This is a genomic window from Paenibacillus sp. 10L310 (genome assembly GCF_056395745.1).
Window position 1 is genome coordinate 230,687 of sequence record NZ_JBFTKC010000002.1, and the last position, 57,671, is coordinate 288,357.

55 protein-coding genes and 1 riboswitch (2 of these 56 running past the window's edge) are annotated in these 57,671 nt (G+C 44.4%); of the genes, 8 read left to right on the forward strand and 47 right to left on the reverse strand.

The window, feature by feature from the left end; genetic code table 11:
- The 3 genes from AC1DE7_RS06615 to AC1DE7_RS06625 all read right to left on the reverse strand — a co-directional run.
- Positions 1 to 53, reverse strand: the 5' portion of a protein-coding gene (locus AC1DE7_RS06615; RefSeq protein WP_282321488.1) for a right-handed parallel beta-helix repeat-containing protein. Its footprint begins 1,336 nt before the window's first position; 53 of the gene's 1,389 nt are visible here — the first part of the coding sequence; the start codon lies at positions 51 to 53; its stop codon lies beyond the left edge, outside the window.
- Between the two features lie 317 nt (positions 54 to 370).
- Positions 371 to 1,045: a bacillithiol biosynthesis deacetylase BshB2 gene (bshB2, locus tag AC1DE7_RS06620; protein WP_253508297.1), complete on the reverse strand. Its 675-nt coding sequence runs from the start codon at positions 1,043 to 1,045 to the stop codon at positions 371 to 373.
- A gap of 23 nt (positions 1,046 to 1,068) precedes the next feature.
- Positions 1,069 to 1,413 (reverse strand): YojF family protein, encoded by a 345-nt coding sequence (locus AC1DE7_RS06625; protein WP_017688572.1) that lies wholly within the window; start codon positions 1,411 to 1,413, stop codon positions 1,069 to 1,071.
- Between the two features lie 267 nt (positions 1,414 to 1,680).
- On the opposite strand from AC1DE7_RS06625, the gene AC1DE7_RS06630 reads away from it, so the two are divergent.
- Positions 1,681 to 2,466: a DUF817 domain-containing protein gene (locus AC1DE7_RS06630; protein WP_253508295.1), complete on the forward strand. Its 786-nt coding sequence runs from the start codon at positions 1,681 to 1,683 to the stop codon at positions 2,464 to 2,466.
- Positions 2,467 to 2,559: 93 nt separating this feature from the next.
- On the opposite strand, the gene AC1DE7_RS06635 is transcribed toward AC1DE7_RS06630, so the two are convergent.
- The 9 genes from AC1DE7_RS06635 to AC1DE7_RS06675 form a co-directional block, all read right to left on the reverse strand.
- Positions 2,560 to 3,258, reverse strand: coding sequence for a hypothetical protein (locus AC1DE7_RS06635; protein ID WP_477533978.1), 699 nt, complete (start codon positions 3,256 to 3,258; stop codon positions 2,560 to 2,562).
- A gap of 141 nt (positions 3,259 to 3,399) precedes the next feature.
- Positions 3,400 to 4,308, reverse strand: coding sequence for a UDP-N-acetylmuramate dehydrogenase (gene murB / locus AC1DE7_RS06640; RefSeq protein WP_435303347.1), 909 nt, complete (start codon positions 4,306 to 4,308; stop codon positions 3,400 to 3,402).
- A gap of 185 nt (positions 4,309 to 4,493) precedes the next feature.
- Positions 4,494 to 5,474 carry an SDR family NAD(P)-dependent oxidoreductase gene (locus AC1DE7_RS06645; RefSeq protein WP_282321489.1) on the reverse strand — a complete coding sequence of 327 codons (981 nt, stop codon included), beginning with the start codon at positions 5,472 to 5,474 and terminating at the stop codon, positions 4,494 to 4,496.
- 169 nt (positions 5,475 to 5,643) lie between these two features.
- Positions 5,644 to 6,282, reverse strand: coding sequence for a hypothetical protein (locus AC1DE7_RS06650; protein ID WP_477533979.1), 639 nt, complete (start codon positions 6,280 to 6,282; stop codon positions 5,644 to 5,646).
- Positions 6,283 to 6,656: 374 nt separating this feature from the next.
- Positions 6,657 to 8,036, reverse strand: a complete 1,380-nt coding sequence (locus tag AC1DE7_RS06655; protein WP_477533980.1) for an outer membrane protein assembly factor BamB family protein — start codon at positions 8,034 to 8,036, stop codon at positions 6,657 to 6,659.
- Between the two features lie 219 nt (positions 8,037 to 8,255).
- Positions 8,256 to 10,307: a serine hydrolase domain-containing protein gene (locus AC1DE7_RS06660; protein ID WP_477533981.1), complete on the reverse strand. Its 2,052-nt coding sequence runs from the start codon at positions 10,305 to 10,307 to the stop codon at positions 8,256 to 8,258.
- A 110-nt stretch (positions 10,308 to 10,417) separates the two neighbouring features.
- A complete protein-coding gene (locus AC1DE7_RS06665; protein WP_477533982.1) occupies positions 10,418 to 11,716 on the reverse strand; it encodes a GHKL domain-containing protein in 1,299 nt (432 codons plus the stop codon).
- 1 nt (position 11,717) lies between these two features.
- On the reverse strand, positions 11,718 to 12,458 hold the full coding sequence (locus AC1DE7_RS06670) for a LytR/AlgR family response regulator transcription factor (RefSeq protein WP_477533983.1): 741 nt from the start codon (positions 12,456 to 12,458) through the stop codon (positions 11,718 to 11,720).
- Between the two features lie 197 nt (positions 12,459 to 12,655).
- Positions 12,656 to 13,420 carry a YheC/YheD family protein gene (locus AC1DE7_RS06675; protein WP_076249384.1) on the reverse strand — a complete coding sequence of 255 codons (765 nt, stop codon included), beginning with the start codon at positions 13,418 to 13,420 and terminating at the stop codon, positions 12,656 to 12,658.
- A gap of 202 nt (positions 13,421 to 13,622) precedes the next feature.
- Between AC1DE7_RS06675 and AC1DE7_RS06680 the strand changes: the two genes are divergently transcribed.
- On the forward strand, positions 13,623 to 14,432 hold the full coding sequence (locus AC1DE7_RS06680; protein ID WP_477533984.1) for a DUF6492 family protein: 810 nt from the start codon (positions 13,623 to 13,625) through the stop codon (positions 14,430 to 14,432).
- Positions 14,433 to 14,449: 17 nt separating this feature from the next.
- On the forward strand, positions 14,450 to 15,823 hold the full coding sequence (locus tag AC1DE7_RS06685; RefSeq protein ID WP_477533985.1) for a sugar phosphate nucleotidyltransferase: 1,374 nt from the start codon (positions 14,450 to 14,452) through the stop codon (positions 15,821 to 15,823).
- Positions 15,824 to 15,929: 106 nt separating this feature from the next.
- Here AC1DE7_RS06685 and AC1DE7_RS06690 read toward each other — a convergent pair whose 3' ends face one another.
- From AC1DE7_RS06690 to AC1DE7_RS06710, 5 genes are all read right to left on the reverse strand, one after another.
- Complete coding sequence (locus AC1DE7_RS06690; protein ID WP_477533986.1) at positions 15,930 to 18,749, reverse strand: glycoside hydrolase family 2 TIM barrel-domain containing protein; 2,820 nt, start codon at positions 18,747 to 18,749, stop codon at positions 15,930 to 15,932.
- Between the two features lie 186 nt (positions 18,750 to 18,935).
- Positions 18,936 to 19,730, reverse strand: a complete 795-nt coding sequence (locus AC1DE7_RS06695) for an SDR family NAD(P)-dependent oxidoreductase (RefSeq protein WP_477533987.1) — start codon at positions 19,728 to 19,730, stop codon at positions 18,936 to 18,938.
- Positions 19,731 to 19,861: 131 nt separating this feature from the next.
- The gene (locus tag AC1DE7_RS06700) at positions 19,862 to 20,860 is read right to left on the reverse strand and encodes an AraC family transcriptional regulator (RefSeq protein WP_477533988.1); all 999 of its coding nucleotides are present in this window, start codon (positions 20,858 to 20,860) and stop codon (positions 19,862 to 19,864) included.
- 193 nt (positions 20,861 to 21,053) lie between these two features.
- Positions 21,054 to 21,659 (reverse strand): esterase/lipase family protein, encoded by a 606-nt coding sequence (locus tag AC1DE7_RS06705; RefSeq protein ID WP_143781002.1) that lies wholly within the window; start codon positions 21,657 to 21,659, stop codon positions 21,054 to 21,056.
- 152 nt (positions 21,660 to 21,811) lie between these two features.
- A complete protein-coding gene (locus tag AC1DE7_RS06710; protein WP_036608134.1) occupies positions 21,812 to 22,120 on the reverse strand; it encodes a hypothetical protein in 309 nt (102 codons plus the stop codon).
- Positions 22,121 to 22,283: 163 nt separating this feature from the next.
- On the opposite strand from AC1DE7_RS06710, the gene AC1DE7_RS06715 reads away from it, so the two are divergent.
- Positions 22,284 to 23,516 (forward strand): GAF domain-containing sensor histidine kinase, encoded by a 1,233-nt coding sequence (locus AC1DE7_RS06715; RefSeq protein ID WP_127548375.1) that lies wholly within the window; start codon positions 22,284 to 22,286, stop codon positions 23,514 to 23,516.
- A gap of 45 nt (positions 23,517 to 23,561) precedes the next feature.
- Positions 23,562 to 23,987 carry a hypothetical protein gene (locus AC1DE7_RS06720; protein ID WP_127548373.1) on the forward strand — a complete coding sequence of 142 codons (426 nt, stop codon included), beginning with the start codon at positions 23,562 to 23,564 and terminating at the stop codon, positions 23,985 to 23,987.
- A 79-nt stretch (positions 23,988 to 24,066) separates the two neighbouring features.
- Here the strand turns inward: AC1DE7_RS06720 and AC1DE7_RS06725 are convergent, their stop codons facing one another.
- Both AC1DE7_RS06725 and AC1DE7_RS06730 read right to left on the reverse strand, forming a co-directional pair.
- Positions 24,067 to 25,299, reverse strand: a complete 1,233-nt coding sequence (locus AC1DE7_RS06725; protein ID WP_174806460.1) for a sialidase family protein — start codon at positions 25,297 to 25,299, stop codon at positions 24,067 to 24,069.
- A gap of 18 nt (positions 25,300 to 25,317) precedes the next feature.
- Positions 25,318 to 25,686 (reverse strand): hypothetical protein, encoded by a 369-nt coding sequence (locus AC1DE7_RS06730; RefSeq protein ID WP_127548371.1) that lies wholly within the window; start codon positions 25,684 to 25,686, stop codon positions 25,318 to 25,320.
- Positions 25,687 to 25,867: 181 nt separating this feature from the next.
- Here AC1DE7_RS06730 and AC1DE7_RS06735 point away from each other — a divergent pair, with 181 nt between their 5' ends.
- A complete protein-coding gene (locus AC1DE7_RS06735) occupies positions 25,868 to 27,142 on the forward strand; it encodes a stalk domain-containing protein (protein WP_315371859.1) in 1,275 nt (424 codons plus the stop codon).
- 94 nt (positions 27,143 to 27,236) lie between these two features.
- Here AC1DE7_RS06735 and AC1DE7_RS06740 read toward each other — a convergent pair whose 3' ends face one another.
- From AC1DE7_RS06740 to AC1DE7_RS06780, 9 genes are all read right to left on the reverse strand, one after another.
- Positions 27,237 to 27,455 carry a hypothetical protein gene (locus AC1DE7_RS06740; RefSeq protein ID WP_127548367.1) on the reverse strand — a complete coding sequence of 73 codons (219 nt, stop codon included), beginning with the start codon at positions 27,453 to 27,455 and terminating at the stop codon, positions 27,237 to 27,239.
- Between the two features lie 42 nt (positions 27,456 to 27,497).
- Positions 27,498 to 28,649 (reverse strand): Ger(x)C family spore germination protein, encoded by a 1,152-nt coding sequence (locus tag AC1DE7_RS06745; protein ID WP_315371863.1) that lies wholly within the window; start codon positions 28,647 to 28,649, stop codon positions 27,498 to 27,500.
- A 42-nt stretch (positions 28,650 to 28,691) separates the two neighbouring features.
- The gene (locus tag AC1DE7_RS06750) at positions 28,692 to 29,807 is read right to left on the reverse strand and encodes a GerAB/ArcD/ProY family transporter (protein ID WP_339286793.1); all 1,116 of its coding nucleotides are present in this window, start codon (positions 29,805 to 29,807) and stop codon (positions 28,692 to 28,694) included.
- A gap of 40 nt (positions 29,808 to 29,847) precedes the next feature.
- Complete coding sequence (locus tag AC1DE7_RS06755) at positions 29,848 to 31,257, reverse strand: spore germination protein (protein WP_127548361.1); 1,410 nt, start codon at positions 31,255 to 31,257, stop codon at positions 29,848 to 29,850.
- 200 nt (positions 31,258 to 31,457) lie between these two features.
- Entirely contained in the window at positions 31,458 to 32,339 is an 882-nt protein-coding gene (locus AC1DE7_RS06760) for a carbohydrate ABC transporter permease (RefSeq protein WP_081745887.1), read from the reverse strand.
- 14 nt (positions 32,340 to 32,353) lie between these two features.
- Entirely contained in the window at positions 32,354 to 33,244 is an 891-nt protein-coding gene (locus tag AC1DE7_RS06765; protein WP_036608160.1) for a carbohydrate ABC transporter permease, read from the reverse strand.
- 46 nt (positions 33,245 to 33,290) lie between these two features.
- The gene (locus AC1DE7_RS06770; RefSeq protein ID WP_036608163.1) at positions 33,291 to 34,556 is read right to left on the reverse strand and encodes an ABC transporter substrate-binding protein; all 1,266 of its coding nucleotides are present in this window, start codon (positions 34,554 to 34,556) and stop codon (positions 33,291 to 33,293) included.
- An 85-nt stretch (positions 34,557 to 34,641) separates the two neighbouring features.
- Entirely contained in the window at positions 34,642 to 35,526 is an 885-nt protein-coding gene (locus AC1DE7_RS06775; protein ID WP_282321508.1) for an AraC family transcriptional regulator, read from the reverse strand.
- A gap of 117 nt (positions 35,527 to 35,643) precedes the next feature.
- Positions 35,644 to 36,639, reverse strand: coding sequence for a LacI family DNA-binding transcriptional regulator (locus AC1DE7_RS06780; protein ID WP_477533989.1), 996 nt, complete (start codon positions 36,637 to 36,639; stop codon positions 35,644 to 35,646).
- Between the two features lie 164 nt (positions 36,640 to 36,803).
- Between AC1DE7_RS06780 and AC1DE7_RS06785 the strand changes: the two genes are divergently transcribed.
- Positions 36,804 to 37,229: a MaoC family dehydratase gene (locus tag AC1DE7_RS06785; protein ID WP_315371619.1), complete on the forward strand. Its 426-nt coding sequence runs from the start codon at positions 36,804 to 36,806 to the stop codon at positions 37,227 to 37,229.
- A 68-nt stretch (positions 37,230 to 37,297) separates the two neighbouring features.
- On the opposite strand, the gene AC1DE7_RS06790 is transcribed toward AC1DE7_RS06785, so the two are convergent.
- The 12 genes from AC1DE7_RS06790 to AC1DE7_RS06845 all read right to left on the reverse strand — a co-directional run bounded on the left by AC1DE7_RS06790 (position 37,298) and on the right by AC1DE7_RS06845 (position 48,114).
- Positions 37,298 to 38,488, reverse strand: a complete 1,191-nt coding sequence (locus AC1DE7_RS06790) for an aminotransferase-like domain-containing protein (RefSeq protein ID WP_076317962.1) — start codon at positions 38,486 to 38,488, stop codon at positions 37,298 to 37,300.
- 178 nt (positions 38,489 to 38,666) lie between these two features.
- Positions 38,667 to 39,815, reverse strand: a complete 1,149-nt coding sequence (locus tag AC1DE7_RS06795) for an NAD(P)/FAD-dependent oxidoreductase (RefSeq protein WP_315371617.1) — start codon at positions 39,813 to 39,815, stop codon at positions 38,667 to 38,669.
- Positions 39,816 to 39,821: 6 nt separating this feature from the next.
- A complete protein-coding gene (locus AC1DE7_RS06800; RefSeq protein WP_076211919.1) occupies positions 39,822 to 40,541 on the reverse strand; it encodes a methyltransferase domain-containing protein in 720 nt (239 codons plus the stop codon).
- Complete coding sequence (locus AC1DE7_RS06805) at positions 40,528 to 41,685, reverse strand: type III polyketide synthase (RefSeq protein ID WP_477533990.1); 1,158 nt, start codon at positions 41,683 to 41,685, stop codon at positions 40,528 to 40,530. Before AC1DE7_RS06805 ends, AC1DE7_RS06800 begins: the two co-directional genes overlap by 14 nt.
- Positions 41,686 to 41,915: 230 nt before the next feature.
- A complete protein-coding gene (locus AC1DE7_RS06810) occupies positions 41,916 to 42,800 on the reverse strand; it encodes an alpha/beta hydrolase (RefSeq protein ID WP_477533991.1) in 885 nt (294 codons plus the stop codon).
- Positions 42,801 to 42,964: 164 nt separating this feature from the next.
- Positions 42,965 to 43,657, reverse strand: coding sequence for a hypothetical protein (locus AC1DE7_RS06815; RefSeq protein WP_101314060.1), 693 nt, complete (start codon positions 43,655 to 43,657; stop codon positions 42,965 to 42,967).
- Positions 43,658 to 43,762: 105 nt separating this feature from the next.
- Entirely contained in the window at positions 43,763 to 44,116 is a 354-nt protein-coding gene (locus AC1DE7_RS06820; RefSeq protein ID WP_076249404.1) for an MmcQ/YjbR family DNA-binding protein, read from the reverse strand.
- Positions 44,117 to 44,258: 142 nt separating this feature from the next.
- Positions 44,259 to 45,665: a DEAD/DEAH box helicase gene (locus AC1DE7_RS06825; protein WP_036608186.1), complete on the reverse strand. Its 1,407-nt coding sequence runs from the start codon at positions 45,663 to 45,665 to the stop codon at positions 44,259 to 44,261.
- A gap of 117 nt (positions 45,666 to 45,782) precedes the next feature.
- A complete protein-coding gene (locus tag AC1DE7_RS06830) occupies positions 45,783 to 46,097 on the reverse strand; it encodes a DMT family transporter (protein WP_100528056.1) in 315 nt (104 codons plus the stop codon).
- On the reverse strand, positions 46,097 to 46,435 hold the full coding sequence (locus tag AC1DE7_RS06835) for a DMT family transporter (protein ID WP_477533992.1): 339 nt from the start codon (positions 46,433 to 46,435) through the stop codon (positions 46,097 to 46,099). The genes AC1DE7_RS06830 and AC1DE7_RS06835 overlap by 1 nt, the downstream gene beginning before the upstream one ends.
- A 102-nt stretch (positions 46,436 to 46,537) precedes the next feature.
- A riboswitch (guanidine-I (ykkC/yxkD leader) is annotated at positions 46,538 to 46,638 on the reverse strand.
- Between the two features lie 70 nt (positions 46,639 to 46,708).
- A complete protein-coding gene (locus tag AC1DE7_RS06840) occupies positions 46,709 to 47,338 on the reverse strand; it encodes a pentapeptide repeat-containing protein (RefSeq protein ID WP_076249406.1) in 630 nt (209 codons plus the stop codon).
- Between the two features lie 11 nt (positions 47,339 to 47,349).
- Positions 47,350 to 48,114, reverse strand: coding sequence for a methyltransferase domain-containing protein (locus tag AC1DE7_RS06845; protein WP_036670812.1), 765 nt, complete (start codon positions 48,112 to 48,114; stop codon positions 47,350 to 47,352).
- A gap of 536 nt (positions 48,115 to 48,650) precedes the next feature.
- Between AC1DE7_RS06845 and AC1DE7_RS06850 the strand changes: the two genes are divergently transcribed.
- Positions 48,651 to 49,568, forward strand: coding sequence for an AraC family transcriptional regulator (locus tag AC1DE7_RS06850; RefSeq protein ID WP_477533993.1), 918 nt, complete (start codon positions 48,651 to 48,653; stop codon positions 49,566 to 49,568).
- Between the two features lie 177 nt (positions 49,569 to 49,745).
- On the opposite strand, the gene AC1DE7_RS06855 is transcribed toward AC1DE7_RS06850, so the two are convergent.
- The 7 genes from AC1DE7_RS06855 to AC1DE7_RS06885 form a co-directional block, all read right to left on the reverse strand.
- Positions 49,746 to 50,825: a threonine aldolase family protein gene (locus tag AC1DE7_RS06855; RefSeq protein WP_340982610.1), complete on the reverse strand. Its 1,080-nt coding sequence runs from the start codon at positions 50,823 to 50,825 to the stop codon at positions 49,746 to 49,748.
- Positions 50,822 to 51,244: a MarR family winged helix-turn-helix transcriptional regulator gene (locus AC1DE7_RS06860; protein WP_036670809.1), complete on the reverse strand. Its 423-nt coding sequence runs from the start codon at positions 51,242 to 51,244 to the stop codon at positions 50,822 to 50,824. The genes AC1DE7_RS06855 and AC1DE7_RS06860 overlap by 4 nt, the downstream gene beginning before the upstream one ends.
- A gap of 270 nt (positions 51,245 to 51,514) precedes the next feature.
- Positions 51,515 to 53,233: an ABC transporter ATP-binding protein gene (locus AC1DE7_RS06865; protein ID WP_036670808.1), complete on the reverse strand. Its 1,719-nt coding sequence runs from the start codon at positions 53,231 to 53,233 to the stop codon at positions 51,515 to 51,517.
- 2 nt (positions 53,234 to 53,235) lie between these two features.
- Complete coding sequence (locus AC1DE7_RS06870; protein WP_051449727.1) at positions 53,236 to 53,610, reverse strand: hypothetical protein; 375 nt, start codon at positions 53,608 to 53,610, stop codon at positions 53,236 to 53,238.
- A gap of 176 nt (positions 53,611 to 53,786) precedes the next feature.
- Positions 53,787 to 54,728: an alpha/beta hydrolase gene (locus tag AC1DE7_RS06875; RefSeq protein WP_405159271.1), complete on the reverse strand. Its 942-nt coding sequence runs from the start codon at positions 54,726 to 54,728 to the stop codon at positions 53,787 to 53,789.
- Between the two features lie 57 nt (positions 54,729 to 54,785).
- The gene (locus AC1DE7_RS06880) at positions 54,786 to 56,912 is read right to left on the reverse strand and encodes a serine hydrolase domain-containing protein (RefSeq protein WP_477534171.1); all 2,127 of its coding nucleotides are present in this window, start codon (positions 56,910 to 56,912) and stop codon (positions 54,786 to 54,788) included.
- Positions 56,913 to 57,106: 194 nt separating this feature from the next.
- Positions 57,107 to 57,671: the end of a sensor histidine kinase gene (locus tag AC1DE7_RS06885; protein ID WP_101314053.1), read on the reverse strand. 797 nt of this gene lie beyond the right edge of the window; only the last 565 of its 1,362 coding nucleotides appear in the window; its start codon lies off the right edge, out of view; the stop codon is at positions 57,107 to 57,109.

Sequence of the window (57,671 nt, forward strand, 5' to 3'; positions counted from 1 at the left end):
CGACTCTTCTTACAACTGTTGAATGCACTCAAGCCTGCCCAAGGATTACTCATGATTCAAACCGCGCAATTCCGGCTTCTTGTTACAGATGCTTATTGCTGTGGCAATGTATTCAACGGGTCTTACGTTAATCCAAAATATACGTTGGTTGTACACACCATCCCTCCATTCCACTTAAAATCAACTCTCCATGTTCCTCATCCATTGAAGCAACGCAATAAATGAAGCGTTATCACAATCCTGATCATAGTGTACTTAAAATGATATTTATTCCATATAGCTCAATTAGGCTATAGACGCTACATTTTTGTGTCGATATTGTGATGTAAATCAAAAAAAGCCGCCATATAGGCGACTTCTAAGTAATATATTATTCAAATGGATAGGTCCAAAATGTTTCTCTGCCAAAACGTTTTTTGATTTCTTCATTATTCAGCTCACTATTTCCTACAAGCTCTGCTGCCTGGAATTGTGAACGATGGGCACGAATGGACGCCATTTTTCGATCCAAAAATTCGGATACGTCAACAAATACATCCGGTTTACCAATGTACTGTTCCTGATTATTAGCGAACGCAACGCAATGAACAATCGGACGTTCATCCACAGGAAGTTTAGTGATTGTACGTATAACAGCGGCTCCCGTTGCATCATGATCGGGATGAACACTGTACCCCGGATAGAACGTTATGACCAGCGTAGGGTTCAACTCTTTAAGTAGCGACATGATGGTGTCTTCCAGTAACTCTGGATCTTCGAACTCCAGCATTTTATCGTGGAAACCCAGCATTCTCAAGTCCTGAATACCAATCGCTTCAGAAGCTTCGATGAGTTCCTGTTTACGGATGCCAGGCAATGTCACTCGGTTGGCAAATGGAGGAATCCCCATATTGCGCCCCATCTCGCCAAGTGTTAGACAAGCATAGGTTACATGGGCACCGCCATCTATGTATTTGGCTAACGTTCCCGATACAGAGAAAGCTTCATCATCTGGATGTGGATATACCACCAAGATGCGCTCATGCTCGTTGTGTGTAGTATTCATGGTTATTCAATCCTCCGCTTTCATCAGAACATCTCTCGGCTTAATTGTAACGCCACAACTAGTTTACCTTGGCTGTCGTGACCGGCGAGAATCAGTCTTTCTTGTTCCTGCTCATCAATATGTGTAAGTCCTTCGGCGTAAAGCCATCCCTGCGTTGTTTTCAGACCAACACGGTATGGACCTGTACCTGAAATGGACCCCTGCGTATATCGTATGGCCGCATTAGTAATGAATGCCGATGCTGGATGTTTTGTACTGTCCATATGTTGTGCGTAAGCACCTGACGTAAGTTCTAGATGTACGTATAAGTCCTGATCAGCAAGATTATTGATCCGGAGCTGAATGTCTTGAGGTTTAATCGGTTGCATAGCGGCCTCCTTGTCTAATGTAATTGTACAAATTTCATTTTAACATAACCATAAGAGAATATACATGGAGTGACCCTGTCGACCTCTCATAGAGCCCTCTCATGATGATTCCAGTTTGAAAACAAGAACAGATTTGCGTGGTTTTTTCTCTTTTTATTCATCGATCATATCTATATTATGAAGTGTAGGCAAAAACGCCCGTGATGAAGAACCTTAAATTTTAAATGAATCTTGCTCCAACATGTTTGGAAAGGAGTTTAACTCGACTTGAAATCTCTAATACAACTACTTCATTTTGGCTATCATCAGGCCATGAGTTGCATATTTCCCGTAGCGATCTTTGGAACACTGGCACTGTCCAGCGTAGTTCCTATTCCTTACCTTCATCGATATGATGCCATTCTGCTCGTATTGCTTGCTGTGCAGTACCTAATGTATCGAAGCGGCTTGGAAACCAAGGATGAAATCAAGGTCATCTGTGTATTTCACATTATTGGCCTGGTGCTAGAAATCTATAAAGTATGGATGGGATCATGGTCATACCCTGAGCAAGCATACAGCAAAATCCTGGGTGTCCCTCTTTATAGTGGATTCATGTATGCAAGTGTAGCCAGTTTTATGTGTCAGGTGTGGCGAAGACTGCGGATGGACATGACCGGATGGCCTGGTTTTGCACCTTCGATGCTGCTCGGAGCAGCCATCTATATTAACTTTTTCACTCATCATTTTATGCCCGATTTTCGCTGGTGGCTGACGGCGCTTGTATTTATTGTCTTCTGGAAAACCTGGATTATTTACCGGGTAAGAGCAACGACCTATCGAATGCCCTTATCGCTTGCTTTTATCATTGTTGGTTTCTTCATTTGGACTGCTGAGAACATCGCTACATTTTTCAATGCCTGGAAATACCCTGATCAGCATGATGCCTGGCAACTGGTTAGCTTTAGCAAAATTAGTTCGTGGTTCCTGCTGGTCATCATCAGTGTCATCATCGTTGCGCAGCTCAAATATGTGAAGGCCAATCGAACCGCAGATGATCCAAAGTCCAGGTAACTATTTATTCTCTAACCGTAAAACAGCAACAATCTTAGACTCGTACCTAAAGTCTTCGAATGCCGCTGTTTTTTACTGGAGTTCTATTTGAGATTATTCAATAAAAAATGAGCCAAAGCCATCTGCCTCTTCAATGTCTTTGTTGATTAAGAGGCTCTCCTTTTCATCATATGCTTTGATTGTATAAGGAGGAGTAGCTGATGAAGGCAGGAATGCATACCAGATTTGTTGGTTCTCACCTGCCTCAACCAGCTTCGCATCGAAAGTTTCGGGCTTTCCATTTTGCTTGATTTCAACAGTTACACGTTTGATAGTGGAGTCTATGATGTCACCAAATAACATCGGTAACGGGGCCGAGACTTTTTCTAATTTCGGTATGCTCATATAATTCAACGCAAACTTGGATTCAACTGATTCATTAATGGAATATCCTCCACCCCATACCCATTTCCATCCGAAAATGTTCTTGCGGGTATACTCCATCTGAAGATTACTGTTATTTTCCCGACCCTTTTTTTGTGTAAACAAAATCATGCCCCCGTCCACAGCCTCCTGATGAATGAATTGGGAGGTATAAGATTCACCTCTAAATTCTTGAACGGCCCCTTGAGGACTGTTCGCTATAGGAATATGTATAGGTTCATTCAATCCCCAAACTTTGGATATCCGTTGATCGGCTAGCCCGCCAGCTCGTTCATTCATATACATATATGCCAAGATTGACAGGGGCGATAGTAAAATTACCATTGCAGTGATTAGCAAAATTCTCCTGTTACGCTTGAACATCTCCATGTACACTCCTTATGATAACGATGAAGTATTAAATACAATCACTCTGATATTACCATAATTAGCATATTAGTTCTTGTTTAAATATAATTCGGACAATCAAAAAAGGCCGCCATTGGCGACCTTTCAAGTCATTCATCGAAGCTATTCTCCCAGAAAGATTACTTCGGTTTCCAATTCAACTTGGAACGTATCATATACTTTCTTCTGAATAAATTGGATCAGATCCATATAATCCTGGGCAGTAGCGTGATCCACATTTACGATGAAACCTGCATGCTTCATGGAGATTTCAGCGCCTCCGATGCGAGTGCCCTGCAAGTTACAATCCTGAATCAGTTTACCGGCAAAATGTCCTTCGGGTCGTTTAAATACACTTCCACAAGAGGGGAATTCAAGCGGCTGCTTGGATTCTCTTAGGAACGTTAATTCCTTCATTTTGCTTGCAATATCTTCCTTGTTTCCTTTTTCGAGCCCGAATTCGGCCTCCAGTATGATATAGTGATCCATCTTGAAGAGACTATTTCGATAACCAAACTTCATCTCTTCTCGCGGAATCTCCAACACTGCGCCGTCTTTGGTGATCACAGTCGCACGTTCCACAACATCGGCGATCTGACCGCCATAAGCACCCGCATTCATGTAAAGTGCGCCCCCCGTGCTACCAGGAATGCCACAAGCAAACTCCAAACCGGTCAAGCTATGCTCCAAAGCAAGTCTGGATACCTCAATGATATCAACGCCGCTTTGCGCAATCATGCTGTCCTCATTCACTTTAATTTGATCGAAGTGGCTAAGAGAAATCGTTACTCCCCGGATGCCCCCGTCTTTAATAATGACGTTTGAGCCTTTTCCAATGACCGTCAGAGGTAACTGATGTAAGTTGGCAATTTCCACGATTTTAGTGATTTCGTCTATCGTTGTTGGATGGATGAGAATATCTGCGTTGCCACCTATTTTAATAAACGTGTGATTTTTTAGTGGTTCATTGAATTTCACTTTTTCCAAAGGTATCTGATGCTCAAAAATATTCATGATTTTCTCTCCCTGAATTCATAAAGAAATGATTGCACCATCGCGAAAATGAGATGCTTCTTCTTTATTATATGCTAAATAGGAGATTTTGTTTGAAATTATGTTGTTTTCATTATAATTAATCACATTCTCTTTAGATTTTGAACTTTTCCGTGAGTTCCTGCATGGAAGCAAGCTGTTGCTCTGTTGCCGCAACTACATGATTATGAGAGTTCTATGTCTGTTTGAGTCAGCTTGGCTGATAGCTCCCATAAACGAAAAGCTTGCTCAGGGTCGATGGCATACTTTTTAACCCCATAGAAACCTCCATCCTCAGGAGCCATTTCACTGATGTCACAATCCTCGCAGTAGACACCGCCTTTTCCCTCAAGCTGAGGAGAGGTTGCTGCCCAGACCTGCGTCGCTGCCCCCTGCTCAGGTGTTTTGAACGCAGGGTTGGCCACTTGTCCAGATTCATCAATCCAGCCCAGAGCAATCATTTCCTCTTTTGGCATATGACGCTGTAGTGGTGTCATAATTCCGCCTGGATGAACTGAGAAAGCCCGTACGCCGTGCTCTGCACCTCGACGATCCAGCTCAACGCTGAATAAAATCGTTGCTGTTTTGGACTGTCCATAGGCAGGGAATTTCTCATATCCATGTTCAAAGTGGATGTCATCCCAACGAATCGGTGAGAAATGATGTCCCGCTGATGCCAAGGAAACAACACGTGCTCCCCCCTGACTTGCAAGTGCTGGCCATAACAGATTAGTCAGGGCAAAGTGGCCCAGATGATTTGTTGCAAATTGAGCTTCCCAGCCAGGACCAACCCGCGTCTCCGGGCAAGCCATGATGCCCGCATTAAGAATCAGCATATCAATGTTCCGATCACTCGCCAGAAACCGCTCCGCAAAAGCACGAACGCTGGATAAATCAGCGAGGTCCAATTCATCTATTTCAACACCTTCCAGACCCGAAAGTGCTTCCTTCGCAACCGCTGGACGACGTGCAGTCACCACTACACGGGCTCCCGCATTAACAAGCGCACGTGTCGTCTCCAACCCCAGGCCGGAATATCCACCCGTTACAATAGCAAGCTGTCCGGACAAGTCCAGATCCCTCAATACATCCTCCGCTGTACTATTATGGTTGAAGCCAGAGTCCATTTTATGTTGTAAAGTTCTAGTATTATTTTCCTGTGTCATTCTGTTCATCTCCTTAGTAATATTTCTACTTTTTCAAAGTCTACACCCTAGAGCGTACTCTAAGTCAAATGGAAGTGAATACATCACCTGCAACTTCTCCGTGCAAACTGCAAAAGTAAAAAAAGCCGCCAGTTGGCGACTTTCGTTGAAATGATTATAGTCATCCAAGTTACGAATCACCCTGAACGGTGGATAACGAAACAAGGACCGGACTGGCGAAATCAGAGGCCTCTTCTCCTTTTGGATTATGAAGACGGAATAAAAATGCTTCCTCTTCTTCTGATTTCCAGACCATATAATCGCTAATGCCTTCTTCACCAGAGGCCTGAAGATAAAGCTCGGCATGACCAAGCGGGTGTTCTACCAGTTCTCCACTATAATCAGATACCTTACCGTTTTTTTCTAATTCTTCTTTACCCGCTGTCTCCAGTTCTGCCAGATTATAATCCGAAGGCAGTGGTTCAATATCCACATAATAGTCAGCGTTACTAGTCAGTGACAGACGGCCTTGAGCAGCATCAAATGTGAATTTCTCGAATACGTACAAGGAAAATCCTTCTCCTTGTTGCAAGGTCGCCTCTAGTGATTGATTGCCATCTGCGGTCAACATTTCAAAACTTGAGGTCTGTGGACGCTCCGTTTCATTTGCTTCTTCTGTTCCATCTGTTTCAGATGGTTGTTCATTTTCTGTTGAAGGTGCTGGAGCAGGTTCACCTACTGGCATTGATGGTTGAGGGCTAGGCAAAGGTTCATTACTACCAGAGCAAGCTGCAAGCGTTAGAACTATAACGATTAACGAGATACTCATCATAATAGAACGTGGTTGAAACATCAGGTTCATTCCCCCTGTCTATATTCTGTGCTTACATGTTATTACCCATAGCAGAGACTCGGAATCCATAGGTCCAACCTATGAAGTTATCCATAATCAGTATTTCCCTAGGGTCAGGGAAGAACCCTCGATACGGATACCTCGGCATCGATCGAAAGAAGCAAGGTGGATATCAATGCCACGCTGGAGGATCAATTGGTGTGGTTGGAGGAAGCGGGGTTTCGCGTGGCAGATTGCATGTATAAATACTTGGACTTTGCAGTGTTTTATGCGCAAAAATAAAAAAAGACCGGATTATGGGCAGCTATGCCGTGATCCGGTCTTCTCACATATCTTTCATTCTGAATCACTTATTTCAGCGACGCTGGCAGCTTAACGCCGAGAAGTTTGCCTTCGGCTTGGATGATGATCATTCCGTTTGTCTTCAAGGTCGTGTTGTGCAGATCTCCACCGGTGGAGACGCGGAAGACCGACTGACCCGACATCATGTTGAGGACAAGCAGTGTGCCGTTACGTTGTGCTCGATACATCCCTTTACCGTAAACATCAATCTGAGAAACGGGGGCATCACCATGCCACTGGACCTCTTGACCATTAGCCAGCTTGATGCCTGTAAGTTCTCCCGTGTTTCCGTTTTTGAAGATCAACCTTTCCTGTGTAACGCCAAGCCATACCATATTTTCGCCGTAAGGGCGCTGAAAAGTTCGAAGTGGCGCGGGACCTGACTTGGTTGAGGTCAACGAATACTCCGCTATCTTATCCCCTTGTAGAATGTATAGTTTGTCTTTATTGGAAAATATCCCTCCATCCCCATTCACATACGGTGGATCTCCCGGCATGGTCCACTTATACTCCTGACTTCCTTTTAACACACCGGTCTTCAGATTGTACACATTCACTTTCCATTTACGTTCTGGTGAAGACTCGTCATTTTCCAACATCGAAGAATAGTAGTCCGCTGAGTATACAAGTCCGTCTTTGATCTGAATAGCTTCCCCCTGACCAAAATGACCCCATAGCTTCTTGCCCGTTTTCTTGTCATATGCATTAAGCTGTAAGGATGTAAGTGCCCCTTGGACAAAAAAGGTTCTCAACACCACACCATTAGATTCTCTCAGATACTCAGTACCATTACCTTCACCTAATGGTTCATCTGCTTCCCAACGCAGTTTGCCTGACTGGATGTCCAGTGCAAACGTTGTACTCCCCTTAATCACGTAGAGGGTATCCACCGTTGGAATCAGAGCTTCCGTACGGTTATACGTATCAATCCAGGTGGATGTGCCTGACTGCCATTTTGCTTTGCCTGTCTTCGCATTCAAGGCATATGGCTTGTGATCAATGGTCAGTCCGTAGAGAATCCCGCTTTGATAGGTAATATAAGGAGTCAGGTCTTTGTCGTAAGTCCACAACCGTTTACCTGTTGTCGCATCAAGTGCAATCAACTTCGATCCAGCAAACGTGAATACTTTGCCTTCTTCTGCGATGGCATTAACTCCAACATACGTCTCGTTCATATTCAGATAGTTATCTACTTTCGCTGTCCAAGAAGGTTTCAGTTCAGGTACAGTGATTCGTTGATACGAATACCAGTTACGGATGGATACATCCGATGCTTCAGCATGTGCCTGCGATGGCAACACGCCGATAACGCCGTGAACCATCAGCATTCCGGCAGTAATGCCTGCAATGATGGGTCTTCCTGCTCTTCTTTTCCATTCCTTATTCATTTGACGTTTATGTATATTGACCATGGTAAATGAATTCCTCCTGTTATTAAAATCCTGAGATACAACTACATAAACATAACGTGTGATAGGTCCAAACAGTTACCAGATTGTTAAATTATTCAAATAAAATATCAAAAAAGCCGCCACCAGGCGACTTCTTGATAACTGTATTTTTTCGGTGATAAGTTGCGAACGTGACTCATTAATGAAGTTTCTGCTTTACTTTAGTTGGATCTGGAATACATCACCGGCGTCCCCACCAAAAACGATAAAACCACTTTTCGGGAGTTTCGTCGATTCCTGATTGGTTGCTACAGAGAAGTCAACCATTTCCCCTTTATCATTATACACTGCATAACCTCCGGTCTTCGGAGAATCCACCGTGATGGATTTGTTACCCGAGCGTGCGTCGATCACATACCACCGGGCTTGACCGTTTGCCGGAATAGTCGTAATTCCTTTTTTTCCACCAAAGATTGGAGTAATCGCATCCTCGGCAATGTATTCCTGCCCATCCTGGAGCAAAATCTCGGCGCCATTCTTTGTGTAAAATTGCAGATCAAACGCGTCTCTTCCATTCATTACAGGAATCTCGGCGATATTCTCTGCGTTGTTTGCATCCATGATTTGCGTGCCATTAGCATAGCCATTTTTGGCATCAACAGACAGGTTCTTGATCAGCATCGATGGAAGCAGATAAAAGATCGATGTTATTTTTTCATCCAACGCGTAATATTTCGAGCCGTCACGAGCTGTCCATTTCTCTTTCGTTGCTGCGTCAAGCGCATTATGATCCAGTTTTTGATAATCATACGTGTTCATTACCGTTTGGCCTATGCCGGGTAACGTAATCATACCCTGAATTTTAACATATACCTTGTCATTACGTTCCTTCACAAAGCTAGCTTTTACACTGCCATCCGCACTTGTAAAATGTTCGTCGCCTGTGTACACATATTTCTGCTCTGGAATAATTCCACCCAACAAGGCTGGCAGTTGCATCTCACCATCCTTAATCGTTATATCCAATGTCTCTCCTACCGTACCATAGAGACCGGAGTACGCGCTTAATTCTGTTGGCATCTTCACTTTGTCGGGTGACGAGAAGGTCTGATCGGGTTTAACCTTGTCGATGATGCCTTGATCCGCCAGAACTTCCAGCAGCACTTTGCTGGCAAACATCTGATTGTAGATGGAAGATCCGCCAGATGATAGAACCGCCATTGAAATATCATGTTCAGGTATAGTGATTAACACGGCATGGTACAACATGGTATCCCCGCCTTTGGCAAGCGCGGTAACCCCATAATCGCTGAAAGGTGCAAGGTCAACCGAATCCCATCCCAAGCCATAATTGATCGTATTTTGCTCATCAGATACCCATATGCCCTTACGATATTCATGAGATTGCATGGCCTTCACAGCAGATTCGGACAGAATATCCGGTCTGTTCCCCATTAAAACCTCTCCGAATTGACTCAATTCTTCTGCGGTAGAGTACACTCCGCCTGTGCCGATAATGTTTGCATTTTCGGTAGGCATCTTCATCTCAAGTGTAGGCCAATAGGTTTCGGATAATTGCGCTCTGTCAAAGGAATCTAGTGGTGTCTTCGTTGATTCCAACTTCAACGGCTCGCTGATGAACTTGGCGATATATTCGCTGTAGCTTAATCCACTCACCCGTTCAACTAGGATTTCAAGCAATTGAAAACCGTCATTGGCGTAGACGGAGTATGCGCCAGGTTTGGATTTCAGTTTTTCGGACTGAAGTTTGAGCAATAACTCATCATGATTGCGGGTGTCATTATCTTCAAACAACATGCTGTTTCCATAATGTGTACCGTAAAGACCGGATGAATGATTCATCAACATGCGCGGTGTGATTTGAGTATAGCGCGCATCTGCCATTTTAAAGTCTTTGATATACGAAGTAAGCGGCTCATCCAGATCTATTTTACCGGAATCAACCAGCTTCATGGCGGCTGCCGTAACAACCATTTTGCTAACCGAGCCTATGCCATACATGCTATCCTTGTCTATTGGCTTCTGTGATGCCTTATCGTGCAGTCCGACACTATCTGATAAAATATATTCCCCTTCATCCATGATCGCATATTGCACACTGGTGACACCGTAGTTTTGCACCATCTCCTTGGCGATCTGCTCCGCCCGTGCCTCAATCGTACCGCTGTTATTCGCTTCTGCTCTGACATCTGCCAGCGGTGTAATTACAAGTACCGCTGTACATAAAAGACTAATTAGTTTCTTCATCATATGTCCTCCCTCAAATGTTCTTATGAATGAATTCATCATATCCGGGAAGAGACTGATCAAACGCAAACGGACCCTGAATGGAAAAAAACAACCCCTGAACGGCAGGTTCAGGGATTGTCGGTGTGGAACGGAAGCACGACCATGTTGTTAAATTTCCGATGCTGATGCTCAATACTCATATGTCCACCATATTTCTCGCATATTCGCGATATATTGGTTAGACCGATCCCATGGTACTCCGGATTGGGCTTGTCACTTTTCAAGTCAACGATCGGTTGCTCCACATGATTCATAATCTGGATGACAAGTGCAGTTGATGTGGAGTGAATGGCAATCAGGATGTATCGATCCTCGGCCTGTCTAACTTTCTTGGAGGCCTCAATTGCGTTATCAAGCATGTTACCCAGCACCACACACAGATCGTACCGATCGATCTGGATATGCTGCGAGTGGAGCTGGATTTTGGTGTCGATTTTGATCCCGTTTGCCTGCCCCATAGCCAAGGTATTTGTAACGAGTGCATCAATGACCAGATTGCCGGAGTTCACCCGCTGATACGCACCTTCAATGGTATTTAATGTAGATTTAATATGGTCACCTGCCGCTGCCAGTTCGTTACGTTGGATACATTCATCAATATACAGAAACTGCTGATTGATATCATGGATGATGGATTTAATGTTTTTGAAACTGTGAACGGTCTTCTCATAATTGGCATCCTGGTAGTCCATCTGACGCTGTAACTGGGTATTTTCATGCGCAAGCTGTACCTTTTCCACCATGTTGTCGAATACATATACAATGAACACGTTGAGAAATAGAGAGCCTAGTACGGAAAAGACGTAGAATATGTTTTTTTCACTATATATGGAGGCCACATTGATCTGATAGATCGTAATAATGGGTACGATGAGAAACAGCAAATAATAACGATAATGCACGGCAAAACTTCTGCGTTTAGCCACTAGACGCACAATTTGAATAACAATGAACATGATACTGCAACCAACCAGCATCACCTTGGAGAGAATCCAGTGGTTTTCTCCGTTGAACTGTTCCCATGAGATGAATTCTGTGGATTCCAAAACTCCGAGAATATATACAGCTATCGTATTTGCCATTGTAATCAGAACCGCATACAGGATAGTAAAAACAAGCTTGATTTTGAACTCCACTTCATAGGACTGTGCCAGACTGAAGATTAACAGCAGAGCAACAGCAGTAGAAACGATATCAGAGAAGGAAGAGACCAAATAAAAATAACCCAACATGAGAAATACCATGAAATAGATCGCTCTGCGCGGCTTTCGTCTGGACTTGCCCAACACAGAATCAAAATAAAAATTCGCCTGAAATGCCATAAGTAAGGTCACAAAAATGATGGAAAAGATCATATAGGTACCCATATCATTGAATCCTCATGATCATATATTTGGTGTAAGCATCCTTGATTTCTTTGACCTTGGATYGACCTATGGGCAGTTCCGTTCCATTCAACATAACGACCTGGGTACCGGAAAACTTCTGAACATGCATCAGGTTGATGATAATCGAGCGATGAATCTGCAAGAAACCATGGTCTTTCAAACCGGTAGCATAACTGGATAAAATGCCTTTGGTTTCATGTACATTTTCCTGTGTCACAAAATTCAACTTGTTCTTAATCGTTAAACTTTTGACGACCTCAATCCAGAGAATATCATCATATTTCAGCAGCAATTCATCATAGTCTGATTTGATTAGTACATACTTTTTGTCCAATGCCTGAAAATATTGACACAGCTTAATCATCTTTTCCTCGAAAACTTGCGGCTGGATTGGCTTGATCAGATATTGAAAGGTGATGACATCAAAGCTCTCCACCATATATTCCGGGTAACTGGTCAGAAACATAATCTGTACATCCAGAAACTTCATGTTCCTGATCTCTTTAGCGGTCTGAATCCCGTTCATTCCGCCCATCTCCACATCCAAGATGAGAATATTGAATGTATCCCCAACCTCTCTGTAGTGTGAGAGCAGTTGTTCACCAGATGTGAATAGGCTAATTTGAAAATCAAAATTGGTTTTTAGAGATAAGGAGACCAGCATGGATTTCACACGTTCTCGTTGCTGCTCCTCATCATCACAGATTGCAATATTGAACATGGGGGAACATCCGCCTTTCATCGACATCGACTCTGAATTTCACTCTCGAATATACTATTTTAGCATAGGTTTCGGAGTCGAATGGGGATGAAATGCATTATTCCGACCCTAAAACGCAGATCAACAAAAAAAGTCGCCACATTGGCGACTCTTGAGCTTGTAACCTTCTCCAGCATTCCTATGAAAAGTCCAGTCTGTTATTTTGTTTTTTTGGGGAAAGCATGGCGGTAATACCGTATTACCTTGCGATACATCGTCTTGTCCTTTAATTGATTGAATATATATGGGTCAGGTTTGACATTCACTTCAATAATCCAGGGTTTCAGACTGTGGTCAAGGCCGATATCCACACCAATTTGCTTAAGATGCGGGTACTTTTTTTTCATATGACGAGCTATGCGCAGGCTAAGCTCATTCATCTCTTGAATCAGTTCATTTCTGCGTTTGGTGGATGCATGTGATTTTAGCAGCTTGTGAATATCCATCGGTGTACCACCACTATGATAATTGGTTACGATTTTCTTTGGATGACCCAGTCGACCGATGATTCCGGTAGCTTCCCAATGTTTGGTCGGGCTTAGCTGTATCATGACACGGATGTCAAAACGTCTGTTATTGTGCTTAAGCAGATGGATTCCTCTCTGAATCAGATAACTTCTTTTATTCACCAGACGAGTCAGACTGTTATAAAACGATTCAAAGCTGTCAAACGTCAGACGTTTTTGCTCGATCTGATAGACAAAATGTTGCTGACTTTCCATCTCGGCCTTAATAACACCCATCCCGAAAGTACCTCTCTCGGGTTTGACATAGACCATTCCATATTTGCTGATCATGGATTTCAGATTCGTTTTGTTATATTTCTGTGTGTCGGGGATAAATGGTTTAATTAATTCATTATTAATGATCAATTTTGTTTTTAACCACTTGCTTCTTAACGGCTGCAACTTATCAACTCCCATGTCGTAAACTCTCCCTTCAGCAACCGCATCAAAGCCTGCTGTTTGATCAAGATCCTGCAAGCATTATATGTAATACCGATAAAGGAACCCTCAACAAAAGCCCCTATTCGTAAAAATGTATATTTGCACATGCCCTGACCAAAACACTTTTGCACACATACCATATAATGAGTCATCACGATTTGTGCAAGGAGATGAGTAGATGTCCGTCCAGCCTGGAATCCGGTTGAACAATGCGCCTAAGATTGATGTTCTTATACCAGCGATCGAGAAAGATTTGGCTACCCTTCCCCTCGTCATCGATAACATTCGCCGTTATGTAAAACATCCCATTGGAAGCATATATATTGTTTCTCCGGTCAGCACCAAGATCAGAAAACTTTGTTCCCTTAAAAACTGCATTTTTGTTAATGAGCGATCCGTCCTGCCTATAACCAAAAACGACATACACTACCAGTCCTCCCGATGGAATCGGTCAGGCTGGTTATATCAGCAGTTGCTCAAAATGAACGGAGATTCCATTGTGAAGGCAAAGTACTTTCTAGTCATGGATGCAGATACCGTACTGATTAAACCTCATTCATTTCTTGTAGAAGGCAAAACAGTCTTTTACTGCCGTGACTGGAGCCAGCCGGAATATTTCAATACCTACCGCAAGTTGTTAGGCATGAAAGCTCCGCGTCCCCGCTCTTTTGTCACCCATTATATGCTGTTGGACAAATCGAAACTCGCTGCCTTAAAACAGAAAATTGAAGCGGTTCATAAGCTGCCATGGTACAAAGCCATCATCTCCAATATCAATAAGAAAAAGCAGTTTGGTTTCTCCGAGTATGAAACGTATGCCAATTTTATGTATACGAAAAACCCAGGCAGCATGGTCCTTAGAAGTTCCAAGAATAAAAGTCTGAATGTGAACGCTTCTTCGTTAAAAGAGCAACAAATCCGCAATCTGGCTCTTAAATATCGTTCTCTTTCCTTTCATAAACGGAAAATCTATAGTAAAGCTCCCTGAGCTTAAGGAGGAAGCCCATGCATATCGTAATGCTGTGCGGCGGCTCTGGCAAAAGGCTCTGGCCGTTATCCAATGAGCTTCGCTCCAAGCTGTTCATAGATATACTTCCATCACCCGCTGGAGGTAGGGAATCCATGATCAGCAGAGTATGCCGCCAGCTTGACAGTTCATCCCTAACGGATTCAACACTCATTATTTCACATCAAGATCAGGCTAATATTACGGCACGACATACTCAAGGCAAAATACCAGTCATTGGGGAACCTTATAAACGAGGCACTTTTACTGCGGCGGCCTTAGCGACGTTATATCTGCAATCCTTCCGAATGGCCAAAGATGACGATGTGATCTGTATCGCGCCAGCTGATGTGTTCGCAGGTGAAGATTTTTTCAGTAACTTCCAATTACTGCCGGACATATTGAAACATTCTCAAGCCGAGATCGCTTTAATTGGGACAAGGCCTACACATGCTTCAGAACAGTATGGATACATCCTGCCGGGTGGGGTAGAACGTAATGCTTATGCGCCCATAACACAATTTATAGAAAAACCCGAAGCCACCATTGCTGAAACGCTGCTACAACGTGGGGCACTATGGAACTGCGGTGTGTACGCATTCACCGTCGCGTTTATGATATCCCATATTAAAAAAATGGGGCTTCCGGTTCATTATGATCAATTGTCGTCCCTGTATGAAGCGTTACCTGAACGCAGTTTTGACAAGCATGTTGCAGAAAAGGCACAGCGGGCCGTAGTCCTGCCTTATAAGGGAGTATGGCAGGATATCGGAAGCTGGGATACGCTGTGCGCACAGTTAGATACCCATGTAATCGGACACGGTGGAATCTCGGGTTCTTCCTCCGATTCCTATATTATTAACGAGCTTCCCTACCCCGTCCAAGTCATTGGCGTGCCAGGTATTATCGCTGCCGCAAGTCCGGATGGCATTCTCATTGCCAACAAAAATAATTCAAATGAAATTAAAGCTCAATTGGGTAACTTGCCATTAAAACCAATGTATGGTGAAGCAACCTGGGGCAGTTATCGTGTCATTGAGAGTTCGTTAGACGATGAGAATACAACTGTAACCACATTAAACATAACGGTTCTACCGGGCAAACATATCGGGTTGAACTGGCATAGAACTGGGTGTAGAGCATGGACCGTGCTTGCAGGCAGTGGGCAAGTGCTTGTCAACGGAAAGGTCATGCAAGTGAGTATGGGCAATCAGTTCGCGATTACCAAGGAGAGTCTCTTTTCTATTCTGTCTGAAACCAGGATGGTGATCCTTGAGGTCCGGATCGGAGTAACAGAGGATAAAGACAACATACTTTTTGAAGAAAAAGATTGGAATGTAATCCTAAAAAGTGCAGGTTCATCTAACGTTTAATGGGAGAATGAACCGATTCAATCTGCATGTCTTATAGCCCCTTCCATTCGCGGAAGGGGCTCATTGGCATAATTAAGGGAAACCTGACACTTCTTCTCCCTACATCTTAGTTAAACAACTTGCGAAGTTCCTCTACTTCCAGACGTGCAACTGGCTGGTAAGCGGAACTTTGTACATAACGCTGGAAGCTGTATAACAACTGTCTGCCCTCCAATGTAGTCATCAGACGCTCCAGATTCAGTGCTCCCATCAGCACTCTCCCCTTCCGGACCCGACACTCCATCAACAGGCCGAGCTTGTGGTTTCGCTCAAAATTATCAATGGTCTGCACGATCGGATTCAAGTCTTTATCCAACTCATCCAAGATGATCGATGACGACTCGGACACGATGCTCCACCACGGATAAGTTGAGTGCTCCTCTGTGACAAAATGTTCGAAGGCCGGATGATCCTGTTGAATTAACAAGCCCATTGTGCCCACAGGAACTTCTCTTTTCATATTCTCCGAGATGGATCGGAACATAGGGTAAGACCAGAAATCGGTGCTATAGAAACCTTGGATCGTGTGTTGAAGCTGATTGGGATTCGGGAAAAGTAAAATATCCTCGCCCTGCTCAAGCAGCGCCAACGCCTGTTCCGAGAGTTCGGTAAATAGATTCAAACCGCTCAGGTCCACTTCCTCCTGACTCGGGTAGATCCACAGGTCGTAAGACTTACGGATATCCGTGCCCGGAATGGACAGTCTAAGCTCCACTTTGGTCATATTGGAGACTTCAGGAATGCGAATGCTGAGATCCGCGACATTCACATAATGTTCTCCATGGGTCGCTGGCAGGTCTGCTTTCCCTTCCAATAGGACGCTTCCTTCGATCTGCTCGCTTTGAATTTCCCACTTCAGATGACGTCCGTCCAATGCCTGTCTGCGGAAGTAACTTAGTTCAATGCGTGCTTCGAACAATTCACCCGCTTGATAATTATATTTGGGGAATCTCGCCAACAACACAGCGTCGGAACAAAACGTTCTCCACTCCTCCGGTGTAATCATGCCTTTGGAATCCATGAATGCGTCCAGTACACCCACCAGCGCTGTTCCCTGACCACTGAAATCCTGGAGATCCAGCAGCTGGAACCCGGCTAGTTGCTGCGAACGAAAAGCAGCTTCCAGTTCTTCCTTGTAACATGCGACCGCGAGTTTACCAGAAGCTCTGAAGTATGCTTCCGCCAGATGTCCCAGTCCTTTGGCATTCAGACGCTCTCGAAACACTTCGAAATTCTTGGCTTTGAGAGAACCCGTATACTTGTTGATCTCCTCGAAATTAGGAAACGTGGCGTACTGTCCAATTTCATGCGAGATGATTGGTACGTGTGAGACAAGTTGGTCACTTCCAGCTTCGGCCTGCACTGTTTTGGAACCTGTCCCATACTGAATCTGAATCTCTTTGTCCCCAGTCTGACCAGAAGGGTCAGCATCGCTGCCTTGCTCAGGTACAATGTTTGAATCGTAATCTTTCAATGTATTTGGCAGGTCGGTCTGCACGTGACCGAGCGGAGCATCACACATCGCATATGAACCTCTGAACAGGCGCTCTTTGGAGAAACGAACCCCGCAGAAGAATTCACTTTCCTCCAGAATGTCCGGCACAAACTGAAAGTTATTCGAACCTTCGGTGTATAGATGACGATGATCATATGCTTTGTATGCCTTCAGGATCGAATTCAATCTGTCCTTGCTTCCCCATAGTTCATTCCCCATGGACATCATGACAAACGAAGGATGATTACCAAAAGCACGCAGCATCGCAAATCCTTCGCTAATCAAGTAATCCTGCTCGGCTTGATTATGCCCATCCGAAGATTCATCCGTAATGGTTCCCCAGAACGGAAGCTCAGGCTCCATGTAGATGCCGAGCAGATCCGCTGCAATAAAAGCAGCCTCCGGAGGACAACAGGTATGGAAACGGTAGTGATTGATACCGTAGGACTTGGAGATAGCGAGAATACGAACCCATTCTTCCACATCTGTTGGCGCGTATCCGGTGAGCGGAAAGATCAGCCCGTCATGTTTGCCTCGAAGAAACGTTTTGCGACCATTAATGGTGAATTTGTCTCCTGTAGCCCGGAATTCCCGTAATCCCGTCCATACTTCGGTGGAATCCAGCACTTCGCCGTCCTGATCTTGCAGATGAATATGAAGTTGGTACAGGTTAGGTTCATCATCACTCCATAACATCGCATCTTCACCAATCTTGTACGTCAGCTGGATTTCCTGCGAATCCGGGGCGAAAATCTGTTCCTCGGTCGTATACACCGGATCTGCACTGACTGCAACAGCTGAAACCACGATTCGTACTTCTTGCAGGTCACCAACAAGTGCTGCCTTGATATCGAAAGATCGAGTCGCAAGATCGGGATAGACCTGAACATTATCCAGGAAAACACGCTCGAAAAATTGAAGTTCCAATTTCCCGGTGATGCCGTTCCAATTCGTCTGCGTGTCTTCGGATGTAAGGTGACCACCTTTGGTTGGATAATTGGTATTGTCCACTCGAATGGTAATTGTATGAGTCCCAGCGGTTAGCCCTGCCTCAATCTCGTAACGGTGAGGTGTGTTCAGACTGTTTTGTGTTCCGCATTCCACCCCATCGATCCAAACTGTGGTTACTCGTGTTCGTTCCAGATGCAAGAAGCAACATTTTCCAGCCAAGTGTTCGGGAATTTCAATCTCTCGTGAAAACCAGGCATAACCCTCAAATAAGTACTCATCCGTCAGCGCACCGATTAACACATTCTCGTTTTTCTTGCCCTTGGCCGCATGAGATGTAGTATTTGGCAATGTAATAACGTCTGAGAAATTCAGACCACGTTCTACCTTATGTTCATCAAGTTGGAGTTTCCATATGCCTTCCAGATTTATTGCTTCTATCATGATAGTGTCCCCTTTAAGATTCATATAATCGATAAAAGTAATCGCTTCCAATGAACAGAAATCGTTTTCGAGAAACATACCTGTATTATAAACTCGATTGACGCCCTCGCATAGATCATTTACAAATAAAAAAGCCGCCAATGCTGGCGACATCTTATGGATACCTATCCTGTATCCTGAACAATTTTAAAATATGGTGGGAACCATGCCCCCGTCCATCCGGATGGGAGAGCCTCTGAAGGCTGAAGCATATGGGCTGCATACAAATGCAGCGAGTCTGCCTATTTCACTTGGCTTGATGAATCGCTGTAATTCGGACTGTGGCAGATTACTCTTCATAAAGTCTTTCTCTTTTTCCTCAAAAGTCAGTGCCTCATCAGGGTATATGCCCTCAATGATTTCTTGTACGTTTTCGGACAGTGTTGGACCTGGCAGGATCGTATTGATCGTAACCTCGGTTCCTGCTGTCAGTTTGGACAAACTTTTGGATAATGACAGCAGCATTGACTTGGTCATGCAATACTGAGGCATCTGGCCTGAAGGCATAAGGGCTTCTTCACTTGCAATGAAAATAATACGTCCGTCATTGTTCTTCACCATTTTAGGTAAATAAAATTGGGACAAGCCATTGGCAGCAAGTACATTAGTACGGAAATATTTCTCCCACACTTCATCATTTATGTCTTCATAACTCATGATTTCATATATCCCCATGTTATTGATTAATATATCAACTTCAGGAAATTTCTCGAATAAAGCTTCGCGTTGCGCCAGATCCACAAGATCAGCGGTAGCCTTTCGCGGAGAGGTCTCCGGAAAAGTGGACTTGATTTCACGAACGGTTCGTTCCACCTCTTCATCATTACGTCCATTAATCAGAACATGAACACCTTCTCGGGCGAGTTCTATAGCAATCGCTTTACCGATTCCTTTTGTTGATCCTGTAACTAAGGCTGTTTTCTCTTTTAGTCCCATATCCATCCTGCATTTCTCCTTCTTGATTACAACTATCCGGTAGCCGTTTCTTGAACATTGGCAACTAGCTTCATACACCGGATAGATACAATATTACGCAGTCTGAAGGATCTAGTAACTAGCACTTTGCGCCAGAGTTATTGCCTGACACGCCAATTTGAAGGTGTATCCCCTTCCCAGGTCTTGAAAGCACGATAGAACGAATTCTGATCTTCATATCCAACCAGAAATGCCACTTCTTTGATATCAAGTGAAGGATCTGCAAGGTACGCTCGAGCCTGCTCACGTCTGGCCTCGGTTAATAATTGCTTGAAGTTTGTGTTCTCCTCCGTCAGTCGCCGCTGCAAAGTACGATCACTCATGCGAAGCTCTTTGGCGACCGTCTGGATGTCAGGGCGCTTTCCTGTGAGGCTGCGTTTCATGATCCATTTGACCACTTCAGTAACGGAACGATTGCTCTCTTGTTCGTCGAGCGACCGATCCAGAGCAGGGGTCAGAATCTCCAGTAACTCCTCGTTATACGATAAAAATGGAAGACTCAGATCTTTCCGTTCCAGCGTCAGCCGATTATAGATGGAATTCGTATCAACTCGGCAGCCGAAGTAAGCCTCAAGGGTGGCTACGTCACCCATCGGTTGGGAGAACTCAACCCTTTTGGCAGTCAAAGGTTGTCCTGTGCCCCTCCGTCCAAGTTCGATCAGAAATGCCAGCGTAATACCGACCAGTAATGGCGGACCTGGTTGCTCCTTATGTAACCATCCTAGTTCAATGATACATTCCTCTCCTGCTTCGGTAATCTGCAAACTCTCGGGAGGACACATTTGCTTGTAACGCACCATGCGATTCAACGCATCACGATAATCACGAGCATGGTACATCGCCAGAACAGGTGGAGGATACTTCGATATTTCATATCCGGTTGCAAGTTTGATGATGCCCTCGGCGGTGTCCCCATTGAGATCAGAGTAGGCCTGCCAGATTGCGAAGTATTGAGATTGGGTCACTACAGGTTTATTTATTGTCTCAAGAGATAGTTGTGCTGTACGAGCGATGTCATCAGCACCAATCCCTAATTGATGTAATCCAGCCCAAAAGCCTGGATGAACTTTAATCCGATCATTCGGTTGAGGTTGCATGTATACAGACTCCTTTAACTTGTTCCATTTTTATTCTGATTTCTAATTATAGAATGGATGTACCTATTTTTGAAACTTACCCTCAGCGAGCCATTTCCGGGTAATACGAAAACACGACTAACCATGAATGGTCAGTCGTGTTCAAGTCAATCATTCAGAATATTATGAAAGAATGCACATTTTGTATGTTCAGCTACTCATTCAACGCAGTTTTGATCAGGGCATTCACCCGCGAGTTAAACAGCAGACCGATATGGGATACGAGGGAAACCGAAACGTTGTTCGCCCCGTTCAACCGGGAAAGTACCGGGGACACAATCGTGTCACTGGTGGAATAGATCGAGGTCACCTTTATTCCACTCGGAGCTGTCGTTGTGGTCAATCGATTAGCCCCGCCAAGGGTAATCAACTTATCCACTTTGGAAGCGCCTCCACGGTTAAGTATGTAATAGAGACTATTAGCTCCACCCATGCTATGAGCTATAATATTGACTTTTGTATGACCCGTTTGGCGCAGAACATCATCTACGAATCGACTAATTGCTGCGGAGTTCAACAGCTGGTTTCCTTGTTTGCTAGGAAGGTCAATCGCGAATAATTCGTCTCTTGTCCACCCTTGACTACGCAAATAACTCTCAATTGCTGTAAAATTGCTATCTGAACCGGTCAATCCATGTACCAATACAATGGGTGTACGTGCCGTAGCTGCAGAAGCCTTTGAACTCGATCCTATTCCAGTTATTGATAAGGCAAGGATCATACTCATGAATACAACAAGCATTAATTTGGTCTTTTTCACTTCATTACCCTCCTGTAAAATGTTTTATATTCCATATATTACAATCTAACATATGGAATATAAATGAATCTTTAGTCTCATTTTTACAGGGATGTCTAAAGTATACTACAAATAACATCATTACATTTTATTAAACTCTAGTTCTCTACTTCTTACCCTTCAACGATATCTGCACGTAGATCTGTTGCAATCTCAATCATTTTGGGTACAATAGCTTCGTTAGAAATAGCTACATACAGATCCCCCATGTACAAACGAAAAGCAATCTGTGCACCCTCAAGGTCCCACATAAAAAAGTCCCCCTCAATGGTCATGGTGCTCTCTGCTCCTACAATGTTAAGAACCGGTGAATAGGTAAAATCGGGTTGGGATTCGAAGTAGAGTTTGCACTCTTCCAGCGAGATGGATTGTTCGGCATTACTATCTTGCATGGATCGGGTAATTCGAAAACGCTGATTCATTGATTTGCCTCCAAAACTTTATTAATATATACATGTTGCACAGCATTATATTTTCTCATTTCCGTCTTCCACTGTCAAAACCATACATGATCGATTCTTCAAATTCATATATACTGAATACAGTGCACAACGAATTTCTACAATCAGGAGGAGTCAAATCAATATGTTAAAAACAGAATTCATTGATGTACTATCCCTTGTCTCACATAAATTATATGATTCGGCTGCTAATGTCATGGACACGGCAAGCAGGTTAATTCCTGCAAACACGTTTTGTATTGCCCAGTTGGATCATCTATCCACCAAGGTTCTGAACGTATATAATCGTGACAAACTCATTCTGGGTGAGGGGCTGGTCGTTGATAACGCCGAGTCATACTGTGCACTTGTGACTGAACATTCCCAAGGCCCGTTAGTAATCAATAATAATCTAACACATCCATTAACCAGACATATGGACGCAACCGAATTCGTAGGTGGGTGTTCATTTGTTGGTGTGCCTATACATAATGAGAACGGAGAAATCTACGGCTCCCTTTGCTCATTTGATCAGGATTTCTATTCCTATCAACAAAAGGACGTGGATCTGCTTCTCTCCTTGTCTTCCTTTTTCACGAGTCTTCTTGAGATGGAAACAACTCTGCAACAATTAAAACAGGCGGAAGAGACCGCTGCAAAAGTGCTTGAAGAAAAGAAAAATTTGCTGGCCGTTCTCAGCCATGAAATCCGGACGCCAATGAATGGTGTTCTTGCAATGGCCAATCTGTTGCAATCTACCAGGCTGAGTGAGGATCAATCGTTATATGTTAATGTCATTGAGTCAAGTGGCGCCAGCCTTCTGTCGATGATGGATCAGATTCTGGACTACTCCAAAGCAGAAGCTGGTGCGATCTCTCTGGAGATCAAGCCCTATAGTGTCACTGAAACAGTTGAACATGTATTACAATTATTCTCTTCTGAAGCACAGAAAAAAGGAATTAGGTTGTACGCAGAATATAATATTACTGATCATCTGATGCTTATGGGCGATCAGCACAAAGTTCGTCAGATTCTAATCAATCTCGTTGGAAATGCACTTAAATTTACGGAAAAAGGGGAAGTATGCATCTCTACTGAGGTATCTGCTGATACAAAAGGTACTCTCCATGCATCCTACGAGATAAGAGATACGGGCATCGGTATCCCGCAGGATCGTCAGGATCTGTTGTTCAAATCCTATTCCCAGATTCATGGTAATTCAGGAAAGTATGGCGGAGCGGGGCTGGGCTTGTCCATCTGTAAACAACTCGCTGAATTAATGGGTGGCATTGTATGGCTTAAAGAGTCCAGTCCTATGGGCAGTCGGTTTGTCTTTAATATTTCCAGCGTTGCACCCTCCGTCCATGCGAAAATCTGAATGATGAATATATTATTCTATCTGAACGGATAGGAGGTATATACGTTGACACAATTTCTGGATGCAAGATCATCGCAAAATGCTGCGTTGTTTAATTCCATTTCCATACCGATTCCAGTGATTAACACACCTCAGTTATTTGCCCAGATTGGTCTGCAAACAGCTGGAGCGGGAACCAACCTGAGAGTCTCCCTAAAAGGAACTATAACGGTACAATTACCGCTTGCTCTATTTCAAGTGAGAATTATTATTGTAAGAGGCACTGTTGCAACCGATCCGATCGTTTACTCCGGAAACTACACGTATGGTCTGAACGGTCTGCTTAACCCTGAAGTGATTGTCTTCTCTGCTAGTGACTTTAACATTCCGATCGTACCACAATTAACCTACTCCGCATTTATCAGTACTAACCTGCTCGGAACGGTTCGGGTTGGCCCCGAGAGTTTCGACGGATTTGTCGTTTCCGATTAGCATGAATACCTCCACCCCCATACGCTTAATCTGTTTGTTCATAACGATTAAGGTATGGGGGTGTTCCATTTAATTTGAATTAATTTCCGAAATAAACATCCAGCTTACCCGTAGGTGGCGTTGTAGCCATCCACACCGCTGCCAGATTATCCGGACTAACTGTAGCCGCAGTAATATAGTCTCCAATCAGTACTGTGGGCATCGGAGAGTTGCCATTTGGATTAAAGGATGTAGTTGTGATACGTCGGTCGGTGAAACTGGCACCGCCATCAAAAGATTCTGCAACAAAAACGTCTAGCAGGAACCCGTCAATCCGATTGCTGTAATAAATAACCCGGATCGTCCCAGCAAAGGGTGATACGCTTATCGACGGGAAAAAATTCTGCGTACCCGGGGGCGCGCCTGTAATACTGATGGGATCTGACCACAGAAGGCCATCCGGAGATTCGCAGAGTAAAACATCGGTATATCCGGCACGTGCATCATTCCAAACGGCATACACAGTTCCACTGTTAGGTCCAACGGAAATATCTGCTCCCAGACTTAGGTTGGTCTGTACCCTAAAAGCGTAATTCGGTACAGGTAAAGGCGAAGGAGCTGGCACAACGGATGAGATGAACGTCGCCTGTCTCTCAAGAAGAGGCTGATAGGTGATTCCCCCATCGTATGAGATGCGCAATAGTGCAGAGGGACTAGCAGGACCCGTAATGATATATCCCGCATAGACTTGACCTGAGAATCCAACAGCCAGCGCGGCCCGATCATGTATTCCTCGGGGATTCGACTGTCGATCAGGCGGCTCCCAGGAGATCCCCTGCGAGAGCGACCTTTGCGTAAATATAGCGGAAGAAGTTGTAGCAAGCGGAGTATAACCGACATATGCATTGCCTCGATATGGGCTACCTGGAGAACGGTCTACGGCAATGAAAGGCTCATCATTATGAACAATGGTTCCGAAACCCGCCTGTACGATAACTGGTGGCTGCCACGTTAATCCATCATCAAATGAGGTATAACTTGCAATTGTCCCATCATTGATCCCGTTAAACAAGTGAACGGTAACGATGAAGGTATTGGGAAACGTATAGTCAATTGTTGGTGCTTCCGCTCCTGAATATCCTGCTGGTTGAGGAAGTACAGTGGTCGACCAGGTACTGCCTCCATCAATGGACCGATAGAAGCCAGTCAATGTTGGTCCTGTACTGGTATCCACAGCAACTACACACATGATACTCGGGTTCAGCGTATTAACTGCAATTGAGGGTTCAAATTGACTGCCTGCCAAAGCTCCAGTAATATTCACAACTACCATCTGCTCACCTCTTTTCGTTTAAGGGATATTTGTGAAACGGTCAATTAATGTCATCTCCGATTGAAGCACACGCTGAATGATCTGACCTGTTGAGTTAACACCGTATACATGAATGACCGTACTTGTAGCACTGAAATAATCACTTTGCACCTCGTAAAACGCCGCATTGATTAGTGGATAGATTAAGCTTCTCGTCGCTTGGGGAAGTAATTCAAAAAGATCATGACCAATAGGTATGCGCGCAGCTTGAGTGGTGTCCCATCTGAACACTTCCAGCTCAATATTGACAGGTGCATTGAGGGAATCATTAATGCATGTCACTATGAGCTGAGTGGATTGGGTCTCACCCGAAGTTGGATTGTAAATAAAACCCGTAGAGTTTGGCAAAAAGCACACTCCTTCCGCGATGTATAGTAAAGTATATTACGATTCTTGCTGCCAATATGACTAAACTTCGACTCTTATATTGGAACGATATGAAAATTTTGTTATGCTACATATGCTAGATTACTAGATTACTTTTAAAGCAAGAATCTACTATTATGTACAAAGTTGGAGGAGACATACGATGCTTATTAAACGTGTAGGAAAAATCGCCGCGGTTACTGTAATTGCTCTCTCTATCCTTGGAAGTACCCCCAATATCGGTGGAGCCTATGTTGCCCCGGCCATCTCAGTTCAATTGGATGATGTTCCCCTGACATTTGATGCAGCTCCACGTATTGATAGAGGTGTCACTTACGTTCCGTTTCGGACAGTCGGTGAAGCCCTAGGTATTGATATTACCTGGAACAGCAAATCACAGACTGTAAAAGCGACGAACACTGTGAAAGGACAAACTACCGAGGTACTATTACAAGTTGGCAGCACCACAGCGACCGTAAATGGAAAAAAAGTTACACTCGCAGCAGCACCCGTTCAGCGGGAGGGCCGCGTACTTATTCCACTAAGTTCGTTCAGTAACCAATTCGGTGCACAAGTAAGCTGGAATCAAGCAACCAAGACGGTCTCCCTTGTCTCCCCACAACGCGAGATGCACCTGAGAGCCTTCTATGCATTGCAATCCTTTCAAGAAAAGGACCTTATTTCTTCCATGAATTCCGTAGCCTTTGGCTGGAGCCGCATTGATCGTGAAGGTCAGTTTACGCTCCAAGGAGAAGAGTACCGCCTCCCTGCTGCTGCGGGTGATATTACACCGCAGTCCATCGTTGCTGATGCAGCAGATCAACAGATCCAACCACAGCTCATGGTGTATGCCTTGGATGGAAACGGAGAACTGACCAAAGTTCTGAGCGACAAGAGCCTGCGGCAGAAATCGATTGAAGGTATAACTGCTGCTGTCACAGAGCATGGTTTTGACGGAGTTGTTCTGGATTTTGAAGGACTGGGCTTTAAACTGGATGTAGTAGAACAACAGAAGCTGCTCAATGCTTACGTGAAACAATTAAAAAGTTCCTTGCCCCAGGAGACAGCCTTATCTCTGGCGGTACCACCGCTAAATAGTGCTTATAAAGGTTATGATTACAAGACACTTGCCTCTATTGCAGATGATCTTATCATTATGGCCTATCAGTATAATCCGGTTGGCACCAAATCTCAGGTACCTGAGCCAAATAGTCTTGTAGATCAGGCAATTCAATTAGCCATACAGGCCGGTGTCCCAAAGAGTAAACTTCTGCTCGGTATCAGTCTAAGCAGTGAAACGCCGTCCTCTGTTGATGATAAGCTGGGTCTCGCCAAACGTTATGACCTCAAAGGAGCCGCGTTCTGGCGTCTGGGTCTGTTCCGTTCCTACAATACGAAAATGGAAGATGCAGTGAATGCTTCTGTGATTAAAGAGTAAACATTCTGACTGGATGCAACTCACTACTCACTTAACTAAAAGAAGGACCTCGCCTCTGGTACGCAGAGACTTGGTCCTTCTTTTTCCCATCATCTTACTTTATAAATTTATCCACACTTCCAAATATAAGCTTCACAAACTGGGTAGGACCAGGCAAACGGGGCTGAAAGAGAAGAATGATCCCAAGCACTGCCGCCACAGCGGTAATTCCCGCGCTCACTATTCTGGCTCGCTTCTCTTTGCTGCTCTTCCACTCTCCATACACTATCGCAGTCGCCAGCATCAATATTCCAAGGATTGAGCCTAGTTTCATGCAATCACCTCTCTTCCAGGCTTGTACAGGAGCCGATTCTGTTCAACTTTCGTCCTCATTAGGTATCCCCTGTGGTCCTGTTGATTTTCCGGTACGTACTACATGTGCATCTACGTTGACTTCCACGTCCATATCAGGATAGATGGTTTCCCAGTTCTTCTCCTGCGCTTTCCATTGATGCGGGTAATATCTGCGGAATTCAACTGCGAATTTGAAGAAATCGGAGCGCAGCTCTTTCTGGGACATGTCTAAAGCATCATGAGCCAAAGATGTGAGTTTAGCCGACCATTCCTTTTCCAGTTTAGTTAATACAGCGGGATCCGTCAGATTTGCATCCGTCGTATTTAACACCACTTCTCCCCTGGTTTGGATGTCGACCTTCATACTCCACTGTTTGTTTACAATTCGCGGCTTCAAGGAGGTTTTATTTTCAATGAGTCTTATCGAAAAAGAACCCTTTAACGGCTCAAACTCAACGGGCATGATAATGCTGTTCAGTTCTTTTGCAAGTAGTAATACACCTACGCTTAGTGGTTCTTTGACCGTCTTGACATAACGATCCTTCTTATACATACTCAGACCTTTCACATATGGCGTAGTCGTCAGTTTATCCTGATCGGGCTCCGGGGGTAAGATTAACATGCGAGACAAAATGGCTGAACTGCTCGGACCTTCAATAGATTTAGCCAGTTCAAGCGCAGTAACACGTGTACCTAACTTCAGATTGGCCATCTCACGTAGCGATTCAGCAGAACTTCGCTCCAGTGGATCAAGTAACGCAAGGATATCTTTCGCAGCCTTTTCGCTGGAAAAGACATATGCATGCTCCCTGAACTGAGGGTAACGCAGGAAAAAATCGATATACTCGCGGATACCGCGTTTGCCGGCTTGCTCACTGATGATTATGACTTCGCAGTGGCCCCAGAACATATTCCGGGGAACTTTACGTTGTAACCGATTCAATGCCTCGGCAATTGTACGTCCTTCCGCTGTTCGAATCATTGTTACCCCGCTTGGACTGCCTCCACTCCCACTGCTATCTCCTGCACTCGCCTTCCGCGGAATGAAAATCTGTGAAGTCAATTGTACTTTGCCATCTTCATAATCTATCCCTGTAGCCAGCACGATAGCCAAATCGTTTATCTCGATACGATCCCAGCATCCACTTAAAAGCACACAACACAATATTGGCATTAGTAGTACTCTATATATTCGCAAGTGCTCCTCCCCCATCAATCAGGTGTTCGCTCGATTCTTCCGAAAATGTGCCCACCCTTTCTTCAGCCATGCGACACCGTAGATCATAGCCGGAAGGATTAATAAAATGCTGATCGTATACAAGTTGGCTGAAGCGCTAACCAAACTGGAAATACCGGATCCACCGGACACAACCCAGTAAGCAAATACCATGCACAGGAACGAAAGTGGCGCAACCACAGGTTTGTAGTCCCGCAAACCAAACCATTCCGCGGTTGATGTAGCAAAGATATATAAAAAAACGGAAATTTTAACGAAAATACCGAAAATCCAGATGGCAATAATAAGGGATTCGATATGTTGCAGAAAGTCCGCAATGGTTATGTATCTTGCTGCGATCATGACCGGAAATACAAATGTATCCGTCAAATCACCAATTAAAAACAGGCAAAACAGATTGGTAACTGTCATCGCAGTTGTTGTAAATACAAGGGAACCCAGCATGACCCGGGTTATTCTTTTTTTTTCATTCACATAAGGTAGCAGAAAAGCCAACACGATATATTCACTAAACCATGCAGCAGGTGCAGCAGCCCCCGTAATAATGGGAATTGGACCCTTCTCCATAAAAGGAAACAGCTCGGCAGGATTCAGTTCACCAATCAACAATATAAAGATCAAAGCCAGCAGAACGATCAGCAGGGTAACAAACACCTGAGCGGTTCGTCCGACAACTTCAATCCCAAGTCTGACATTAATCGCACATACAACAACCATCGTCCCCATCACAACAAACAAAGGTGTACGCGGAAGTGCATTATTGACAATGAATTCACCGTATTCCCGAATAATCAAGCCCGTCAGGTGGGGCAAAAAAGCGATATATATCAGACCGAATAACTTGCCTGGAATCCGACCAATAATCAATACGCTGGATTGAATGAGTGTTTTTCCAGGGTACAGACGATCAAGTCCAACGGAAATACCAATAGCAGCCAGTCCAACGATAGAACCTATAATCGGGGTCATCCACATGTCATGTCCTGCATAGTGCATTGTAATTCCAGGCACAGATAAGATAGCCGTCGCGAGAATGGCGGGAAAGACCATAAATGCCAATTGAGTCACCGATATTTTCCCTTTGTCAGTCAACATATGTAATCCCGCTCCCTTGTTTGCTCGAATGTAGATTGTTCTAGTGTGGTTTGTTCCTTGGGGATGGACGCCACCATACATCCTTAAGTTCCTTAGCCATCGTAGGTGCTACCGGTGAGAGATAAGGTGTTCCAAATGAACGAAGACTGCTTAGATGAATGACAACCAAGATGACTCCTAACATGACACCCGTGAGTCCCAGCGTTCCCGCCAGAAACATCATGGGAAACCGTAGTAGACGAGTCGCGATGCTGGCAGCATAGCGAGGGATCATGAAAGAAGCGATACCGGTAATCGCTACAATGATAATCATGGGGGCTGAGACAATTCCGGCACTCGTCGCCGCTTGCCCAATAATTAAGGCCCCCACAATACTGACCGCTGATCCGACCTGCTTGGGCAATCGGACGCCAGCCTCACGCAATGCTTCAAAGGCAATTTCCATAATAAGTGCTTCCACCAGGGCAGGAAAAGGGATCTCTTCTCTCGCCCGAGCAATACTGAGAAGTAATACGGTAGGAATCATCTCCTGATGAAACGTCGTAATCGCTACATAAGCCGATGGAAGCAGCATGGATAAAACAAAAAAAATGTATCGCAGCCAGCGTACAAAAACACTCATGAACACATTTTGATAATAATCTTCAGGGGATTGTAACATGGAAAAAATGGTTACTGGCGCGATAAGGGTAAACGGCGTTCCGTCAACGAGAATAGCAAACCGACCTTCCAGCAAGTTGGAAACAACGACATCCGGGCGCTCCGTCGCAATCATCTGTGGAAATGGTGAATATCGCTCATCGATAATCCCTTCTTCAATGTATTGACTCTCCAGTACGTCTTGGAGCTTTAAATCGGCAAGTCGTGTCTGCACTTCCTTAACAAGTTTGGGGTCAATAATCCCCTCCATGTATACAAGTGAAATACTGGTGTTTGTACGTTCTCCCATGTTACGTGTATGAATCTTCAATGCAGGTGTCTTGAGACGTTTGCGCAGTAAAGACATATTCATGGTCAACGACTCTGTGAACCCATCCCTTGCACCACGCACGGTCGATTCAGCTAACGGTTCCTCCGTTGAACGATTTGCAGCTTGGTATAGTGGGTATGTTGTTCCGCCTATTGAACCATCCAGTAGTAACAGAGCTTCTCCTTCAAATATGGCCTGTACTGCCTGAGTAGTCGTTTCAACTTGCTTAACAGAAGCTAGCGGAACATGCGCAGCTTTGATCCCCATTTCCTGAAGGGGCGTTAGTACCTGTCTCTCCAGCCGCTCCGTATCGCATACACCAACACAATATACGCATAACGCTGAAGTAAGACACGCCGTTTGGAATGTATGAAATACAACGTCCGAGCAACCCGCAAAAACGGAGCGTAACATTTCTTGATCAATAACAAGTTGTCCGGTTAATGGCAGGTCCTGTTGTGTTATTGCTGATGTGTCCATGACGCCTCCCCTTTCCGTAAACGCTCCGTCCAGATATTCTCAGTTAAAGGTATCCTTTACATATCAGATAGGATATATACGCAAAATATAGAATGCCAAAAAAGCCGCCCTCATGAGCGACTCTGATGATATAGAACGCTATTGCATTCCTATGAATTCGTTGATCTTGCTCTTTGAAATTCCCTATTTTCTATTGATCGCTATCCTTTCACAGCACCCAAAGCAACACTCCCAATAATCTGTTTGGAAAATATAGAGAATACAATGATAATAGGCAGGATTGAGATCGCTACACCCAAATACAAGAGTCCATAATCCATCCCATAGTACCCCTGCACTAGCGCAACCAATACCGGAAGTGGATATTTATCCAGGGAGAAAAATAGCACCAGCGGTGTTAGGAAATTATTCCATGATCCGATAAACGTGAATATGCCAAGGGCGGCGATTGCCGGCCCCAGAATAGGCAGTACAATCTGATTGAACGTCCGGAACTCACCGGCACTGTCCACCCGCGCAGATTCAATAATCTCATCCGGGATACTGCTCTCCATGAACTGTTTGATAAAAAATACATTAAACGCGTTAGCTGCAGCAGGCAAAATAATTGCGGCATAACTATCCAGAAGTCCCATCATGCTGAATAGTCGATATACGCCAATCAAAGCCAGTTGACCCGGTACCATCATGGTTGCTAACAAAAACAGGAACAATCCGTTTCGTCCTTTGAATTTAAATTTGGCAAATCCATACGCAGTTAAGGCCCCAATATACAGAGATAATACGGTCGATGTTCCGGCAATAAATATGCTGTTGGCAAACCCACGCCATATGTTGATTTTGGATACCATGTTCAGATAGTTATCAATCAAGAATGATCCGGGAAGAAATGTGAACGTTGAAGCAATCGTTGCATTGTTATGTGTGGAATAGATAAGCATCAGATAAAATGGAATAATGCAGAGCACGGCAAGACCTGTCAGCAACAGATAGATGATGATTTTACCTGCCGTCAGGCCCCTTGTATTGGCATATTGCTGAATCGCCGCATTTGGTTGTTCAACTGATTTTGCAGTTTGCATAAGAACTCCCCTCCCTATGAACGGCTCTTCCGCTTGGTCATGATGAAGGATGCAACGGACAACAATATGATGATAATAAACAGGCAAAATGCGATGGCAGCGCCGTAACCAAATCGTGTGCTCTGAAATGCTACATTATAGAGATACATAATGCTCGTCATGGCTGCTCGGTCAGGACCGCCATTGCCGTTGGTTAGTGTAAATGGCTGATCGAAAATCTGGATGCCCCCAATAATAGATGTAATCATCTGAAACAGAATAATTGGACGGAGCATCGGCACGATAATATGAATGAAAATATGTTTCTTTTTCGCGCCATCCATCTGTGCAGCTTCCAGCAATGAAGGATCAATGCCCTGAAGACCTGCAAGGTAGATGACCATGGAATAGCCGAAGTATTGAAAAAACAAAATGGATGATACAATCAGACGCATAAACCAGGGATCATTTTTCCAGTTAATTGGATCTTGTATTATACCGGTCTGCACCAAAAAATGATTCAGTCCGCCAGACTGCCAGTCAAAAATCAAGCTCACAAGCAATCCAAGTGATGCCGCCGTAACGATGTTGGGAAAAAAGTATACGGCTCTGAAAAAGTCCCGTCCTTTGAGCAGCTTATCATTCAAGATAAAAGCCAACACAAGTGAGATTGTGAGCTGTGGAACTACAGATACGCCCCAGATGAATAACGTATTAAACAAGGTTTTGTAGAACAACGGATCTTGTAATACGGCAACGTAGTTACCGATCCCTACAAAGTCAGGTGTCGTGATCCCATCAAAGTTGGTGAAACTGATGTAGAGGGAATATAAAATGGGATACAGCCCAAAAGTGGTGAAAATAATAAAAAACGGAGCAATGAAATAGTAGCCGTAATGGTCCTTGCGAATCGTTTTGGCAAACATGTTCTATCCCCCCAGTTATCATCGGATGTGTATATTCATTCGCTTACTAATCCACTTCCAGCTCCGGAAATCTCAAGGTGACATCACGTTTGATTCGCTTTACGACTTCTTCCTTGGTCTGAATGTCCTTGTTGAGATATAACTGGAGTACAATCTTGTAGATATCATTGTTAATCGTGGCATCATATTTGGTGCGTTCGTATACAGGTACCCGTTTTGCAGCCTCCGAGAAAAACTCGAAATGCTTTTGTCCTCCCAAATAAGATGATGAGAGAGACGGGGCAAGTTCATCATTCACAACCATGTTGCTGGTGAAATAATCCTGTTCTTTCGCTAACTCGGATAGAAAATCGTGGTCAAAATTATAGAACTCAATAAACTTCCAGGCCAAATCCTTTTTCTCACTTTTACTGTACATCGCGATGTAGGTTCCACCTGAACTAAAGGCTGACGGTCCCTGGGCTAAGCCCCACATGCCTTCGGTATCCGGAGCGTTTGCCTTGAACGTATATTGCAAACCCCAGGTTGCCCCGGGATAAAACATGACCTCTCCTTTTTGCATGGATGCAGCGTAACCGGCACTTCCATCTTCATACTCGGCAAGTACATTCCGCTCACGTGCTTCACGTACAAGATCAAGCACTTCCAAGTACGTTGGATCGATGACAAGTTTGCCGTCCTTCACCCAAGGTATACCATCATATGAATTCGATATAGCATTCCAATTCGCCAATGCATGTACTTTATTCCCGCTAAGTTGCTGTACCTTCTCTCCAATCTCGAAGATCTTCTCCCATGTATCGATCTGTGAACCCACCTTCTCAGGATCATCGGTGCCCAGATATTTCTTCGCCAGATCCCGACGATAGTAGATGCCCCCTGGTGTTCCCTGATAACCTATCGCTCTGACATTTCCCTCACTGTCCTGTTCATTGGCCTGAACAAAAGCATATTGTTCCTGGATAAGTTCATTGGCGTTATACGGCGAAGCTGATAAATTCTCCAGATATGGAACGTCAATCAGCTCTCGAATATTCGCATTTTCAATCATAAATACATCTGGAGCCTTCGAGGTTGTCTGTAGCGCAGATTTCAGCTTGGTGATATAGAAATTACCAGGGATGTTGACAAAGTTCACTTTGATGTCAGGATATTTCTGTTCGAATTTCTCGATAGCGTACCCTGCTTCATCCGTAAAACTCCACACAGTAATCTCCTGTTGCTTGGTTTGACTCGATGGACTGAACTGACAACCAGCTAACAACATCGCTGCACATACAAATACAATAGTTGGCTTAAACCACTTCTTCATAGGCCCCCTCCTTCAAAAAGGAAACGCTTACAATTTATTAGAGTATATTGATTTTGGAGAGGGCTTTCTCCACAAATATTGTGCATTACCCTCCATATTTTGTGATATTCGTACGATGTTTCTTACGAAATTCGGAGGGTGTACAGTCATTATATTTTTTAAAAAGACGATTATAGGAGTTAACATTGTTAAATCCATGTCCGATCGCAATCTCCAGAATCGTATCCTGACGGAACAATAAAGCCCACTCGGACTTGATAATTCGAAAATGATTCAAGTATTCCATCAGTGTTACTCCCTTGATCTCTTTAAACAGCTTGCAGACATGGAACTTGCTGAATTTAATATGTTCTGCCACCTGTTCCAGCTTAATGGGCTCAGCATAGTGCTCCTCCAGGTATTCACAGACCGATTCAAGGAATTCAAATTTTTTGGAAGAAGTACATGCCCATCCTGAAGATGAAGATTCATCGGTGGTAACCGGTACTTTGGTACGTAATAAAAGTATGATGAGATCATACAACCTGGATACCATTAACCATCGGTATCCCGGCTTCTGATTTTTCTTCTCGGTAATGATGTCATCTATATATAGAGTCAGATTGCTCTGACTTCCCGTATTCGAGGGAATAACTGTTGTTTTGTTGAAAAGTTGTCCGAGATCCTGAATTTCGGCTTCGGTCGTGAAACTCCCGGTTAATAATTCGAGTCGGAACAAAATAATGGTCAAATGTTCGGTCCCCGGCAAAAAGCAGTGCACATCCCCTGGTTTGATCAGTAACACATCCCCCTTTTCTAACTCACACACGTGGTCGTTCACGCCAATTCTGGCGCTCTTACCATTGACGAGAACCAGTTCAACCTCATCATGCCAGTGTGCAGCATAATTGAACTGATTTCCTGTATGAATTACCCGAATGGGAAAACCTTCTTGCATATGGCCTGTCTCCAAAAAAGTGGGTACGCCCATCGTATCAACCTCCATTTATTTCCAATGCAAAATACTCCTCATCTTTATATTATGCATTAATGGCTACTCTCCTTTCTTTTTAAGAATTTAAAATTCTATAGAATGCAAAAAAACTCCTCAACTCAGGTTGAGGAGCCGAACAGAATCACGTTCCACGCATTGGATGTCCAGTGTATATAACGTCTCTACGCTCTCTCCATTCAGCAGTTGGAAGAGAACATGACCTGCAAGCTGGCCTGCATCCCTCTTCGGCTGACGAAATGTGGTTAGAGGTGGATTCATGTACTGAGATGCAGGTATATTGTCAAAGCCAATTACGGATAACTGCTCAGGTATTGAGATATCATGCTCCCTGAAGGCTTCCAAGCCGCCGATCGCCATCTCATCATTTGCAAAAAATACAGCGGATGGCAACTCTCCTTCAAGCAGTTTCTTGGCTGCATCGTACCCATCTTGCTTCATGTATTGTCCGCCAATTTTCCATTCGGGGTTCTCTTCAATGCCTGCCTCCTTCAAGGCTTTCAAATAACCTTGATAACGATGGAGATTACATTCCGATTGTGATGGGCCACTAATATAAGCTATAGTCCGATGCCCTTTATCGATCAGATAACGGGTAGCCAAGTAACCACCTTGCGTATCACTCATCAAAACCTTTACAATATGTTGAGCATCCAGATCCCGATCCATGACAACAATCGGAAACCCTGCTTCAGATGCTTCAATCAGCAACTGATCTTGAATATTCTGAGCAATAACAATAGCTCCGTCAATTCTTCGTTCACGAATGTAACGATGGGCTGTCGACTTCTCTCCACCCAACGAACTACATACGATCATATCGTATCCATGACTCATAACGACGGTTTCTATTCCGTTCACCAAATCCGAGAAATACGGGCTGGACATGTCATGGACAATAATACCAATGGTTTGTGTACTATTTCGTTTTAATTCCGATGCAGGACCATGCCTAACATAATTGAGTTGACTCGCTGCCTCAAGCACTCGAAGTCTTGTCGGCTCACTTACATTCCCTTTATCGTTGAGTACGCAAGATACGGTCGAACTGGCTACACCAGCCATCTTGGCTACATCTTTAATCGTTGTCATCATATATACTCCTCAAAAACAGTTTCATCTGTTTAGTTCATTATGGCAGTAACACAGCAATACACACGGGATAGTTCACTAGCATTTTAACACGTCAGTCCAGTCATGTCTCTTAGCAAAACATCAACTACGATAAAACATATTAAAGAAACCGAGGTGCCTTCATGAGATTTAATGAATATGTAATAGGTCAGCGTTACGAAACCACATCTTTGGCATTATCCAAGAGTGATATTATTGAGTTTGCCACAATCTATGATCCACAGTACATGCATTTGGATGAGGAAAAGGCCAAACAAGGCCGATTCGGCAGTTTAATTGCTTCTGGCATGCAAACGATGAATATCTCCTTTAAATTATGGATTGAGGTTGGGGTCTATGGAGAGCATGTCGTGGCGGGCACTGGAATGAATAACATTCAATTCCTGAAACCGGTCTTTCCGGATGATGAACTTCATGTCATTGCAGAAGTCATTGGGCTGACTCCCAGACGAAAAGGAAATGGGATTGTTACCGTGCTGCTGAGTACTTTCAATCAGAAGAATCAAAAGGTATTTCAGGCAGAATTAAGTGCTTTAATCGATAATTAAGGCTGAGAAAAAGCTCAAAAAAGCCGCCAATTGGCGGCTTTTCGTAGATATATCACATTGAAGCATTTTTAAGCGTTATATCCTTTCAATACCTGCCCCAAAATCTCTACACCCTTGACAATCTGTTCGTCTGAAGGGGTTGAGAAATTAAGTCTGATGGCATTACAAGGGTCTTGCTCGTTCACCAGGAATGCATTTCCCGGTACAACCGCAACCCCTTGTGCTGCCGCTGTCTTGGCATAATCAAGCATTGGCACATGTGCTGGCAGATCACACCAGAGGAACAGTCCACCATCCGGTTGGGTATAGGTAATGGACTCACCCATATGCTCTTGCAGCTTGTCCATCATCAATGTTGCTTTTCTCCGATAGACCTCACGAATGCTGTTAATGTGCCCCGCGTAATCATACTCTGTCATGAACTTGTACGCCAGAATCTGTGGAAGCATGGCCGTATGTACGTCTTCTCCCTGTTTGGCAACAACCATCTTCTCCACGACTTCATGGGGCGCTTGTACAAAACCAACGCGCAGTCCTGCCGACAAAATTTTGGAGAATGATCCAACATATATGACCAGACCCTCATCATCCATAGACTTGATGGTTGGCACATCGTCTCCATTGAATCGAAGTTCTCCGTACGGGTTATCTTCCAAAATCATAACGCCATACTTCTTAGCCAGCTCGTATATGGCCTTACGTTTTGCAAGACTCGTTGTTACACCGGTAGGATTCTGGAAACTTGGGATCACGTAGATCATTTTCACATTAGGCTCCGTTTGCAGCGCCTGTTCCAGCTTCTCGATATCCATACCGTCCATCTCCATCGGAACACCGGCAAGCTTTGCACCGGATGCCCGGAAGGAGTTCAGGGAACCGATAAAGCTCGGACTCTCACAGATAATCGTGTCCCCTTCATTACAGAATACTTTACAGGCCAGTTCAATCCCCTGCTGCGCTCCAGATACAATGAACAATTGATCGGATGGTTTACCGGTATCAAAACCTGTCTTCAAATGTTGAGTCAATGCTTCCCTGAGGGGAACATATCCTTCCGTAATCCCATATTGCAGAGCTGTGACCGGGTCATGCTCCAGAATGGATTGAGTGAATGTACGAATCGCCTCAATAGGAAAGGTTTCCGGAGCAGGATTTCCCGCAGAGAATGGAATCACATTTTGCCCCGAAGAAGCCTTCAGAATCTCACGAATAATGGATGGTTGCAGTGCTGCGATACGATTGGAAAATGAATAGTTCATCTTAAATAGTGCCTCCCGACATCTCATCTGAATTAACTCTCTATCATTACATTAGATTCTATTATACGAGCATTTCCCGAATTTCCAAACTGTCTCCACAAAATTAATGCTTGTACGCCAAAAAAGAGGCCGCCGTCAGCAACCTCTTTGCATAAGTATTGATCAAACTTTCAGCCTGTTAGCGCGCTGCGTTCATCTCGGATAGCCGTGTGGCCTTCACAACATAAGCGGCTAGACCAGGGATCATCCGGGCCAGACCAGGATAGAATTTATTGGTCTTGGCAAAAGCCAGCTTTTGAATTCTTCTTGCGCGTCTGAGCAATTGGGTGAATTCACGACTTGCTTCCAGCGTGTAATTACTCTGCCAATCGGCATGTTCAATGTCGCCTTGCAGGTACTTATCAGTCCATCTTGCACACAGGAGTGAGGAGCGAAGGGCAATGGACATTCCGTCTCCACATAAGGGTGGTATCATCAGCATGGCATCCCCAATATGCGGATATTGAGACCACGGCTCAGGAACGTTGGACAGATGCAGCGGCGCAATTGACACTTGCGTTCCATCTACAGGTTTGCCTTCGGCTAAACGGGCTGCCAAGCTCACGTTTGTCAGGGATGCCGCCTGTAAAATATCGTTTACAGACTTGCCACTTCCCTGGACGGTATCCAGTGTCAACAATGCGGCGACATTCACAATACCATCCTCAATCGGAGAAATGCCCACGTAACCACCCTCGCAAAAATATAACTCTACCCGTGCGGGAATCTCTATCCCGCTGAAGTGGGACTTAACGCCAACGTATACGGTTTGGTCCCGCAGATCAGGTGCGGAAGCCATCCCGCGCGGCTTTTTGGTCCCATGTGCCCCGATAACGGCTTTGGCTCTGTAGCTGATCCGCTCATCTCCCTGTTTCACCTGAACCTCATAACTGGCATCCTCAAGCTGCTCGATGCTCGTTAAGGTCGCTTTGGTCACAATCTGGGCTCCGGCCTCCAGAGCCTTCTGATGCAAAATCTGGTCCAGCTCATATCGACTTATGCCATATGCGAATCCCGGCAGCGGTGCTTCGATCACTCCGCCTTGTGGCATAACGATTTTGGCATGATCCATCGTGCTAGGTTTCTTCGACTGGTCCAGAAGGTGAATGTCCAGAACTTCTAACATCTCCTTGGTTTCGGGTGACATGAACTCACCGCAGGTTTTGTGCCGCGGGAACTCCTGGCGATCCAGCAAAAGGGTCCGATGTCCTTTCCCTGCCAGTTGCATTGCACATGTACTGCCGGCAATTCCGGCTCCGATGACAATCACATCTATCGATTTCGACACGTAAGATCACCTGCCTTTCGTGGGAATTACAACAGAATAACGGAATAAGGGCTTCCATTCATAGGTCATCGTATCATGATTGAGACGTTGTTTAAGTTCCTTCCAATCCCTCCCTGTAAAACCTTTGGCTACGGAAAGAGGCCCATCATGACGAATATAACGATTGCGCGAGATCATCCGTGTAGTAATCCAGACCGCCTTATAGGATACGGGGTGGCGGTGAATATCATTAATAACGACACCGTATCTGGATGCTCTTAGCATATGAGAAACCATATCGACCAGCTGATCTCCGTCAAAATGATGTACAAACTGGGAGCCTGTCACGATATCTGCGGAAGCATCCGGCAGTTGTGTAAGATCGGCACGCTGTACCCGAACTCGGGGTTCGTCACGAAATAGTTGTCTCGCTTCCTCACACGCTTCTTCCGTCAGATCAACCAACGTAATTTCCAGCTGAACACCCTGACGATCTGCCCATTGCAGTAGTTTCTGGTTCACATCCCCTGAACCTGCCCCCACATCCAGCAGGGTCAGCTTATTCGGCTTACCGACTGAGTTCCACAACTTCTCTACACCAGCCAGAGTTGGGCCAGGTGCTGCAAATATTTTGTTAAGACGTCTCAGATGTCTAAGCGCTTCACGCAGCTCCTCCCCTCCCAGAGAGAAGTCATCCATCAGTTCATCTTCCTTGGCTCGAATGGACAATGTTCTAAAAAAGGACATGATCGTGCTCCTCCATCACTGAAGATAATGAGGGGACATAAGTGAATTTCATCAACTCTGCGGTGAGTCCCGGTCCAAATGCCATGGCTACACCATCTGTGGAGGATTGACCCTGTACCTTCATGTCCTCACGCATCGCGTTCATTACAAACAGAATGGTATTGGAGGATAAGTTACCATACGTTCTGAGGACATCCCTGCTATACTTTGTTTGCTCGTCTCGAAGCTTCATTACATTCTGCACAGAGTCCACAATCCCGCGTCCTCCCGGATGAATGGCCCACAGTTCAGGCAGCTGTTCACTTTGCAATAAGAGACGCAGTTCCTCTTCCAGGTGAACACCTAACAGTTTTGGAATACGTGGGGATAGATACAGGTCATACCCCAGATTCCCCACCTCCCAGGTCATATCTTCAGTCGAATCGGGAAGTAGCACAGAATAACCCGTTCCCAGACTCAAATAATTCTTGTGCTGAGGTTCTGGTGTGCCCACTACACAAGAAGAAGCAGCGTCTCCGAAGAATGAAGCTGCAAACAGCGCTTCCCGATCTTGTACGGGCTGAAAATGAATGGTGCACAACTCTACACAGACCACAAGGACCTGTGATCCGGGAGCTCCCTGCACCACATCTCGTGCCATCTGAATGGCTTTCAGCCCTGCGGCACAACCCTGAAAGATTAGCGGCAGTCGATTAACTCGGGCAGACAAACCCAAATGACGGATGAGCATAACATCAAGACCCGGCAGATATTGACCTGTGCAGCTGACCGTGATGATATGTGTGATGCTCTTTGGAGATACGCCTGAATCCTCCAGGGCTTTCTCTGCAGCCTCAACCCCGAGCGGAAGCGCCTCTCGCTTGTATGTATTCATTCGTTCTTCGGTTGTCGGGATGTCTGATCGCTCACCAGAGGGCAGATAACGGCATTCTTCGAGTGAACCCAGATAGCTCGGTTCCACGGTATATCGTGTTTCAACACCACAGGACTTGAATATTCGTCTGGCAAAACGGGCCAAATCTGGCCGATCCTGAAGAGAAGAAGCGATTAGTTCTGCAATATCTGACTGTGCTACGGGGTGAGCAGGTAGAGCCGTTCCCATGCCAAGAATCGCGATATCGGATGGACTGTTATATTGGTTCATAATAAACCTCCTGGTATTGGTCATTATTTCCTCTAATTTAACAACTCTTACCCTTAACGATATCGTTATAATCTCAATAAGGCTCCTAATCTAGTTTATTAACACATCCGCAAGCTCAGAAGCTTGGTTTCAACATGCCATTGAAGCAATTACACCAATGAACGAAAAAAAGCCGCCATTAGGCGACTTCAAGGTAACTATATTCCTTCTAAGCGTCATTCTGATACACGTTATTTGGAAAATGCTTCTCTGATCTTGTCACTCATCAGGTACCAGGCATCCTCAGCCATCTGGAGATCGCCAAAATGCGTAAATCCATGAGCGGCTCCCTCGTACTCCTTAAGTGTCACCTTCACACCGCTTGCTTCCAGCCTTGCTGCATATGTTCTTGCTTCTTGGGCCAGTGAATCTTTCTCCGCGGTAATGATCAATGCTTCTGAAAGTCCCTCTACTGATGTTGCAAGCACAGGTGAAGCCAACGGGTCTTGCGCCTCTTCTGACGTTTCAAGGTACATAGCATTGAACGTTCTGGCGATATCGGCTGGAATGGCTTCTGCAAAACTCGGTTTCTCGGCCGGATCTGTAGCCACATCCAATACGGCATAATCCATAATTTGCAGAACAATTGGCAGCTCGCTACCTCGTTGCTGATTCAGTAAACACACTGCTGCAGCAAGATTACCACCAGCGCTATGTCCCCCAATAGCGAATAGAGACGGGTTAACCGAGAAGGATTGCGGGTTGGCATGGACCCACTGTACAACGTCGTAACATTCATGAACCGCCGTTGGGAACTTGTGCTCTGGTGCAAGACTGTAATCGATATTAACGACCACACAATCAGATCGATCAGCAATCAAGCGACACCATGGATCATCCATCTCTGCTTGTCCCAAGATGAAACCACCCCCATGCATATTAAAGAAGACCGGCAGAGGCGCGGAATGCTCCCTATCCGGTGTATACACAAGTACACGTGTATCCCCTTTAATTGTAGGAATCATGACTTCTTTTACTGTGACCGCATACGTGGAACTGGGTTGAAGAGCTGCACCTGTACCGACGACATTTTGACGCATACGTTGTACCATTGCCAATTGTTGTTGTTGATCCATAGATATCACTCCTTTAGTGGATTGCCAATACGCCTTCTTCCGTTGTCACTTTAAGTATAGATGACACTTGTCTATTCCGTCATGTGCAAATCATTTGATATGTATTGATCAACATGCTGAAACGTCAACCAAAATTACCTTCCCCTGCTCTTAATGCTTCAATGTTAACATTCAGTGCCAGGAGATTGGTTTGGGTCCGTGCTTGTTTCCTTTTTTTTGTGGAACATCATCCAGCCCCCCATCAAACAAAATAAAACGCTGCACCCCATGCCAAACAAGCTACTGGTTTTTAATGCAAGAGGTGAGCCTTGCATGGTAAGTAACGTCGCTTGGGTCACCACGATGGATACCATCGCATCGGTGAAGTTAATCATTTTCAATGTAGATATGATCGGGTTATGGAGATGACGGTTCGCCCAGGTACCATACACGGCAAAAACCAGCTTGGTAAAAGCAACTGTAGATACGATATACACGATGTTACCCTCATATATGAAGGCATCGCCGATTAGATACATTCGCAGGCAGACCATCGAATAGGACACGCCTAGTAAACACAGGAACAGACCTCCGCGCTTATATACCGTAAGTTCTAATCTATATCTTTCTTCGGGAGAGTCCATTCTCTTGGTAACTGTATATTTATGGAGCACTTGTCCTTTTGCCACACACAGAATCAGATAATATACAGCATTTGTAATGAACCATCCCGAAAGCAGATATATGCCCAGGATTAACTTGCCTATCCCTGTTACAGCATTGATAACAAGGGAAGCCACATTAAACAAGGCCGTTCGATCTTGTTTATTTCCAAGGTAATGCAACCAAATGGACTTCAAATATGTCTTCATTTTCATAGGATATTCATTCTGTTAGAGAAGCAGACCATTAGCCTTTTCACCTACCTCTTAAATGTCAATAACATGATGAATGAGGTGTAGAGAAAGTGGTATATGTTCTCCTCATTCGGCCAAAGACTCCCGAACGCTTTTTGGAAGGGATTTGACAACCATATCATACGAGTGATCGATCATGACATAGACATCTTCATCGGACAATGAACCATCCAGCGTAATGGTATTCCAGTGTTTTTTGTTCATATGATATCCTGGTCGAACCGCTTCATGCTGCTCTCTCAGGTTCTCTGCAATAATGGGATCACATTTTAAGTTTAATAGACCATTTTCTTCTTTGTCTTCGAAAAGTAATGCGAATATTTTCCCTCCGACCTTCATCGCGACTGGATCAGGCCCAAATGGATAATCCTTGGTCGCACCTTTCTTCTTCAAACTGTATTCAATCATCGTATCCTTCAAGTCAGTACCTCCCTTTCACCAGTGGACGATATAATGATACCGAATGTAAGTTCGTATGTAAATAAGCTCGTTGCACATAAAAGCACATAATAAAACCTCCTCCAAATGAATGGAGAAGGTTTTATCTGGATTTATTTAGATCTTAATTGGCTCTATCATTCCTAGTTTTGCTGCTGCGGCTGAATGAGCCATGGTTAGATTTACTGCTACTACTGTTTGATCTACTGCTATTGGGTCTACCGTCGTTTGAACGACTACTGTTTGATTTACCACTCTTGGCAAACCATTCGGATTTGGGCTTGCGTGCCGGGTTAGCTTTGGACTTCGCCGGTTTGCCTGCAGCCGATTTGTTGAACGAAGGTTTACTGCCTGATGCTTTGCTGGTTTTATCAAACACAGGTACACCTGTCATTGGATACGGATGACCTTTTACTTCAGGAATCGTCTTTTTGATTACTTTCTCGATATCCTTCAGGAATGGAAGTTCGTCCTTCTCGCAGAACGAGATGGCCATCCCGCTTTTGCCTGCTCGACCTGTACGGCCAATACGGTGAACATACGTTTCCGGAATGTTAGGCAGGTTAAAGTTAATGACATGTGAAAGTTCCTCTACGTCAATTCCTCTTGCCGCGATATCCGTCGCAACTAATACACGTGTTGCACCACTCTTGAAGTTGTTCAGTGCCCGTTGTCTCTCGTTCTGAGACTTGTTGCCATGAATAGCCTGTGCCGTAACATTCGCTTTGGCCAAATCACGTGTAACCCGGTCAGCGCCGCGCTTCGTGCGTGTGAACACCAATGCCGTGACGATGGATTTATCCTCCAAAATTTGGTTCAACATATGTTGCTTCTTGCCGTTTTCCAACAAATAAATAGACTGCTCAATGCGGTCTACCGTTGAAGATACCGGTGTGATTTCTACTTTGACTGGATCAACCAGCAGGGTTTTAACCATTTTGGTGATTTCAGGAGGCATCGTAGCTGAGAAGAACAGCGTCTGCTTTTTGTTCGGCATTTTGGCAATGATTCTTTTCACATCATGAATGAAGCCCATGTCTAACATCCGGTCTGCTTCATCCAAAACGAGAATCTCAACCATCTTCAGATCAATACGTTTCTGGTTAATCAGATCGTTCAATCTACCAGGCGTTGCGATAATAATATCTGCACCTTGATTCAACGCACGCTCTTGCACTTTTTGCGAAACGCCGCCAACGATTGCCGTACAACGAATGTCCGTATACCGGCTATATACCTTGATATTATCCGCGATCTGAATAGCCAGTTCTCGTGTTGGTGTCAAAATTAATGAGCGAATATGTCGTGCGGACTTCGATCCTTGCCCTTTGGATCTTTCGCTTAATAATTGAATGATCGGCACTGAAAATGCTGCCGTCTTGCCTGTTCCTGTCTGTGCACATCCCAGCAGATCTCTGCCAGCTAATACAGCTGGTATGGCCTGTTCCTGTATAGGGGTAGGATTAGTATAGTTTGCTTTGCTTAACCCTTCCATAATAGAGGGGATAATATTTAAGTCCTTAAATGTCATGTTGTCTCCTTCATTTACGCACATCTATCAATAAGACGCATCTTTTATTTCACACGTAACGTATAAGGATACCATTAAAAACGCAATTTGTACATTATCTTTTTAAAATCACTTTGTTTAACTGACCAATTTAAGACCAACTGCCGATCCGAGCACCATAGCGATAAACAGAATTCGTAGGGCATTTCGAGGTTCTCCATAAAACACCATGCCCAGAATGGCACCACCGGAGGCTCCGATTCCCGTCCATACGGCATATGCTGTCCCCATCGGAAGAGTTTCCATTGCAATGGACAGGAACATGAAGCTTAAACCAAACCCGACTACCAATAGAACCAGTGAAATGAGATTACGGTCTTTGTGCAACTTGTTTATCATCAGCACTCCGATCATCTCAAATATACCTGCCAAGATAAGAAATACCCAGTTCATTATAGCTGCACCTCCTTATTCTTCTCTTTACTCAGCATTTTAAGACCAATTACGCCGAGTAAAAGTACACCAATCAGCACCATTTTTCCGCTTTGAACAGTCGCATTAAACAGAACAATCTCTGCAAGTACCGTACCAGCGGTACCCAGGCCAACGAATACGGCATATACGGTTCCCACAGGCAGTGTCCGCGAAGCTGCAATCATCAAGGAGAAACTAATGATAATTGCAACCAACGTAAACCCCCATTCCAGCAGACCACTGGCATGTTTCAATCCAATGACCCAACCCAATTCAAACAACGCAGCAATTACAACCGACATCCACGTTTTATTCATTCTTGTAACACTCCTTCTCTACTACATTTTTTTGTACAACCCGTAAGGTACATTAGCGAAAAAACAAAAAAAGCCCGGGAAACAAACTGCATGTAGCAGTTCATCTCCCAGGCTTTTATCCCTCCGTGGCACAACCAACAGGTTGCGGGTTTTCTCTCGGACCAGACCGACATATCCATCGCGGAACCCTAGAAAACCTGTTTTTATTCTAATGTGTCTCCAATTATACACACTTCCACTATCTTGGCAACCCCGTAAGTGTGATCACGCCATTTATTTGATAATCAAACCCATTAATCCTACAAATGTGGCGGCTTGATGTGGTGAAATCACACAACCGTTGAGATCTTCCATGGTCAGCACCAAGGAGTCAAATTCGCAATCGCTAAGATCCAAATCCTTCATTTTGGTCCCCGTTAAGGAAGCTTGGTCGATGTTACATTGACTGAACTCCATTTTTTGCAGTGCCAGATAGGCAAAGTCCGCACCAATCAATGTACATTCCGAGAAGGAGACCTGTTTCAGATGGGCAAAACGGAAATTGCTGTAGTCGCCTAGACCATGAAGGAAACTGACATTTTGCAATCGGCTATTGGAAAAATCAGTTCCGACAAACTTGCAGTTATGCCATTCGATCCGGTGCATGAAGGCACCAGAGAGATTGACATTGGAGAAGTCGCAGTGTTCGAACCTGACATCGGTGAATTCAAATTGTTCCAAGGTAGACTCCGAGATGGTCACATGTCTAAATACAACATTTTCAAAGGAAACCTTACTCGCTTCCTGTTGATCCAATGTAATGTTCTCGATCAGTTTGTGTTTGTACTCCACTTTGGATTCCAGGAATGCAATCGTTTCCGGTTCGAGCAACTGCTCCTGAATCTTGGGTTTGTCCATTTTCATCCCGTATTCCCCTATTCCTTAATAGCTACAACTCGCAGTCGGCTTCTGTCCAGATACCACTGTCCATCCCGCATCAGTTGTGGCTGTACTTTTTTCTCAACTGCTTCCATAATAACATCCTGTTCCGCAGGTGTGATACCACTGAATAAATACTCCGCGAAGCTGGTCAACCACTTTCTGGCACCTGGCTTGAACGGGGTAAATTGATCCACATGCTGAGCCAGACTAACTCGAAATCCGTGTTGCTCCAGAAGATTAGCATATTCGCCAATGGTCGGGTGATACCACGGATTCCGTCCTTCCCATTTGTATCCACGGGCATCCAGTTCTTCCTGTACCGCTGTAATTAATATAGCCGTGTTACCATTTGCAGCAAACTCAGCCACGAATCGCCCGCCCCTCTTGAGCGCTAACTGTATTGATTGTACTACAGCTGGAGCATCCTTTATCCAATGCAGAACGGCATGAGAGAAGACCGCATCAAACGGTTCTTCTGTCCGATAATGACAAGCATTTGCTACTTGAATATTCATATCAGGGTATTTCTGTTTAGCTTGCCTAATCGTCTCTTCTGAAAAATCTATACCTGTTGGCAGCGCTCCTGCGGCTGCAATTTTGGCTGTCAGTTCGCCATTACCGCAACCTACATCAAGAATACGTTCACCTTGGGATGGCTGGAGCAATGATAAGATAGGTGTGCCCTGTAACGTAGCAAAAGGAGCGGAATGACCACTCGATGATTCGTTCACTTGACCGGATGAATGTCCGTTATTCATAGATTATAATCTCCTTCTCAATTAAGGATCTAATGTATCTATAATAACTTCAATATAAGAGAACTGTCAATTCACTCATCAGATCACTATAAAAAAAGCCGCCGAATGGCGACTTTAACATTAAGAATTCGGATCAACTGAGATTTTGTTAGCCCACATATTCCATATTTCATACTCTCCTTGAATTTGTTCTGTAAACTGATGTTGTCTCGACCTCTACGGTAACTAGCTCTAACCAGCATGTGAAGTATATCTCTCGATGTACAGAATTTTCTTCATACTTGATCTGTGATTCGAGCCTGTCAATCAAAATTTGCCTCACATGGTTTGATAACCACTTCATCACCTTACTCACCAACTTTTCGAATAAACTTTAATCGCTTGGCTCTGTTAACATACTCTTAGTATGCCGAGTCATGGGTTGCAAGCGGTATATCAATCGTCTTAATTGATTGCCTGATCCTCTCAGGCCCTCTTTTGGTTCTGTACGGTAAGCTATATAATGTAAGTAGGTTAAATCCGTGAGGAGGATACATATGACCGAAGAAATATTTCAACCAAAACAGGAATTGAGTGACCTGATCAAACGCCATTCCAATCATAACGGTGCAATGGAAACGGCGATCCCTTCCCTGTTTGTCTATCACCATTCCAAGATTAGTGAACCGGCATACAGAGTATATAAACCTTCATTTTGTGTAATTGTTCAAGGGTTGAAAGAAGTATTGCTCGCACAGGAGCGTTATGAATATGGACCTTCCAATTACCTGATTGCTTCCATGAATCTCCCGGTCATCGGGCAGATTATCAAGGCATCCGCCGATGCACCCTACTTAAGTCTCAAACTCGAATTCACACCGAACCAAATTCTCGAAGTACTTAACGAATGCAATATCAAGGTAACATTCAACGAAAACGCCAGACGAGCCATGTTTGTAGGTCAGATGGAATCGTCCATTCAGGACGCTGTACTCCGACTTGTTCGATTGCTGGATACGCCGGGAGAGATACCGTTTCTGGCTCCGTTGTACGTTAAAGAAATCCTGTTCCGTCTCCTTCAAGGACCTTACGGAGGAGAACTGGCGCAGATTGCGGTTGACGGTAGCAGCACTTATCGGATCAGAGAAGCGATTGAGTACATCGTTCATCATTGGGAACAGCCATTTCGCATTGAAGATCTGGCTGAGACCGCCAGCATGAGCGTCTCTTCATTCCATCGTCACTTCAAAGAGATCACAGCTATGAGCCCATTACAATTCCAGAAACAATTAAGATTACAGGAAGCCCGGCGACTTCTGATGGCCGAATCTGCTGACGCGGCAGATGTAGCGTTCCGGGTTGGTTACGAGAGTGCTTCTCAATTTAGCCGCGAATATGCACGCATGTTCGGTGCACCGCCAAGAGCCGATATCCGACGGCTGAAAGAGAAATATGACATGGCCTTGAGTGAGTAACCGAGTATTCACTCTCTATCTCACAACTATCACACAAAAGGCAAACCAAAAAAGGACAACCACAATGAGTTGTCCTTTTTTCAGTATCAGAATTCTGCGTAATATCTTTTGGAATTTTCAAAATACTCGTATTTATGAAAGGAAATCGGAGCTGTTCTCCTTAATTTTTGAACAAGATTAGACCAATGCTTCGACCCGTTCTGGCACGTGGATCTCTCCGTGCAATAATTGAGCGATATCACGAGTCAGTGCATCCACATTCTCTTGACGAGTTGCCCAGCTGGTGCAGAACCGCACCGCACTGTGTGTATCGTCAACCTTTTCCCAGAAGGTGAACGTATAACCGTTGCGTAATTTCTCAAGCAAACGATCAGGCAGAATCGGAAACTGCTGGTTGGTTGGTGAATCGTACAGGAAGCGTACCCCCTGCTGTTCAAGTGAGTCATGAATTCTCAAGGCCATATCTATGGCATGGCGAGAAATATCGAGGTACAGACCGTCTTCGAACAACGTTTCGAATTGGATACCTAGCAATCTGCCTTTGGCAAGCAGGCCACCTTTTTGTTTGATCATATAACGAAAATCAGGTTTCAGTGCATCATTCAGGATAACAACCGCTTCTCCCATCAATGCGCCAATCTTGGTTCCCCCGATGTAAAACACATCACACAAGCGAGCAAGATCAGCAAGTGTCATATCGCAAGCGCGTGAAGCGAGTGCATATCCAAGACGTGCTCCATCCACGAAAAACGGAAGACCACATGCTCTGCTCACTGTATGCAATGCTTGCAGTTCTGCCTTGCTGTACATCGTTCCATTCTCCGTTGGTTGGGATATGTAGACCATTCCTGGTTGAACACAGTGTTCCGGCGACGACTCATTCATGTGGGCATCGTAGACTGCTCTAACCTGCTCAGGGGTGATCTTTCCGTCCTCGCTTGGAACTGTGAGTACCTTATGTCCCGTAGCTTCAATAGCTCCCGTCTCATGAACCGCAATGTGTCCCGATGTCGCAGCAATCACACCTTGATATGGACGCAAAATAGAGGCAATTACCGTTGTATTCGTCTGTGTGCCACCAACCAGGAAGTGAACATCAGCTTGCTCATTGTCACAAGCCTGACGAATAAGCATTCTCGCCCGTTCGCAGTGTCCATCCGTGCCATACCCGCTCGTCTGTTCCATATTGGTTTCCATCAGTCTTTGTAAAATGCGTTCATGCGCACCTTCGTTATAATCACATTCAAATCGTATCATCGTGTGGTCTCTCCTGCCTTCTTGTTCAACTTCTCTTGTATGTTCATCATGGAGGTGTATACCTCTTGAATCTCTTCTTCATTCAATTCTTGCATCAGCTTCAGGATCTGTTGATCGGATCGGTCATTCAATTGGGCATACAGTTCCTCACCCTTGGCTGTCAGACGAATCAGACTGACCCGGCTGTCGGCCGCAGAATCCACTTTCACCAGCAGTCCTTCCTTGGACAGCTTGTTCACAATTCGGCTCATGTAACTGCGATCAATGGTCAGTGTATCTACCAGATTGTTCGCAATGCTCTCCCCCCGAATTCCAATCTCAATAATGACTCGTACTTCTGCAAACGAATACCCTGTTCCAAGAATATGCTTATCGAGTACACCAAGTATGTTGGTATAAAAACGGTTAAAACGTCGCATGTCAGCCAGTATATCTGGATTTATGTACTGAGAGTCGATGTCAAACCCTCCTTTTTAGTGGACATTGTCAACATTATAATAATCACGTTAGTGGACGTTGTCAACATTATAATAATCACGTTAGTGGACGTTGTCAACATTATATTTTACATAGCATTTTATAACTTCATTTTTAATATTCAATCAAAAAAAAAGCCGCGCATATGCGCGGCAAGGTTGTTCTGTCATCGGAGTGACGAGTGTAATTATTTTTTGTTCAATTTACATGGATTAAGAGTGACTATATTGCACCTGATGAAGACGGCTGTATATCCCTCCAGCGGCGACCAACTCCTCGTGGTTACCCTGCTCCGCGATACCATCTGTGTTTACTACGATAATTCGATCTGCATTCTTGATAGTTGTCAGTCTGTGTGCAATCACAAGTGTAGTTCTACCCACCGACAACTCTGCGAGTGATTGCTGGATCAGTGCTTCCGTTTCCGTATCCAGCGCTGAGGTTGCCTCATCCAGAATAAGAATGGGTGGATTTTTCAAGAACATACGAGCAATAGATAACCGTTGCTTCTGTCCTCCGGATAGCTTGACTCCACGCTCGCCAATGACCGTATCCATGCCATCAGGCAACGTGAGAATCAGTTCCTCCAATGAGGCACGACGGGCGGCATCCCAGATTTGTTCATCCGTTGCACTCAGATCACCATAAGCAATATTCTCCTTAATGGTACCCGAGAACAAAAATACATCCTGTTGAACGATTCCGATATGCTTGCGCAAGGATTGAAGCTTAACGTTACGAATGTCGACGCCATCCACAGTGATACGTCCCTCTTCTACCTCATAGAATCGGGGCAACAGGCTACAGATTGTCGTTTTGCCTGCACCCGAAGGTCCAACAAAAGCAACGGTTTCCCCTGGTCGAACAGACAGACTGATATCACTTAGAATACGCCGACTGGATTCATAACCAAACGAGACGTTCTCAAAGCGAATATCACCCTTCACACTTTCGAATTCAACGGCGTTTTTGCTATCCGCAATCTCAGGTTCTGTATCAATGATCTCCAGATAACGCTTGAAACCAGCAATGCCCTTTGGATAACTTTCAATGACGGCATTGATTTTCTCGATCGGGCGGAAGAAGATATTGGACAGAAGCAGGAAGGCCATAAAGTCACCCATATTGATTCTGCCATCGATATAAAACCAAGCCCCACTGATCATGACAAACACCGTAACCAGTCGCATCATCATATAACTGACCGAGATACTTTTTGCCATCGTTTTGTAGGCAAGCAGTTTGGTTTTACGGAAATTCTGATTGTCCACTGCAAAAAGTTCTTTCTCATGTTCTTCGTTGGCGAACGATTGCACAACACGCATACCGCCGACGTTGTCTTCAATACGCGCATTGAAATTGCCGACATCTCCGAAAAGTCGCCGATACGTCTTTGTCATCCGACCACCAAATACGATAATCACCCAAGCCATAATTGGGATAATGATAAAGGTAAGCAGCGCAAGCTCCAGATTAATGTTAGCCATCAGCCAGAACGATCCGATTAATGTCATCACTGCGATGAATACATCTTCAGGTCCATGGTGAGCAACCTCGCCGATATCATTCAGATCATTCGTAAGATGACCAATTAAGTGGCCTGTTTTACGATTATCAAAGAACCGGAAGGACAGCTTCTGCAAGTGAGCGAACATCTTCTCACGCATGTTGGTCTCAATGTTAATGCCCAGCATATGTCCCCAATATGTAACTACATAGTTCAATACGGTATTAAGTGCATAGATGGATAACAGCACGACGCAGGCAAGCATAATGAGAGGCCAATCCTGACCTGGCAACAATTCATTAATGAATTTGCTGACGGCAAGGGGGAAAGCCAACTCCAGAAGACCTGCGAGTACAGCGCATCCAAAATCAATCAAAAACAGTTTTTTATAGGGACGATAATACGAAAAAAAACGACGAATCATACTTATTCACTCTCACTCTCCAGATCCTTATTGGGGTTTACATCTTCATTTTGCAGCTCGAAAAGATGGATATACTCGTCGATGACCTGATCAATGGCTTTCAACTCCCCACTGATTATCGGGCGAATATGTTCATACTCCTCCTGACCAAGTTGTCTGGCGAGCGTTGTTCTTCGATTCTGCATTTGTTCCAGAAATACAAGAATTCGGCCGCGACGGAATGTCTGCGCACCACGGCCCCGTTTTCCCTCATGTTCACCATGACCTCTTCCACGTCTGGAACGTTCACCACGTTGCTCATTGTCACTCATATCACGTCTTGGACGCTCAACTTGACGTACACTTCCATCCATCTCTTCGATAGGACGATCTCTCATATTTGCCACCCCCATAACGTGTATACATATGTATACAGCATATTCATGTATACGATTGTATACGCGATAAAAAGAAGTGTCAACCTAAATTTTCCAATAAAGTAACTACGCTTGTATATTCACCATCTTCTTAACAGAAAAAAGCCGCGATTTCGCGACTTTTTTTGTTGGCGACACTATTTTATCTCACTCATAAACTTTCTATATTCTTGAACCATTTCTTTGGATCGGGTGTGATGCAAATAATGTTCTCCCTCAAATGTCATCACTTTTCCATGCACAGAATCTTTGACTTGCTCTTCATGCAAGGGTATCCAGCCTTCTGTTTCCGTATCATTTGCTTGTAAAAAGAAAATCACAGGAAGATCTTTGGGGAAGGACAGGTTCTCAGCTACTTTGAAATTAGGACCAAAGTTCTCACCTTCATTCAGGTTGTTCGGATTAAACGTATTTTTGAGTGAAAGTATTCTAATTTGTTCTCTGGTCTCATCATCAACATCGGGTGCAATCAGTTGATCAGGGGCCAGTTTCATTAACAATCGGTAGAACCCTGATTTTTTAAGCAGTTTGTACGTTTCGGTTGGAAATGGATCATCATTACCTCCCTGCGTTGGGACACTACTCTCAATTCCGACAAATGAACTTACTTCGTTTGGATATTTGTTCACATAATCCAGGCCGTATATCCCTGAAATGGAGTGAGCCATGAGCGTGTAATTATGAATACCAAGTTGCTGTAACGCTTCATGAATTTCACTAACCATATTTTCAGTGGTACGCTCTTTTTCAGTAATATCACTTAATCCATAACCGAAAGGCTCAATGACAACAACTTTGTAAAATGAAGATAACTCATCGATGAGCGGTTTGAAATCAAGGGCTGGGGCAGGTGTTCCGTATCCAGGAAGCAATACCACCGTTTCTTTGCCTTTTCCTTGAATCAACACATTCATGTTTTTCCCGTCAACTGCTACAAACTGACCATAGGGTTTTATTTTCCCTTCCTCTGATTTGTTGCTAAATACATTAACAATAAAAACAGTGGCAATAAATAATGCAAAAGCGATAACGATGGCTCCGAATATTTTGAGCAAAATGATTAATATTTTTTTCATCATGATGGTGTTCTCCTGTTGAGTTCGTTTGTTGTACAGCCGTTTGAAACGCTATTCATTTTACTTTTTTAATGTAATTTCAAATTGAGAACCAGCCTCACCTGCAAATACAATACGACCGTTTTCTGGTAAAACAACTTCATTTTTACCGCTGACCACGGTGTGATTAATACAAATTCCGGTCTGATCATAGACAGCAAAGGCTCCCTTTGCAGGCAACTTCACTGTCATGACTTTTCCTTTCGCAGTAGCTGGTACCGAAAACCATTTGGCATATCCATCTGCTTGAATGGTTGTTGCAGATTGTTTACCCGAATAGATTGGTCTCACCATTTCCTCACTAGCGTATACATAACCTGAAAATGTAAGATACTCTCCTCCGTTCTTTTTGGAGAAATGAATGTCCATCGTATCACGTCCGGCAGTACCCGGAATCTGCAATTGATTGGCTGCTTCGTTGGCTCCAATAATCTTATTATTGGACATATATCCCGGATTCTCTTTATTCAACTGAATAGGCAGGATCGATGTAGCATTAAGATAGAGCATTGATGTGTATTTCTCATTCACCAGATAATATTTTTTACCATCACGCTTTGCCCATGCAGCGTTAATCTCCTTGGATAATTTATTGGCTTCAAGCTTCTCCCCATTATATTCTGAGAAAGCCAGCTGTCCGAGTCCTGGAACGGATATATAAGATCGTGACCACAAGTAGGTTTTCCCATTTTTCTCCACAACGAATTTCAACTTGTCTGTACCTTCGTTATTAACAAAAGTACCATCCGCTGTATAGGTGTATTCTTGAGCCGGATTACTCGGAGCAGTAAGTGAAGATACAGTCATTTGTCCAGCCTTATTTATTTTGATCTTCATAACCGAATTATTGCCGCCATATATACCTGCATACTTGGAGACTTCCTTAGGCATATTGGCCTTCACAGGTACGCCAAATGTTTTTTCTGGCTTCCGTTCTGTAATGATGTCCTTTTCCTCAAGTGCGCTGAGTAATAATTCATTCGCAATGAAATTATTGGTTAAGCTTGACCCGCCTGAAGAGATAACGGCTGCAGCCATGTTATATTCCGGGAGTACCACTAATGAGGACTGATAAGATAAAGTATCTCCACCTTTCATAACGGCCTTAATGCCGTATTCGTTGAATGGGAACAAGCTCACACTATCCCACCCCAACCCGTAAGACATCAGCGTATCGCTATCCTCTGGCCACATACCTCTTTTATACTCTTCTTGCGCCATAGCTTCTACAGACTTACTGGAAAGAATACCATCAACTTCTCCCGTGAAGATTCTTGAAAATTTGACCAGATCTTCAGCGGTGGAATACAGACCTCCAGTACCGATGATATTATAATTCTCTTTTGGAAGTGGTCCCTCATAAAAAGGGGAATAGATTGCTGCCATGTCTGACGGATTAACCACATCCTGTGGTGTTTTGGTCTGTTTCATATCCAAAGGCTCCGTGAAATACTTGTGTATAAATGCGGTATAACCGATGCCGCTCACTCTTTCGACCAGAATTTCGGCTAACGTAAAGCCATCGTTGCTGTAGACTGAGTATTCGCCGGGATCTGCTTTCAGGTTTTGATTCGCCAATTGCTCCAGAAACGTATCATGTGAATACGTGTCATTATCTCCGTACAATGTGGCATTGCTGGTTGAGGTGCCCAGAAGACCGGAGGAATGATTCAGCAACATACGGGGTGTGATCTGTTTGTATCGGTTATCTTTCATTGTAAAGTCAGGCATATAGTTCACAACAGGTGCATCCAAATCAATCTTGCCTTCGTCAACCAGCTTCATTACAGCGGCTGTAAGCATCATTTTACTGGTTGAACCAATGCCATAGACGGTGTTCGAAGTAAGAGGCACCTTATCGTTTATATCGTTTTTGCCCGTTTGACCGGACACCACAATCTCTCCACCATCGATGAGCGCATATTGCAGACTCGTCGTACCATATGTCTCGGTCAGTAATTTGGCTTTTTCGATCACGGCTTTCTTTGTTGTCTCATACGTAAGGTTGCTGTTGTTCATGGGAGTCGGTGCGGCCATTGCAGACATTGGGGCAAGTATCGTCAGCATGAGAGTCACAGCAGCTATAGTATTTCTCTTTCTTGCTCTCCTCACACTCATCTTCAGTTTTGTTACCTCTCTTGGTTTCATTCTTGCATCTACTCCTGTCTTCATCATTGTGTTAAGCCACCTTAACGTGGGCGCTAAAGACAATATAACAAACCAAGATGTCCCCCTAATGACTGCAGCATGAACGGAGGATGAACAGGCAAAAAAAGTTTGCATCATCATACGCAAGGAGTTTTATACAAGGTGTCATAACCTAGTGAAGGCATGAAATCCAATCACTCTGTGGGTGTTGTGATTGGCAAGATGACTATGAAGGTCGTTCCTCGTCCATATTCGCTCTCCACCCGGATGTCCCCTTGATGAAGCGAGACGATCTGCTTTACAATAGCTAGTCCCATACCGCTTCCTTCATATTTCTGACTGTGGGAACGATCTGCTTTAAAGAAGCGGTCAAATATACGCTTTTGGTCTTCCGGGAGAATACCAATACCCGAATCCGATATGCGGATCGTCACGTTCTTGATATTCTGTTTGATCCTGATGCTAATTCGGGCACCATCTTCGGAAAATTTGATGGCATTGCCGAAGATATTGATCCACACCTGATTTAACTGGTCATGATCGGCCGTGATTTTGGTGGGCTGCAAATCAAGATCGAACTGAATGTTACGGGCCGACCATTGGGGTTGAATAGCGACGATTACTTGTCTGATCTGTTCATCCAGACTGAGCGTGGCGAGCCGCATTTGCAATGATTGAGATTCAAGCAAACTCAGCTTTAGCAGACTATCACTTATTTTGGACATTCTTGCAGTTTCAGTGATGATAATATCGAGATAA

Bases quoted from the DNA above. Each gene is read 5' to 3' on its own strand.
- AC1DE7_RS06675 (WP_076249384.1), bottom strand. From the start codon at position 13,420: ATGGGAGTTGATAAGTTGCAGCCGTTAAGAAGCAAGTGGTTAAAAACA.
- bshB2 (WP_253508297.1), bottom strand. From the start codon at position 1,045: ATGAATACTACACACAACGAGCATGAGCGCATCTTGGTGGTATATCCA.
- AC1DE7_RS06790 (WP_076317962.1), bottom strand. From the start codon at position 38,488: ATGAACTATTCATTTTCCAATCGTATCGCAGCACTGCAACCATCCATT.
- AC1DE7_RS06625 (WP_017688572.1), bottom strand. From the start codon at position 1,413: ATGCAACCGATTAAACCTCAAGACATTCAGCTCCGGATCAATAATCTT.
- AC1DE7_RS06655 (WP_477533980.1), bottom strand. From the start codon at position 8,036: ATGAATAAGGAATGGAAAAGAAGAGCAGGAAGACCCATCATTGCAGGC.
- AC1DE7_RS06740 (WP_127548367.1), bottom strand. From the start codon at position 27,455: ATGAAACTAGGCTCAATCCTTGGAATATTGATGCTGGCGACTGCGATA.
- AC1DE7_RS06715 (WP_127548375.1), top strand. From the start codon at position 22,284: ATGTTAAAAACAGAATTCATTGATGTACTATCCCTTGTCTCACATAAA.
- AC1DE7_RS06880 (WP_477534171.1), bottom strand. From the start codon at position 56,912: ATGAAACCAAGAGAGGTAACAAAACTGAAGATGAGTGTGAGGAGAGCA.
- AC1DE7_RS06825 (WP_036608186.1), bottom strand. From the start codon at position 45,665: ATGACATTTAAGGACTTAAATATTATCCCCTCTATTATGGAAGGGTTA.
- AC1DE7_RS06815 (WP_101314060.1), bottom strand. From the start codon at position 43,657: ATGAAAATGAAGACATATTTGAAGTCCATTTGGTTGCATTACCTTGGA.
- AC1DE7_RS06710 (WP_036608134.1), bottom strand. From the start codon at position 22,120: ATGAATCAGCGTTTTCGAATTACCCGATCCATGCAAGATAGTAATGCC.
- AC1DE7_RS06725 (WP_174806460.1), bottom strand. From the start codon at position 25,299: ATGGTAGTTGTGAATATTACTGGAGCTTTGGCAGGCAGTCAATTTGAA.
- AC1DE7_RS06870 (WP_051449727.1), bottom strand. From the start codon at position 53,610: ATGAGAGATCGTCCTATCGAAGAGATGGATGGAAGTGTACGTCAAGTT.
- AC1DE7_RS06845 (WP_036670812.1), bottom strand. From the start codon at position 48,114: ATGAATAACGGACATTCATCCGGTCAAGTGAACGAATCATCGAGTGGT.
- AC1DE7_RS06835 (WP_477533992.1), bottom strand. From the start codon at position 46,435: ATGAATAAAACGTGGATGTCGGTTGTAATTGCTGCGTTGTTTGAATTG.
- AC1DE7_RS06685 (WP_477533985.1), top strand. From the start codon at position 14,450: ATGCATATCGTAATGCTGTGCGGCGGCTCTGGCAAAAGGCTCTGGCCG.
- AC1DE7_RS06850 (WP_477533993.1), top strand. From the start codon at position 48,651: ATGACCGAAGAAATATTTCAACCAAAACAGGAATTGAGTGACCTGATC.
- AC1DE7_RS06755 (WP_127548361.1), bottom strand. From the start codon at position 31,257: ATGGACACATCAGCAATAACACAACAGGACCTGCCATTAACCGGACAA.
- AC1DE7_RS06690 (WP_477533986.1), bottom strand. From the start codon at position 18,749: ATGATAGAAGCAATAAATCTGGAAGGCATATGGAAACTCCAACTTGAT.
- AC1DE7_RS06840 (WP_076249406.1), bottom strand. From the start codon at position 47,338: ATGAAAATGGACAAACCCAAGATTCAGGAGCAGTTGCTCGAACCGGAA.
- AC1DE7_RS06760 (WP_081745887.1), bottom strand. From the start codon at position 32,339: ATGCAAACTGCAAAATCAGTTGAACAACCAAATGCGGCGATTCAGCAA.
- AC1DE7_RS06680 (WP_477533984.1), top strand. From the start codon at position 13,623: ATGTCCGTCCAGCCTGGAATCCGGTTGAACAATGCGCCTAAGATTGAT.
- AC1DE7_RS06865 (WP_036670808.1), bottom strand. From the start codon at position 53,233: ATGATTCGTCGTTTTTTTTCGTATTATCGTCCCTATAAAAAACTGTTT.
- AC1DE7_RS06770 (WP_036608163.1), bottom strand. From the start codon at position 34,556: ATGAAGAAGTGGTTTAAGCCAACTATTGTATTTGTATGTGCAGCGATG.
- AC1DE7_RS06830 (WP_100528056.1), bottom strand. From the start codon at position 46,097: ATGAACTGGGTATTTCTTATCTTGGCAGGTATATTTGAGATGATCGGA.
- AC1DE7_RS06695 (WP_477533987.1), bottom strand. From the start codon at position 19,730: ATGGATATGGGACTAAAAGAGAAAACAGCCTTAGTTACAGGATCAACA.
- AC1DE7_RS06780 (WP_477533989.1), bottom strand. From the start codon at position 36,639: ATGACAACGATTAAAGATGTAGCCAAGATGGCTGGTGTAGCCAGTTCG.
- AC1DE7_RS06745 (WP_315371863.1), bottom strand. From the start codon at position 28,649: ATGCCAATATTGTGTTGTGTGCTTTTAAGTGGATGCTGGGATCGTATC.
- AC1DE7_RS06665 (WP_477533982.1), bottom strand. From the start codon at position 11,716: ATGGGTACCTATATGATCTTTTCCATCATTTTTGTGACCTTACTTATG.
- AC1DE7_RS06800 (WP_076211919.1), bottom strand. From the start codon at position 40,541: ATGTCCTTTTTTAGAACATTGTCCATTCGAGCCAAGGAAGATGAACTG.
- AC1DE7_RS06855 (WP_340982610.1), bottom strand. From the start codon at position 50,825: ATGATACGATTTGAATGTGATTATAACGAAGGTGCGCATGAACGCATT.
- AC1DE7_RS06650 (WP_477533979.1), bottom strand. From the start codon at position 6,282: ATGAGTATCTCGTTAATCGTTATAGTTCTAACGCTTGCAGCTTGCTCT.
- AC1DE7_RS06645 (WP_282321489.1), bottom strand. From the start codon at position 5,474: ATGACACAGGAAAATAATACTAGAACTTTACAACATAAAATGGACTCT.
- AC1DE7_RS06660 (WP_477533981.1), bottom strand. From the start codon at position 10,307: ATGAAGAAACTAATTAGTCTTTTATGTACAGCGGTACTTGTAATTACA.
- AC1DE7_RS06635 (WP_477533978.1), bottom strand. From the start codon at position 3,258: ATGGAGATGTTCAAGCGTAACAGGAGAATTTTGCTAATCACTGCAATG.
- AC1DE7_RS06875 (WP_405159271.1), bottom strand. From the start codon at position 54,728: ATGATGAAAAAAATATTAATCATTTTGCTCAAAATATTCGGAGCCATC.
- AC1DE7_RS06785 (WP_315371619.1), top strand. From the start codon at position 36,804: ATGAGATTTAATGAATATGTAATAGGTCAGCGTTACGAAACCACATCT.
- AC1DE7_RS06750 (WP_339286793.1), bottom strand. From the start codon at position 29,807: ATGTTGACTGACAAAGGGAAAATATCGGTGACTCAATTGGCATTTATG.
- AC1DE7_RS06735 (WP_315371859.1), top strand. From the start codon at position 25,868: ATGCTTATTAAACGTGTAGGAAAAATCGCCGCGGTTACTGTAATTGCT.
- AC1DE7_RS06810 (WP_477533991.1), bottom strand. From the start codon at position 42,800: ATGGATCAACAACAACAATTGGCAATGGTACAACGTATGCGTCAAAAT.
- AC1DE7_RS06765 (WP_036608160.1), bottom strand. From the start codon at position 33,244: ATGTTTGCCAAAACGATTCGCAAGGACCATTACGGCTACTATTTCATT.
- AC1DE7_RS06860 (WP_036670809.1), bottom strand. From the start codon at position 51,244: ATGCGACGTTTTAACCGTTTTTATACCAACATACTTGGTGTACTCGAT.
- AC1DE7_RS06775 (WP_282321508.1), bottom strand. From the start codon at position 35,526: ATGGGCGTACCCACTTTTTTGGAGACAGGCCATATGCAAGAAGGTTTT.
- AC1DE7_RS06700 (WP_477533988.1), bottom strand. From the start codon at position 20,860: ATGCAACCTCAACCGAATGATCGGATTAAAGTTCATCCAGGCTTTTGG.
- AC1DE7_RS06805 (WP_477533990.1), bottom strand. From the start codon at position 41,685: ATGAACCAATATAACAGTCCATCCGATATCGCGATTCTTGGCATGGGA.